Origin of the sequence: Arthrobacter liuii, from assembly GCF_014639275.1 — a bacterium.
Taxonomy (GTDB): Bacteria; Actinomycetota; Actinomycetes; order Actinomycetales; family Micrococcaceae; genus Arthrobacter; species Arthrobacter liuii.
In genome coordinates this window covers 1-57,671 of the sequence record NZ_BMFW01000014.1, presented here as the reverse complement: position 1 = coordinate 57,671, position 57,671 = coordinate 1, and the positions used below count along the sequence as shown (strand labels likewise).

47 protein-coding genes (1 of these 47 running past the window's edge) are annotated in these 57,671 nt (G+C 63.3%); 26 read left to right on the top strand and 21 right to left on the bottom strand.

Annotation, left to right across the window (positions count from 1 at the left end; genetic code table 11):
* From IEW19_RS14235 to IEW19_RS14225, 3 genes are all read left to right on the top strand, one after another.
* Positions 1-975 carry the 3' portion of an ABC transporter ATP-binding protein gene (locus IEW19_RS14235; RefSeq protein ID WP_188572272.1) on the top strand. The gene continues 741 nt to the left of window position 1, outside the view, so only the last 975 of its 1,716 coding nucleotides appear in the window; the start codon falls outside the window, past its left edge; the stop codon is at positions 973-975.
* Positions 976-1,075: 100 nt separating this feature from the next.
* Complete coding sequence (locus tag IEW19_RS14230) at positions 1,076-1,483, top strand: chorismate mutase (protein ID WP_188572271.1); 408 nt, start codon at positions 1,076-1,078, stop codon at positions 1,481-1,483.
* An 89-nt stretch (positions 1,484-1,572) separates the two neighbouring features.
* Positions 1,573-2,565 carry a uroporphyrinogen decarboxylase/cobalamine-independent methonine synthase family protein gene (locus tag IEW19_RS14225; RefSeq protein ID WP_188572307.1) on the top strand — a complete coding sequence of 331 codons (993 nt, stop codon included), beginning with the start codon at positions 1,573-1,575 and terminating at the stop codon, positions 2,563-2,565.
* Between the two features lie 3 nt (positions 2,566-2,568).
* Here IEW19_RS14225 and IEW19_RS14220 read toward each other — a convergent pair whose 3' ends face one another.
* The 6 genes from IEW19_RS14220 to IEW19_RS14195 all read right to left on the bottom strand — a co-directional run bounded on the left by IEW19_RS14220 (position 2,569) and on the right by IEW19_RS14195 (position 8,809).
* Positions 2,569-3,300, bottom strand: a complete 732-nt coding sequence (locus IEW19_RS14220; RefSeq protein ID WP_188572270.1) for a DUF4166 domain-containing protein — start codon at positions 3,298-3,300, stop codon at positions 2,569-2,571.
* A 46-nt stretch (positions 3,301-3,346) separates the two neighbouring features.
* Entirely contained in the window at positions 3,347-4,639 is a 1,293-nt protein-coding gene (locus IEW19_RS14215; RefSeq protein ID WP_188572269.1) for a DUF58 domain-containing protein, read from the bottom strand.
* A complete protein-coding gene (locus IEW19_RS14210; RefSeq protein ID WP_188572268.1) occupies positions 4,639-5,652 on the bottom strand; it encodes an AAA family ATPase in 1,014 nt (337 codons plus the stop codon). The genes IEW19_RS14215 and IEW19_RS14210 overlap by 1 nt, the downstream gene beginning before the upstream one ends.
* A gap of 79 nt (positions 5,653-5,731) precedes the next feature.
* Complete coding sequence (locus IEW19_RS14205) at positions 5,732-6,868, bottom strand: DUF4350 domain-containing protein (RefSeq protein ID WP_229748483.1); 1,137 nt, start codon at positions 6,866-6,868, stop codon at positions 5,732-5,734.
* Positions 6,865-7,503, bottom strand: coding sequence for a DUF4129 domain-containing protein (locus IEW19_RS14200; RefSeq protein ID WP_188572267.1), 639 nt, complete (start codon positions 7,501-7,503; stop codon positions 6,865-6,867). The genes IEW19_RS14205 and IEW19_RS14200 overlap by 4 nt, the downstream gene beginning before the upstream one ends.
* Positions 7,493-8,809: a DUF7847 domain-containing protein gene (locus IEW19_RS14195; RefSeq protein ID WP_229748482.1), complete on the bottom strand. Its 1,317-nt coding sequence runs from the start codon at positions 8,807-8,809 to the stop codon at positions 7,493-7,495. Before IEW19_RS14195 ends, IEW19_RS14200 begins: the two co-directional genes overlap by 11 nt.
* Before the next feature lie 176 nt (positions 8,810-8,985).
* Here IEW19_RS14195 and mtrA point away from each other — a divergent pair, with 176 nt between their 5' ends.
* The 7 genes from mtrA to secA all read left to right on the top strand — a co-directional run bounded on the left by mtrA (position 8,986) and on the right by secA (position 19,244).
* Positions 8,986-9,660 (top strand): MtrAB system response regulator MtrA, encoded by a 675-nt coding sequence (mtrA, locus tag IEW19_RS14190; protein ID WP_188572266.1) that lies wholly within the window; start codon positions 8,986-8,988, stop codon positions 9,658-9,660.
* A 130-nt stretch (positions 9,661-9,790) separates the two neighbouring features.
* Positions 9,791-11,563 (top strand): MtrAB system histidine kinase MtrB, encoded by a 1,773-nt coding sequence (gene mtrB / locus IEW19_RS14185; protein WP_229748485.1) that lies wholly within the window; start codon positions 9,791-9,793, stop codon positions 11,561-11,563.
* The gene (locus IEW19_RS14180) at positions 11,560-13,275 is read left to right on the top strand and encodes an LpqB family beta-propeller domain-containing protein (RefSeq protein WP_188572264.1); all 1,716 of its coding nucleotides are present in this window, start codon (positions 11,560-11,562) and stop codon (positions 13,273-13,275) included. Before mtrB ends, IEW19_RS14180 begins: the two co-directional genes overlap by 4 nt.
* A 126-nt stretch (positions 13,276-13,401) precedes the next feature.
* Positions 13,402-14,289: a ComF family protein gene (locus IEW19_RS14175; protein WP_188572263.1), complete on the top strand. Its 888-nt coding sequence runs from the start codon at positions 13,402-13,404 to the stop codon at positions 14,287-14,289.
* A gap of 144 nt (positions 14,290-14,433) precedes the next feature.
* Positions 14,434-15,159, top strand: a complete 726-nt coding sequence (gene hpf, locus IEW19_RS14170; RefSeq protein ID WP_188572262.1) for a ribosome hibernation-promoting factor, HPF/YfiA family — start codon at positions 14,434-14,436, stop codon at positions 15,157-15,159.
* A gap of 33 nt (positions 15,160-15,192) precedes the next feature.
* Positions 15,193-16,404, top strand: coding sequence for a winged helix-turn-helix domain-containing protein (locus IEW19_RS14165; protein ID WP_188572261.1), 1,212 nt, complete (start codon positions 15,193-15,195; stop codon positions 16,402-16,404).
* Between the two features lie 98 nt (positions 16,405-16,502).
* Entirely contained in the window at positions 16,503-19,244 is a 2,742-nt protein-coding gene (gene secA, locus IEW19_RS14160; RefSeq protein WP_188572260.1) for a preprotein translocase subunit SecA, read from the top strand.
* A gap of 119 nt (positions 19,245-19,363) precedes the next feature.
* Here the strand turns inward: secA and IEW19_RS14155 are convergent, their stop codons facing one another.
* Together IEW19_RS14155 and IEW19_RS14150 are read right to left on the bottom strand one after the other, a co-directional pair.
* Positions 19,364-19,864 carry an Rv3235 family protein gene (locus tag IEW19_RS14155; protein WP_188572259.1) on the bottom strand — a complete coding sequence of 167 codons (501 nt, stop codon included), beginning with the start codon at positions 19,862-19,864 and terminating at the stop codon, positions 19,364-19,366.
* A gap of 167 nt (positions 19,865-20,031) precedes the next feature.
* Positions 20,032-20,919 (bottom strand): LysM peptidoglycan-binding domain-containing protein, encoded by an 888-nt coding sequence (locus IEW19_RS14150; RefSeq protein WP_188572258.1) that lies wholly within the window; start codon positions 20,917-20,919, stop codon positions 20,032-20,034.
* Positions 20,920-21,057: 138 nt separating this feature from the next.
* On the opposite strand from IEW19_RS14150, the gene IEW19_RS14145 reads away from it, so the two are divergent.
* Positions 21,058-21,627 carry a hypothetical protein gene (locus IEW19_RS14145; protein ID WP_188572257.1) on the top strand — a complete coding sequence of 190 codons (570 nt, stop codon included), beginning with the start codon at positions 21,058-21,060 and terminating at the stop codon, positions 21,625-21,627.
* Between the two features lie 5 nt (positions 21,628-21,632).
* Here IEW19_RS14145 and IEW19_RS14140 read toward each other — a convergent pair whose 3' ends face one another.
* Entirely contained in the window at positions 21,633-21,848 is a 216-nt protein-coding gene (locus tag IEW19_RS14140; protein WP_188572256.1) for a helix-turn-helix domain-containing protein, read from the bottom strand.
* Between the two features lie 152 nt (positions 21,849-22,000).
* On the opposite strand from IEW19_RS14140, the gene IEW19_RS14135 reads away from it, so the two are divergent.
* Genes IEW19_RS14135 through IEW19_RS14120 form a run of 4 tightly spaced genes read left to right on the top strand, consistent with a single transcriptional unit; the run spans position 22,001 to position 30,346 of the window.
* Positions 22,001-22,642, top strand: coding sequence for a hypothetical protein (locus IEW19_RS14135; protein ID WP_188572255.1), 642 nt, complete (start codon positions 22,001-22,003; stop codon positions 22,640-22,642).
* A complete protein-coding gene (locus IEW19_RS14130) occupies positions 22,639-23,943 on the top strand; it encodes a CpaE/TadZ family protein (RefSeq protein WP_188572254.1) in 1,305 nt (434 codons plus the stop codon). Before IEW19_RS14135 ends, IEW19_RS14130 begins: the two co-directional genes overlap by 4 nt.
* Before the next feature lie 55 nt (positions 23,944-23,998).
* A complete protein-coding gene (locus IEW19_RS14125) occupies positions 23,999-28,852 on the top strand; it encodes an NAD-glutamate dehydrogenase (RefSeq protein WP_188572253.1) in 4,854 nt (1,617 codons plus the stop codon).
* Positions 28,853-28,879: 27 nt separating this feature from the next.
* Complete coding sequence (locus IEW19_RS14120; RefSeq protein ID WP_188572252.1) at positions 28,880-30,346, top strand: sensor histidine kinase; 1,467 nt, start codon at positions 28,880-28,882, stop codon at positions 30,344-30,346.
* 142 nt (positions 30,347-30,488) lie between these two features.
* On the opposite strand, the gene IEW19_RS14115 is transcribed toward IEW19_RS14120, so the two are convergent.
* Entirely contained in the window at positions 30,489-30,737 is a 249-nt protein-coding gene (locus IEW19_RS14115; protein ID WP_003804966.1) for a WhiB family transcriptional regulator, read from the bottom strand.
* A 326-nt stretch (positions 30,738-31,063) separates the two neighbouring features.
* Here IEW19_RS14115 and IEW19_RS14110 point away from each other — a divergent pair, with 326 nt between their 5' ends.
* Entirely contained in the window at positions 31,064-31,456 is a 393-nt protein-coding gene (locus IEW19_RS14110) for a hypothetical protein (protein WP_188572251.1), read from the top strand.
* Between the two features lie 79 nt (positions 31,457-31,535).
* On the opposite strand, the gene IEW19_RS14105 is transcribed toward IEW19_RS14110, so the two are convergent.
* The gene (locus IEW19_RS14105; protein ID WP_188572250.1) at positions 31,536-35,624 is read right to left on the bottom strand and encodes an FtsK/SpoIIIE domain-containing protein; all 4,089 of its coding nucleotides are present in this window, start codon (positions 35,622-35,624) and stop codon (positions 31,536-31,538) included.
* A 179-nt stretch (positions 35,625-35,803) separates the two neighbouring features.
* Here IEW19_RS14105 and IEW19_RS14100 point away from each other — a divergent pair, with 179 nt between their 5' ends.
* The 6 genes from IEW19_RS14100 to IEW19_RS14075 all read left to right on the top strand — a co-directional run bounded on the left by IEW19_RS14100 (position 35,804) and on the right by IEW19_RS14075 (position 43,445).
* Entirely contained in the window at positions 35,804-36,388 is a 585-nt protein-coding gene (locus IEW19_RS14100) for an acyltransferase (protein WP_188572249.1), read from the top strand.
* Positions 36,389-36,513: 125 nt separating this feature from the next.
* A complete protein-coding gene (glf, locus tag IEW19_RS14095; RefSeq protein WP_188572248.1) occupies positions 36,514-37,701 on the top strand; it encodes a UDP-galactopyranose mutase in 1,188 nt (395 codons plus the stop codon).
* A complete protein-coding gene (locus IEW19_RS14090) occupies positions 37,698-39,716 on the top strand; it encodes a glycosyltransferase (protein ID WP_188572247.1) in 2,019 nt (672 codons plus the stop codon). Before glf ends, IEW19_RS14090 begins: the two co-directional genes overlap by 4 nt.
* A 5-nt stretch (positions 39,717-39,721) precedes the next feature.
* Positions 39,722-40,594, top strand: a complete 873-nt coding sequence (locus IEW19_RS14085) for an ABC transporter permease (RefSeq protein WP_188572305.1) — start codon at positions 39,722-39,724, stop codon at positions 40,592-40,594.
* Positions 40,595-41,320 carry an ABC transporter ATP-binding protein gene (locus IEW19_RS14080; RefSeq protein WP_188572246.1) on the top strand — a complete coding sequence of 242 codons (726 nt, stop codon included), beginning with the start codon at positions 40,595-40,597 and terminating at the stop codon, positions 41,318-41,320.
* A 106-nt stretch (positions 41,321-41,426) separates the two neighbouring features.
* Entirely contained in the window at positions 41,427-43,445 is a 2,019-nt protein-coding gene (locus tag IEW19_RS14075; RefSeq protein WP_188572245.1) for a DUF6541 family protein, read from the top strand.
* Positions 43,446-43,510: 65 nt separating this feature from the next.
* Here the strand turns inward: IEW19_RS14075 and IEW19_RS14070 are convergent, their stop codons facing one another.
* A complete protein-coding gene (locus IEW19_RS14070) occupies positions 43,511-44,734 on the bottom strand; it encodes a lipopolysaccharide biosynthesis protein (protein WP_188572244.1) in 1,224 nt (407 codons plus the stop codon).
* 147 nt (positions 44,735-44,881) lie between these two features.
* Here IEW19_RS14070 and IEW19_RS14065 point away from each other — a divergent pair, with 147 nt between their 5' ends.
* Entirely contained in the window at positions 44,882-45,796 is a 915-nt protein-coding gene (locus IEW19_RS14065) for a glycosyltransferase family 2 protein (RefSeq protein ID WP_188572243.1), read from the top strand.
* Between the two features lie 56 nt (positions 45,797-45,852).
* Here IEW19_RS14065 and IEW19_RS14060 read toward each other — a convergent pair whose 3' ends face one another.
* From IEW19_RS14060 to IEW19_RS14045, 4 genes are all read right to left on the bottom strand, one after another.
* A complete protein-coding gene (locus IEW19_RS14060) occupies positions 45,853-46,902 on the bottom strand; it encodes a glycosyltransferase (RefSeq protein ID WP_229748481.1) in 1,050 nt (349 codons plus the stop codon).
* A complete protein-coding gene (locus IEW19_RS14055; RefSeq protein WP_229748480.1) occupies positions 46,899-47,642 on the bottom strand; it encodes a glycosyltransferase in 744 nt (247 codons plus the stop codon). The genes IEW19_RS14060 and IEW19_RS14055 overlap by 4 nt, the downstream gene beginning before the upstream one ends.
* On the bottom strand, positions 47,639-48,568 hold the full coding sequence (locus IEW19_RS14050) for a glycosyltransferase (RefSeq protein WP_229748479.1): 930 nt from the start codon (positions 48,566-48,568) through the stop codon (positions 47,639-47,641). Before IEW19_RS14050 ends, IEW19_RS14055 begins: the two co-directional genes overlap by 4 nt.
* Before the next feature lie 116 nt (positions 48,569-48,684).
* The gene (locus IEW19_RS14045) at positions 48,685-50,640 is read right to left on the bottom strand and encodes a DUF7657 domain-containing protein (protein ID WP_188572242.1); all 1,956 of its coding nucleotides are present in this window, start codon (positions 50,638-50,640) and stop codon (positions 48,685-48,687) included.
* Positions 50,641-51,051: 411 nt separating this feature from the next.
* Between IEW19_RS14045 and IEW19_RS14040 the strand changes: the two genes are divergently transcribed.
* Together IEW19_RS14040 and IEW19_RS14035 are read left to right on the top strand one after the other, a co-directional pair.
* Positions 51,052-51,549, top strand: a complete 498-nt coding sequence (locus IEW19_RS14040) for a GtrA family protein (protein ID WP_229748478.1) — start codon at positions 51,052-51,054, stop codon at positions 51,547-51,549.
* Positions 51,550-51,638: 89 nt separating this feature from the next.
* Positions 51,639-52,520 carry a glycosyltransferase family 2 protein gene (locus IEW19_RS14035; protein WP_188572241.1) on the top strand — a complete coding sequence of 294 codons (882 nt, stop codon included), beginning with the start codon at positions 51,639-51,641 and terminating at the stop codon, positions 52,518-52,520.
* 58 nt (positions 52,521-52,578) lie between these two features.
* Here IEW19_RS14035 and IEW19_RS14030 read toward each other — a convergent pair whose 3' ends face one another.
* From IEW19_RS14030 to rfbB, 4 genes are read right to left on the bottom strand one after another with little or no spacing between them, the layout of a single operon-like run.
* Positions 52,579-52,989 carry a DUF2304 domain-containing protein gene (locus tag IEW19_RS14030; RefSeq protein ID WP_188572240.1) on the bottom strand — a complete coding sequence of 137 codons (411 nt, stop codon included), beginning with the start codon at positions 52,987-52,989 and terminating at the stop codon, positions 52,579-52,581.
* Between the two features lie 8 nt (positions 52,990-52,997).
* Positions 52,998-53,729, bottom strand: a complete 732-nt coding sequence (locus IEW19_RS14025; protein ID WP_188572239.1) for a glycosyltransferase family 2 protein — start codon at positions 53,727-53,729, stop codon at positions 52,998-53,000.
* A complete protein-coding gene (locus tag IEW19_RS14020; protein ID WP_188572238.1) occupies positions 53,726-55,150 on the bottom strand; it encodes a sugar nucleotide-binding protein in 1,425 nt (474 codons plus the stop codon). Before IEW19_RS14020 ends, IEW19_RS14025 begins: the two co-directional genes overlap by 4 nt.
* A 3-nt stretch (positions 55,151-55,153) precedes the next feature.
* Positions 55,154-56,152: a dTDP-glucose 4,6-dehydratase gene (gene rfbB / locus IEW19_RS14015; RefSeq protein WP_188572237.1), complete on the bottom strand. Its 999-nt coding sequence runs from the start codon at positions 56,150-56,152 to the stop codon at positions 55,154-55,156.
* A gap of 55 nt (positions 56,153-56,207) precedes the next feature.
* On the opposite strand from rfbB, the gene rfbA reads away from it, so the two are divergent.
* The gene (rfbA, locus tag IEW19_RS14010; protein WP_188572236.1) at positions 56,208-57,074 is read left to right on the top strand and encodes a glucose-1-phosphate thymidylyltransferase RfbA; all 867 of its coding nucleotides are present in this window, start codon (positions 56,208-56,210) and stop codon (positions 57,072-57,074) included.
* 119 nt (positions 57,075-57,193) lie between these two features.
* Here rfbA and IEW19_RS14005 read toward each other — a convergent pair.
* A partial coding sequence (locus tag IEW19_RS14005; protein ID WP_373283610.1) for an LGFP repeat-containing protein occupies positions 57,194-57,671 on the bottom strand: 478 nt, incomplete at its 5' end.

Below are 57,671 nucleotides of genomic sequence, written 5' to 3'. Positions count from 1 at the left end.
ATGTACCAGGGCGACATCGTTGAGGAAGCTCCGGCGAAGACGCTGTTCGCTGAACCCCGCCAGGACTACACCCGCAACCTCCTGGCCGCCGTGCCGCACCTGGGCCGCAACTCGGCGTCGGCGGGACTTACCGAACGACGCCACCAGGATGAGGAAGTCCTGGTGGCTGCCAACAACCTGGAGATCGAGTATCCGGGACGGCTGGGGACGCCCGCCTTCAAAGCCGTGGACGGGGTCAGCTTCACCCTGTCCAGGGGTGAGGTGTTTGGCCTGGTGGGGGAATCGGGATCCGGGAAAACGACCATCGGCCGTGCCATCGCCGGGCTCAACAGGACCACCGGCGGCAGCCTCAAGGTGCTGGGCTACGAGATGCTGAACCTTCGCGAACGCTCCTTCAAGCCGCTCCGCAAGGACATCGGGTTTGTGTTCCAGGACCCGGCCGCCTCGTTCAACCCGCAGCTGACCATTGGGGAGTGCATCGCTGAACCCATGCTCATCCACACCCGGCCCAGCGATGCCCAGGCGCGCAAGCGCGTCGGTGAGCTGTTGGAATCAGTCCAGCTGCCGGCGTCGTATGCGGGACGGTACCCCCATGAACTATCCGGCGGCCAGCGGCAGCGGGCATCGCTGGCGCGGGCCCTGAGCCTGAATCCCCGGCTGCTGATAGCGGATGAGCCGACGTCGGCCCTCGACGTTTCGGTGCAGGCGAAGGTCCTGGAGCTGTTCAGGGACATCCAGGAAGAGTTCGGCTTTGGCTGCCTCTTCATCAGCCACGACCTGGCGGTGGTGGACATCCTGTCCTCCTGGGTGGGCGTGCTGTACAAGGGCAAACTGGTGGAGCAGGGGATCGGCAGCCAGGTCATGGGCAACCCCCAGCATGACTACACGCGCCGGCTGATCGCCTCCCTGCCAGTGCCGGACCCTGCCGAACAGGCCAAACGCCGGGAGGAGCACCGGGCGCTCCTGGGCATCTGACCCGGCAGGATCCCGCAGCGGACAGCGCCGGTGCCGTCAGACAGCCGGCACCGGCGCTTCACACCCGCGTTGATTCCATCGGCTCCCATAGACTGGAGCCATGACGCAGCACACCCCCAGCTCTCCTGGCTCCGACGATTTCGATCCATCCGCCAGCTCGCTTGCAGGCCACGTGGACGATTCGGTGATGGCTGAACTGTTGTCGATCCGTTCCAGCATCGACAACATCGACGCCACCCTGGTGTACCTCCTTGCCGAGCGCTTCAAGGCCACGCAAAAGGTGGGCTTCCTGAAGGCAGCCCACCGGCTGCCTGCCGGCGACCCCGGACGCGAAGCCGCCCAGATCGCCCGGCTGCGCCGCCTTGCCGAGGACGCCCACCTCGATCCGGCGTTCGCGGAGAAATTCCTCAACTTCATCATCGGTGAGGTGATCCGCCACCACGAGGCCATCGCGGAGGACCACCAGGCTGCGTCCGGCCAGCAGCCGCAGACCTCCGCGCTGGCGTGAGCCGGGAACAGCACCAACCGGGGTCCGGCCCGGTTCCGGCCGCTGCCCCTTCCAACGAAGCCACAGCCAAGGAAGTCACAGCCACCGCCCTGGGTCCGTGGCCAGGTGATGATCCGCTCGAAGCCGCCCGGATCATCCGCGGCGAACTCGGCAGCCCGCACCTTCCCTTCCTGGCTGAACTGCCGGACCGCGGCGTTGGTTCCGACGCCCTGGGGCGCACGGCCTCCCTCCTGGAGGAACTTGCCGTGGACGTCCAGCCCCACGGGTGGCGGCTGGTGGACAGGCCCGGCAAGGACATGCGGCGCGCAGCGGCAGCACTCTCCACCGATTTGAATGTCCTTGCCGATGTGGCCGGGGCAGAAGACGTATCGGCCGGTGGACTCAAGGTGCAGCTGGTGGGACCGCTCAGCCTTGCCGCCGGGCTGCATCTGCACAACGGGGAGCGGGTCCTGCTGGACTACGGCGCCCGCCGGGACCTGACCGCCTCCCTCGCCGCTGGCGTGGGCGGCTATCTCAACCGTGCGGCCGCGGCCGTTCCGGGCGCCCGCCTGGTGGTGCAGGTGGATGAGCCTGCCGTCGCAGCTGTGCTCGGCGGAACCATACCCACAGCGAGCGGTTACCGCACCCTCCGCGCAGTGGCGGTATCAGAAGCCCGTGAGGCATGGCGCCTGGTCCTGGACGCCCTGCGGGAAGCCGGTGCAACTGAGGTTGTGGTGGCGTTCCCCGAAATAGAGGCCCCGATCGAGCTGGCCCTGGCTGCAGGGGCGGACGGCATTGCCTTGCCGTTGAAGGCGTTGACCAACCGCCAGTGGGAGCAGGTGGCAGGAGCCGTCGAGGCTGGAAAACAGTTCTGGGCCGGTGCCCTCAACGTTCCCTCAGGCGGCCCGCTGCCCAGGGTTGCCGATTGCGTGGAGTCCGTGTGGCGTCCCTGGCGCCAGCTGGGCCTGCCGCCTTCGCTGCTCGGCGCCGTCCGGGTGGCCCCCTCAGCAGGACTGGCCGGTTGCACCCCCGCGCAGGCCACCGCTGTCCTGGGCAGGCTGACCCAGGTGGCCGACGGCCTGAACCAGCAGGCGCTGGGGTAGCCGCTAAACCCTGTTCTCCCAGCGGTCGGGTTGAGCGTAGCGGGGAAGGAAGCTCTGGGCGGAACTACCGCTCTGGGCGGAACTACCGCCGCTGTAGGGGCGCAGCCGGTAGTCGAAGGCCCCCGCGTACACCAGGACCAGCCCGATCTGCGGCTGGATGACCTTCACCTGGATGCGGTGCCGTCCGTTGCTGCCTTCGGCTGGGTCCCACCACTGTTCGGCGTAGGCCTTGGCGTCCAGGGCTGCCGGAAGCGGCACCCGGAGGGGGCCCAGGAAGAGCCGCGACGCCTCCGATACGCCGCGCAGCCTTCCTTCAGCGGTGACGTCCAGGTTCAGGTCCGTCACCAGGCGCCGGTACCGTCCCACGTAGTCCACCAGCTGGGTGGAACCGCCACGGGTGGTGGCGCTGGTGGTGTCCTGGAACAGCCGGCTGCGCTCCGGGAAGCGGATCTCGCGACGGGCGGTGAGGCTGGACCGGCCGAACGGATCCTGGTGGGCGTGGTTTTCGATCCGGAACGGGATGTTCTCGCCGTACTCGGGGAAGAAAGCCTCTTCGCCTCCGGTGAGCCGCAGCAGAGGCCGCAGCCACTGCTGGCGGCACCCCACGACGTCGAACGTTCCTTCCCCCACGCCGTACTGTCCGGATCCCGGCGCCAGCGAAAAGTACTCCTGGAGTTCGGGCTGCAGCCGCAGGAACCCGGGGCCAAGGGCCTGCTGGTAGATCGGGACGCTCATGAAGTGGACCTCCTGTTGCCTGTGGCGGCGCTGACTGCTTCCGGGTTCACAATCTACCGGCAGCCTTGAGCCGGATGTACATGTCCGCGAGCCGGGGCGGCAGCTCAAGGGGCTCAGCGTCCACCACCTCCACTCCGTAGCGGCGCAGCTCGGCAGTGACCGCCGCACGCTGCAGGAGGGCGCGTTCAGCCGCAGCCGCGCGGAACACTCCGGTGGCATCGTGGCGGTCCCGGAGCATGTCGCCCAGCTGGGGGTCGCGGACGGCCGCCACCACCACGACGTGCTGGCTGGCCAGCCGTTCCGCCACGGGCAGCAGGCCCTCCTCCGGCGCCCCGCTGTCCAGCGACGTCAGCAGCACCACGAGGGACCGGTGCGCCGAAACGGAGCGGACCTGCGCCGGGAGGGCGGGCCAGTCCATCTCGATCAGCTCGGCCTCGAGGGGAGCCATGGCCTGGACCAGCCGGCCCAGGATATTGCCCTGGCCGGCGGAAGCGGCCCGCGCCCGCGTCCTTCGGTCGAAGGCCACGAAGTCCACCCGGTCGCCACCCCGTTCGGCCAGGATGCCCAACAGCAGCGCAGCCTCGATCCCCGTGTCCAGGCGGGTTTCGTCGCCGATCCTCGCCGCGGAGGTGCGGGACGTATCGAGGACCATCACCACCCGCCGGTCCCGTTCCGGACGCCAGGTCCGGACCACGACGGCGGAGCGCCGCGCCGTTGCGCGCCAGTCGATGGACCGCACGTCGTCACCGCGGACATAGTCCCGCAGGGAATCGAACTCGGTGCCGGCGCCACGGACCTGGACGGCGGCCTTCCCGTCGAGTTCGCGCAGCTTCCGCAGCTTTGACGGCAGGTGTCGCCGGGAATGGAAGGGCGGCAGCACCCGCACCGAACCGGGGCACGGGATGGTCCGCTGGCGGGCTGCCAGGCCGAGTGGACCAAAGGAGCGGATCGTCACGTGTGGTGCAGCGAGGTCTCCCCGCCGGACCGGCCGGAGCCTGACCCCGAACCGCCTGCTCTCGCCGGCCGGGACGTCAACATCCTGGACGGGATTCTGCGCCCCGGCCGAGGGCTGCCATCCATCCCTCAAGGATCCACGGAGCAGACGGGTACCACCGTTGCGGACAGTGAGCATGGCCTCCGCCGCGTTATTGAGCGCCACGTTCGCCGGTTCCGCACGCACCACAGTGACCTGCCGAAGGGATCCGGCAAAGAGCAGGTCTGCGCCCAGCAGGGCCATGAGTAAAGCGGCGGTAACCAGTACGGTCGGCCATCCCGGAAACACCAGCACTGGCACCAGGCCCAGCAGCACCACCGCCACGAAGCGCCCCGAGACGGCCATCAGCGCGGAACGGGGACGGACGCCAGGATGCCGCCCAGGACATCGTCCACCCGGACCCCGTCCATCTGGGCTTCAGGCTGCAGCGCCACCCGGTGCCGCAGGCAGGGCAGGGCCAGCACCTTGACGTCGTCAGGGGTGACAAAAGGGCGGCCCGAGAGCCACGCCCAGGACCTGGAGGTATTCAGCAGGGCCGTGGCGCCGCGCGGTGAGACGCCAAGCTGGAATGAAGGGGCTGCCCGGGTGGCGCGCACCAGGTCAACGATGTAGCCAATGATTTCCGGTTCCACCGCCACCCGGGTCACTGCTTCCCGGGCCCGGTCCAGGTCCTCGGCGCCGGCAACGGCGCGGACGCCGGCTGCTGCCAGGTCCCGGGGATCGAACCCGGCCGCGTGGCGGCGGATCACCTCAATTTCGTCCCGGCGCTCGGGCAGCGGCATGGTCAGCTTGAGCAGGAACCGGTCCAGCTGTGCCTCGGGCAGGGGATAGGTCCCTTCGTACTCCACCGGATTCTGGGTAGCCGCCACCAGGAACGGCGCGGGCAGTTGCCTGGATACCCCGTCCACGGACACTTGCCGCTCTTCCATGGCCTCCAGGAGTGACGCCTGGGTCTTTGGAGGGGTCCGGTTGATCTCGTCGGCCAACAGGAGGTTGGTGAAGACCGGTCCTTCCCGGAAGCTGAACCCGGAAGTGTGCGAGTCGTAGACCAGCGAGCCGGTGACGTCGCCCGGCATGAGGTCGGGGGTGAACTGCATCCGCTTGGTGTCCAGGCTCAGTGCGGAGGACAGTGCCCGGACCAGCAGGGTCTTGGCAACGCCGGGGACGCCTTCCAGCAGCACATGCCCTTGTGAAAGCAGGGCAATCAGGAGGCCCGTGACGGTGGCGTCCTGTCCCACCACCGCCTTTGCCACCTCGCGGCGGACGGCAAGCAGGGCCTGCCGTGCGCCGTCGTCATCCAGGGGACTGTTGGAGTCCATCGGGTTAAGGACCCCAGGGCCACTGCTCTGTTCACTCATCGGGTCACGACCTCTTTTTCCAGTTTGTCCAGGGCCTGGGACCAGGCCACCAGGCGGGCTTCGGTTTTGGGCTGTTCGTTCAGGAGCGCACGGACGTCGGCGGGATCCCTGCCGAGCAGCCGGGCTGCGGCCGCAATCGTGTCCTCGGCGGTGGCGCCGGGGCCCAGCCGGAGCCTTCTACCAGCAGCCCGGCCCGCAGGTTGTCCCGGGCCTGGCCGATGGCACGCGAGTCCTGGTAGAGACGGGCGCGTCCCTCGGCCGTCTCCACAGCCTTGACCACTACCGGCAACGGCTCGAATACCAGCGGGCCATGGCGGCGGCCCCGCCACACCACGGCAGCCAGCGCCACCAGGAGCAGCCAGGGGCCCAGGAAGCGGGCCCAGTCCGGTGCAAGGTCGTCGAGGGTTTTCCCGGAACCGCTTGCTGCTGCGTCCTCAAGCGAGGGCAGGTACCAGACAAGGTCCGGCGACGCGCCAAGCATCCTGATAGCCAGGCCGGCGTTTCCCAGTTCATCCAGTTTGTAGTTGCCCAGGACTGCCGTGCTGCCCAACACAGCCAGCCGGCCGTCACGGCTGACGGCAAGCATCCCGGCGGTTCCTGCTGCGCGGTAGCAGGAGGTGCCGCCGTCGTACACAAATCCCCCTTTGCCAGTGACCTGTCCCGCTCCTTCCGCGTCCGGCTGGGCACAGCCGGGGTCCAGGACCGGAAAGCCGTCGGGAACGACGCCAGCCTGGTGGATGCTGCTGTCAAGGGCGGAGAGGGTTTCCAGCCTGGGGGAGACCACCACCACGCGGTCAGCGGCCGCCATCAGGCCGGCCAGCTGCGGCCCGCCCAGGATGCCGTTCCTGTCGTAGAGCAGGAGCGTGGGGGAGGTGCCGGAGCGCAGGTCGTCCAGCGCGGCTTCGAACCGGTCCGGGGTGTGGACGGAAACTCCGTGCCGGCCGAGGATTTCACCCAATGCCTTGGCCCCCTGCGGACCGGCATTGTGGACGGAGAGGGGAACGGTGTCGCCCTTGGGAGCGAGTTGCGTACCGATGACCAGCGCCAGCGCGGCTGCGACAACCACTGCAGCTGCGGTCAGGCCACGGTGCCGCCGCAGCCAGCCCATCAATGTGCCGCCCAGGAACTTCCATCCTGCCGGCGCGGGTCCGATGGCCGGCGCCGGCTCTTGTGCGGGGCTTCGCTGCTCCGTGCCGGCGGTGGGGAACCCGGTCATGGCAGCGGCGCCGTGCTGCGGGCGGGGGCCGGCCGCATGGCGTCCAGCGTGGCATCAAGCCCCGCCATTTCCTGGTAATCCGCGCTCCCTGCTGCCCTGTTCCCGTAGCGGATGGCGTCAAAGGTGGCCGCCGCGCGGGCCAGTCGCCGCGATTCCATGTTGAAAGGCACGGACAATGCCTGCGCTGCCTCGTCCGCTGTCCGGCCCGGCTGCGGGTCAAGGATGGTGCGGCCCTCAGCGCTGCGGACCACCGCGCGGAAGCGGTCGACGACGGCGTCCCCCCACTTTCCGGCCGCGGCCGCCGCTTCCGCGCGGTCCCGGTAGTCCGCGGCCGCGAGGATGGTTTCCCTTTCGAACACGTCGCTTGCCTGCCGGGCCCGGGCGTTCAGGCGGGGGCGGGCAAGGATGACTGCGGCTGCGATGATGGCGGCAATGACGAGGACTATGACTAGGCTCGGTACCGGCGCATTGCCCGCGGGGGAGGCGTCCAGGGACTGCAGCCAGTCCAGGAAGTTCCGCCAGAGGGTGTCCAGCCAGGATGGGGCGGCCTCACGGTACTCGGGTTTGGCCAGCTCCTCCGCCGCCCAACGCCGGGCCTGGTCCGCGCCGGGCAGCACCGGGGGTTCAGCGGCCATACGGCCATGCCCCCGGCGCCGTTCCGTATCCGGGGTAGGGGGTGCTGCCTGCACCCTGGATGCCCCTGCCCGGGATGCCGTCAGGATCAGCGCCGGTCTCCAGCTGGCGCAGGAGGGCGATGTCCAGTCCGTCCCTGCGCATCCGCAGGTCCATATAAAGCAGCGCCATGACAGAGGTCTGGAAGGCGTAGCCAACCGCGCCCACAAGGGCTCCGACTACCGCGGTGATGATGCCTATGGCTACGGCCAGCCCCGCATCCCGTCCACTGCCGCCGTGCGGTGACACAACGTCCGACAGGACCCTGGGCAGGATGCCTGCAGGGATCAGGACTACCTGGGTGATGACAGCCACCAGGATCCCCACCAGCAGGGTGATGCCAAGGATGCGCCACCAATTGGCCCGGGTCAGTTCCCAGGAGCGGCGGAGCCCGGCAAAGGCGCCCAGTTCTTCGATGACGACGGCGGCAGGGGCCACCATGAGCTTGATCGCCACCCAGAGGAATGCGGCGCCGAAGCCCATCATTAGGGGGATGACCAGCAGTGCGGCGGTGCCGCGGACGTTGGAGAACAGGAGCACGATGAGTACGAAGAAAAGCATCACCGCGGCCAGTGCTGCGGCAACGAGCAGCGCCGCGAGCCTGATCAGCGCTCCGATCCTTGGCCGCGCCAGCGACAGCATCCGGCGGAAGCCGGTGGGCCGGTTCAGGACGGAGCGGGCCACGGGGACCACCATGGCGCCTTGGAGGACAGCGGACATGAACACCGACAGGATGGACAGCAGGGCAAAGCTGGCCATCAGCCCGATCCCCAGGGAGGCGATGTCCCCGCTGCTCGCCGTCTCCGCCCAGGTTTCGATGGACCCGGACGAGGTGGCGAGCACCCCTGTGAGCACTGCCGCGAGGATGGCCGACAGCGACTGTGCCAGGACGCCGGCGCCGAGCATCGCCTTGCCGTTGCGCCTGATGGCCTGGAAGGAACCGTCCAGGACCTCCCCGAACATCAGTGGGCGCAACGGAATGATGCCCGGTTTGGGCGGGGCTGCGTAGCGGGGCTGGCCATAGGGGGAGGCACCGTAGGAAGCGCCGGGGTAAGTGCCGCCGGGGTACTGGGGGTTGGGATACTGGTCGCCGTTCGGGTACTGTCCGGGACGCGGTTGCCACTGCGGCTGCTGCGGGGGTGCCCACGGCTGCTCCCAAGCAGGCGGCACCGTGCCGCGGCCACCCGCCGGGGCGGACCCGCCGTCGTCGTGTCCATCGCCCGGCCACCCCTGCGTGGGATCCCCGGGACCTGACTCCTGTGGTGACACTGATTTCCTCCCCCATATCAGTCCGCCTGCCCCGCGCGCCGTTCGCCAAAAAGCGCGCACTGGCAACGCAGGACATGACCCCAAGACTATAGTTCCGGCGTCGGACGGCCTAGTGGCCCGCCATGCCGGAAGCCGCTCAACAGGACAAACCCATCCCGATAAGGGAATATATAGCTATGAAGGCACGCATTCTGGTGGTAGATGATGACGAAGCGCTGGCCGAGATGATTGGAATTGTCCTCCGTAATGACGGCTTCGAGCCGGTCTTTTGTGCCGATGGCGCCCAGGCCCTCGACGTTTTCCGGTCATCGCGCCCGGATCTGGTCCTGCTCGACCTCATGCTTCCCGGCATGGATGGCATCGAGGTCTGCCGGCAGGTCCGCGGCGAGTCCGACGTGCCCATCGTCATGCTGACTGCCAAGTCCGATACCTCCGACGTGGTCCGCGGACTGGAATCCGGTGCCGACGACTATGTGCCAAAACCGTTCAAGCCTGCCGAACTTGTTGCACGCGTCCGCGCCCGCCTTCGTCCCGGGGACCAGAAGGCCCCCGAAACCCTTCGCATCGCTGACATCACCATCGACGTCGCCGGGCACACCGTCAGCAGGGGCAGTGAGCGGATCTCCCTGACACCGCTGGAGTTCGACCTGCTGGTGGCGCTGGCGCGCAAGCCGTGGCAGGTTTTCACCCGGGAACTGCTGCTGGAGCAGGTCTGGGGCTACCGCCACGCCGCCGACACCCGTCTGGTCAACGTCCACGTCCAGCGCCTGCGGTCCAAGATCGAGCAGGACCCGGAAGCTCCGGAAGTTGTATTGACGGTGCGTGGTGTCGGCTACAAAGCAGGGGTCTGAACCCGCCGCGCAGGACGGTGAACCGGATCAGCGCGCAACCCCGCACACCGCGGAAACCAGCCTGAGCCAGGACAGCACCGCCCAGGGCGGGTCCGGTACTGGCAACCCTGCGACTCCCGGTCTTCGGCACATGGCTTTCCGGGCACGGATCTGGCAGCGGCGTGCCCTGATCGTGGCGTTGCGCGTGGCCAGGCTCGTCCGGACGGGTGTCCGCCGGTTCCTTCCGGGCCTGAGGTACCTTGGCCGGGCGCTGCAGCAGCGCTGGCGACGGTCCCTGCAGTTCCGTACCGTCCTCACCACTTTGATGCTTGCCGTCACCTCGTTCGCTGTCGTCGGCGCCTACCTGTCCAACCAGATAGCCCACAACCTGTTCCAGGAGCGGCTGACGCAGGCGGAGTCGGAGACCCGCTACAACGTCAAGCAGGTCCAGGAGACGTTCGACGGCGCCCAGGTCACCGACCAGTCCAGCGTCATCACCCTGGTCTACGACACCCTGAACGCGGTGGAGGGCCGCGGCTCCGTGATCCAGCGCCGTTATGTCTTCGAGGCCATGCCGGAGCAGACCAAGCCCCGGAACCGCTGGGTGGAATCGCGGGCCTCCGACCAGTTGACGGTCAGTGTCATTCCCCCTGAGCTGCGCAAGGCCGTCCAGCAGTCGGGGAAGGACCAGTACTGGGCCTCCACCGTTATTCCCGTAGGCACCGAGGACCGGCCGGGTATCGCCGTCGGAAACAAAGTGACCTTCAACGGCACCGTCTACGAGCTGTACCTGATCTATGACCTGAACTCAGCGCAGCAGACGCTGAATGAGATCCAGAGTGTCCTGTGGGCGGGCGGCGCAGTGCTGGTCCTCCTGATCGGTGCCGTGGCCTGGTACGTGACCCGCAACGTGGTGAGCCCGGTGAGCCACGCCGCCATGGTGTCGGAGAAGCTGGCGGCCGGGCAGCTGCAGGAACGCATGGTGGTAAGGGGTGAGGACGAAGTGGCCCGCCTTGGCGCCTCCTTCAACCACATGGCCGCCAGCCTCCAGGAGCAGATCACCAAACTGGCCACGCTCTCGCAGATGCAGCAACGCTTTGTCTCCGACGTCTCGCACGAGCTGCGGACGCCGCTGACCACGGTCCGCATGGCAGCAGAGGTGCTGTATGAGGCCCGTGACGACTTCGACCCCATCAACAAGCGGTCTGCAGAGCTGCTGTACAACCAGGTGGAGCGGTTCCAGTCCCTCCTCTCCGACCTGCTCGAAATTAGCCGGTTCGATGCAGGCGTGGCAGTGCTGGATGCAGAGCCCGAGGACCTCCTCCAGGTGATCGCCCACGCCATCGAAGGTGCGGCGCCGGTGGCCGCGGAGTACGGCTCCGAGATCATTTACACGGCCCCGGAAGGTGCCCTGATCGTGGAAATGGATGCCCGGAGGATTGACAGGATTCTGCGGAACCTGATCCTGAACGCAGTGGAGCACGGTGAGGGCAAACCGGTGACGGTCACGGTCGCGGCAAATGGAACGGCCGCGGGCGTTGCTGTCCGGGACCACGGGATTGGAATGGACCAGGCACAGGCTGCCCGTGTCTTTGACAGGTTCTGGCGCGCCGATCCTGCCCGCGCACGCACCACGGGAGGCAGCGGCCTGGGGCTGTCCATCGCCATGGAGGATACAAAGCTGCACCACGGCTGGCTGCAGGCGTGGGGCAGGAAAGGCGACGGCGCCAACTTTCGCCTGACCCTTCCGTTGCGCAAGGATGGCGAAATCACGGACTCGCCCGTGCAGCTGGAACCCAAGGATTCCACCATCCAGGGGGCCCCGGGGAGCATTCCGGCAGAACAGGACCACAAAAACATGCTGCTGCTGGAGACTGGTGCGGCCAAGCCTGCTCCGGTGCGTGCGCCCGAGGAGAAACCATGAGGGCCGATGTGCGCCACGCCAAGTACCCCGCGGCACTGCTTGCACTGCTGATCGTCTTCCTGTCGGGCTGCGCCCGGATCCCCACATCCGGCCCGGTGGGCAAAAGCAGCGAAAGCAGCGCCGGCAACGTCAGCGCACCCGTGTTTCTTCCGGCAGCACCGCAGCCAGGTGCGTCACCTGAGACCATCATCGATTACTTCTACCGGGCAGGCAGCGGCTATGAAGACGACTACGCGGTGGCCCGCCAGTACCTGACGCAGGCATCGGCCGTGTCCTGGAAACCGGACAAGCGCTCTCTGGTGTACAGGGAGGCCCGTGTTGTCCCCACCGGCACAGACAACGTCTTCAACTATGAGCTGGATGTCTCCTACACCGTGGACGCGGACGGCATCGCCACCCAGTCGCCACCGGGAACAGTGGAACGGATTCCCGTTACCCTGACTCAGGTGGACGGGGAGTGGAGGATCTCCGCCATCCCGGACGGGACCGCCATCGCGGAGGAAACGTTCAAGGTAATCTACGGCGCCTACCCCATCTACTTCTACGACCCCACCTTCACGTACGCCATCCCCGACGTCCGGTGGTTCCTGAAGAACAAGACCGTCAAAGCCATGACCAGCGCGCTGCTGGCCGGCCCCGCTCCCTACCTGCGCGGCGCCGTCGTCAGCGCTTTCCCCTCCGGGATCAAGCTGGCCCGCGAATCCGTGCCGGTGGTATCCGGGGCCGCGCAGGTGGATCTGACGGCAAAGGAGCTGACCGAAACATCCTCGGAGGACCGGCTCCGCATGCAGATGCAGCTGACCCTGACATTCCGCAGCCAGCCGGATGTGGTCAATGTTGAACTGCGCGCCAACCAGGACCTGGTCCGGGTGGAGGACAACGGGTCCGTTCTTCCTCCGGTGTTGGACAAAACCGTGCCGTCGCGCCAGATCGCCGTCAGCGGCAACGAACTGGTGCGCTATGAAAACAACCGCGTCTCCCCGCTGCCGGATATGCAGTCGGTCTCCGCGCTCAACCCCCGGTACCCCGCGGAATCGCCGGTGTCGCAGACTGCCGCGTTCCTCAATGAGGGCCGTACCACCCTGTACAGCATCAGTCCCGGGCAGCCCGCCCGCGCCCTGACCACCAGAAGCACCCTCAGCGGGCCCTCCTTCAGTGCCAACGACTGGGTGTGGACGGCCGGGCCCGGTGCCACCGGTTCCACCGAAGTGGCGGCGTTCCACCCCACAGGGGTGGCGGAGGGCGCACCTGTCCCGTCCGTGAACCTGGCACCCGCGTGGCTGGCCGGGCGCACGGTGAAGGAATTCCGCATTTCACGCGACGGTGTGCGCGCCCTGGTCATATCCGAACAGAACGGGAAGTCCAAGGTACAGGTGACGGGTGTCATCCGTGCCGGTGACGGCACGCCGCGCGAACTGACCCCGCCCATCACCCTGGTGACTGCGGGCGATCCCGATCAGGGGGTCTGGGTGAACGGCACCACCGTTGCCGTCATGAAGGGGGCGGCCGCTGCGAATGTCACGCCGGAACTGCTGTCCCTCACATCCGGGCAACCGCAGCAGTTGGCTCCCTGGCCGGGCCTGGTCGCCATCAGCGCCGGAAATGGTGCGGACGACATCTACGTCCAGTCGGGCGAGGGCATCTTCCAGCGACTCGGCAACGGCTGGTCCCCCCAAATCAAGGGCCCCATCGATCCTGCGTTCCCGGGCTGACCCCGGCTATCCACATAGCCCCGATCCGACCTGCAGGTGCCGCCGGGGCTGAGTGATAGTGGGACTGTGAAAGGTTTATCACACGGAAACGCTGCTGGTGGTTGGGGCCATCGGGAGAGCCGGGGAATGGACCCGGATCTTCAACCGCCCCCGCCCCGGGCGGCGCTGCATCGGGCTGAACACGCCGCCGCCCTCCTGCGCCTTATTGACTGGTTGGCCGGCGCCGCGGGCGACCTTCTCGCCTTGGCGGTGCCGGTGGATTGCATCTGCTGCGGAGCGGAAGACCGGACCCTGTGCCCATCCTGCGGCAGCCGCATCCGCCACCTCACCAGGCGACCCTTCAGGGCGGAAAGCGGAGCCCCGGCCCTGATGGATGTGGCCGGAACCGTCATGCTGCCCGTTGTGGCAGCCGGGGTGTACCGCGACGAGCTGGCGCAGGGCTTGTTGTCGTTCAAGCGACACGGCCAGCATCAGCTCGGCAGGAGCCTGGGCCGCGCACTGGGGGCAGCTGTCAGGGCAGCAGCCCATGAGGGTACCGGGATCCTGCTGATCCCGGTACCAACCAGCACAGCGGCCTACGTGAACCGGGGGTTCAGCCCGGTCCACGTGCTCCTGAAAGAGGCGGCACCGCAGCTTCAGGGCCTCACGGTTGCGGATGTTCTGGCCAAGACTTCCGCGCCCGGCCCGCTGCTGGGGCACAACGGCCCGGGTGGCCAGAAAGGCCTGGGCAGGGGAGCCCGCTCTCAGCGCGTCCGGGGATCCATGCAGGTCAAATCCGGGGCCCGGGCAAAGGTCGCAGGCCGGGCCTGCATCATCATTGACGACGTCCTGACAACCGGCTACACCATTGGGGAGGCAGCCCGTGCACTGCACCTGGCCGGCGCCCAGGTGAGGGGCGCCGTCGTGCTTGCGGCGACACGCCCACCCGCTGCCGGGGGCCCCGGAGCCCCCGCCTCTCCAACTCATGGAAGTGATCATGACTTAGAAAAAAATAAACCGGGAAAGGATGAATAACAGGTGGCTATGAACTAACGTCGGTGGTGGGTACCAAGAACAGAATGTACCTTTCGATGGCGGCTCGGAGAGGGGCTCGACTGTCAGACAGCCCGGCCCAGGGAAGTGCCGCCGTCGTGTCACCGAAGTCATTTGGAGGGCACCATGGAGTTTATGATCAGCGGACGAAATCTGACAGTTTCAGACCGGTTCCGCGAATACGCCGGGGAGAAGATCGCAAAGATCGAATCGCTGGGCGACAAGGTCCAGCGGGTTGACGCCAAAGTCTCCAAGGAGACCAATGCCCGGCAAACCGGCGACCAGTTGACAGTTGAGGTGACCGTCCTGGGCCGGGGACCCGTAATCCGTGCCGAAGCGAGCGCCGCAGACAAATTTGCCGCCTTTGACCTCGCTTACAACAAACTGCTTGAACGGCTCCGGCGGGCCAAGGACCGCAAGAAGGTCCACCACGGACGCCACACGCCCAAGGCTGTCCGCGAGGCGACTGCCTCACTCGAACCAGCCAGCGCCCACGAACCGCTGTACCTTGAGGCCAACCACCGCAGCGAAAGCGCGCAGGCCCCGGAAGAAAAATCGCCTTACGATGTGGACAACGACATCCCGGCCGGAAAGTCGCCGGTGCTGATCCGGCGCAAGGTCTTTCCCGCTGCGTCCCTCTCCCTCGACGATGCCGTAGACAATATGGAGCTCGTCGGACACGACTTCTACCTCTTCGTGGACAAGGCGACCAACACGCCGTCCGTCGTCTATCGCCGCCGCGGCTGGACCTACGGCGTCATCACCCTGGACCACGAATGCGAGCCGGGGGACACCGTCGTGGAGGAGAAAGTTCTTGCCTACCGCTCCGACGACGCGGCCGCCAACGCCTAGAGCAGGAACAAACCAACACCTGAGAGGACTGACTTGCCGGCAACGCTGAGCCTCGACCAGGCACGGCGGGTCGCACTGGCAGCGCAGGGACTCCACAAAGGACGGCCCACCGGCCCCGTGACAGCACGGGCGGTGGGCCGTACTTTTGCCCGTCTCCAGCTCGTCCAGATCGATTCCGTGAACGTCCTGGTCCGAAGCCACTTCCTGCCCTTCTATTCACGCCTTGGCGATTACGACCGGGACATCCTGCAGCGCATGTCCGGCAGCCACCCCCGCCGCATGCTGGAGTACTGGGCGCACGAAGCCAGCTACATCCGGCCCGAGCATTACCAGGACCTGCTTCTGTGGCAAAAGCGGGCCTGGGTGGGCGCTTCCCGACTGGACCCCGAACTGCGCAATGACGTGGCGGCCAGGATCCTGGCGGTCCTCGCCCGGGCCAGGCCGATGACGGCCACGGAGCTCACTGCCCGGCTTGGCCATGTCGAGGAAAAGCAGACGGCCAACTGGGGGTGGAACTGGAACGCCGTGAAACGGGTCCTGGAACACCTCTTCGAAGAAGGGCTGGTGTCGGCGGCCTCTAGGACCGGCCAATTCGAGCGCAGGTACACGCTGACCTCCAAGGTGCTCCCGTACCCGGCCCCGGCGGGACGGGAAATGGATTCCACAACTGCGCTCCACCGGCTGACAGACGCGGCCGCCCAGGCGCACGGGATTGGAAGCATCCGCTGCTTCGCCGACTACTTCCGGACTCCCGTCAAGGCAACTGCGCTGGCCGTTGAGCACCTGGTGGAGCAAGGCAGGTTGGAACCCGTCAGTGTGTCGGGATGGGGGCGGGAGGTCTTCCGGCACGTCGAAGCGGCACTCCCACGGCGTGCCACCGGCCGAGCGCTGTTGAGCCCGTTCGATTCCCTGGTCTTTGAACGCCGGCGCCTGTGGGAACTGTTCGGCTTCCACTACAGGATCGAGATCTACACCCCGGAGCCTAAACGGCGTTACGGCTACTACGTCCTGCCTTTCCTGCTGCGGGACAGGATCGTTGCCCGCGTTGACTTGAAGGCGGACCGGACCGGTGGCCGGCTGCTGGTGAGATCCGCCTTTGCCGAGCCGGACGCACCGGCGGATACCGCGGTCGAACTCGCTTCCGAGCTGAAGCTGATGGGCCAATGGCTGGGCCTGCCAGATGTGGAAGTGGGGCCGGCAGGGGACCTCGCTGCGGGGCTGGGGCGGGAGCTGTCACGCCTTTGAGGAGGATCCGCTCTCAGGGAAAAGGGGCAACGGCCGCGTGTCTCTCCCGTAGACTGAACACGCCAGAATTCGGCGGTTCAGACTGGGAGCATCTTCACGTGGCATCACTTATCGAAAAAATTCTCCGCACGGGTGACAAGAAAACACTCCGGCAGCTGCGGAACTATGCCGATTCAATCAACGCCCTCGAAGATTCATTCAAGACCTTTACCGACGCCGAGCTGCGTGAGGAGACCGACCGCCTCCGCGAACGCCACGGGGACGGCGAAAAGCTCGACGACCTGCTTCCGGAGGCCTTCGCCGCCGTGCGCGAAGCTTCCTCCCGCACCTTGGGGATGCGCCACTTCGACGTCCAGCTGATGGGCGGCGCCGCGCTGCACCTGGGCAACATCGCTGAAATGAAAACCGGTGAAGGCAAGACCCTGGTGGCGACCGCTCCCGCCTACCTGAATGCCCTCACCGGCAAGGGCGTCCACGTGGTCACCGTCAACGACTACCTGGCCGAATACCAGTCCGAGCTCATGGGCCGCGTCTACCGCTTCCTTGGCCTGACCAGCGGCGTCATCCTCGCAAACCAGGATCCGGCCGTGCGCCGCCAGCAGTATGCCGCGGACATCACTTACGGAACCAACAACGAGTTTGGGTTCGACTACCTGCGCGACAACATGGCCTGGGACCGGACCGAACTGGTCCAGCGCGGCCATCACTTTGCCATCGTCGACGAAGTTGACTCCATCCTTATCGATGAGGCGCGCACCCCGCTGATCATCTCCGGCCCGGCGCAGGGGGACACCAACCGCTGGTACAGCGAATTCGCCAAAGTGGTGCTCCGGCTGCAGCCCGAGAAGGACTACGAGGTCGACGAAAAGAAGCGCACGGTGGGCGTGCTGGAGAGCGGGATCGAAAAGGTCGAGGACTACCTTGGCATCTCCAACCTGTACGAATCCGCGAACACCCCGCTGATCGGGTTCCTGAACAATGCCATCAAGGCCAAGGAACTGTTCAAACGGGACAAGGACTACGTCATCCTGGACGGCGAAGTGCTGATCGTTGACGAGCACACCGGCCGCATCCTGGCGGGCCGGCGCTATAACGAAGGCATGCACCAGGCGATCGAGGCCAAGGAAAGCGTCGAGATCAAGGCGGAAAACCAGACCCTGGCCACCGTGACGCTGCAGAACTACTTCCGCATGTACGGCAAGCTTTCCGGAATGACCGGTACCGCCGAGACCGAGGCCGCCGAGTTCATGAGCACCTACAAGCTGGGCGTCGTGGCCATCCCCACCAACCGGGACATGCAGCGGATCGACCAGTCGGACCTCGTGTTCAAGAACGAGGTTGTGAAGTTCGACGCCGTGGTGCGCGATATCGCCGAACGGCACGAAAAAGGCCAGCCCGTCCTCGTGGGCACCACCAGCGTGGAGAAGAGCGAGTACCTGTCCAAGCTGCTCGCCAAGGAAGGCATCCGCCACGAGGTCCTAAACGCCAAGAACCATGCCCGGGAAGCTGCCATCGTTGCCCAGGCGGGCCGGAAGGGCGCTGTCACCGTGGCCACCAACATGGCCGGCCGCGGCACTGACATCATGCTGGGCGGCAATGCCGAGTTCACGGCAGTCGCTGAACTCGCCAAGCGCGGACTGGATCCGGAGGAAAACTCCGAACAGTACGAAGCCGCCTGGCCCGCGGCGCTCGAAGCAGCCAAACAGTCCGTGAAGGATGAACACGAGGAAGTCCTGGACTTCGGTGGCCTCTACGTCCTGGGCACCGAACGCCACGAGTCACGCCGCATCGACAACCAGCTCCGCGGCCGGTCTGGACGCCAGGGCGACCCTGGCGAATCCCGGTTCTACCTGTCGCTCACGGATGACCTTATGCGGCTCTTCAACTCGGGAGCCGCGGAACGGCTGATGAACAGCTCCGTCCCGGACGACGTCGCGCTGGAATCAAAGCTTGTGTCGCGGGCCATCGCCTCCGCCCAGGGACAGGTGGAAGGCCGAAACGCCGAGCAGCGCAAGAATGTCCTGAAGTACGACGACGTCCTCAACCGCCAGCGCGAAGCGATCTATAGTGACCGCCGGCGCATCCTTGAAGGCGACGACCTCCACGAGAAGGTGCAGTTCTTCGTGGAGGACACCATCACGGCGCTGATTGACGCCGCAACCGCAGAAGGGAACGGCGACGACTGGGACTTCCACCAGCTGTGGACAAACCTCAAGACGCTTTACCCTGTCAGCGTGACGGCCGAAGACATCATCGACGAGGCGGGCGGCAAGTCCAAGGTTACGGTGGAACTGCTGAAGGAGGAAATTCTCTCCGACGCCCGCTTGGTGTACCAGGCCCGTGAGGAGGTAATCGGTTCCGAGAGCATGCGGGAGCTCGAGCGCCGTGTGGTCCTTTCCGTCATCGGCCGCAAGTGGCAGGAACACCTCTACGAGATGGATTACCTCAAGGAGGGCATTGGCCTGCGCGCAATGGCACAGCGCGATCCTCTGGTGGAGTACCAACGCGAAGGTTTCGCCATGTTCCAAAGCATGATGGAAGCCATCCGGGAGGAAAGCGTCGGGTTCCTCTTCAACCTCGAGGTGGAGGTAACCCCGGCCCAGGACGTCGTGGTGCCGGATGCTGCCGGCGGCCACACCGAGCACGTGGACCCGCAGGTTCACGCCGCTGGACTTGAAGCCCCCGAGAGGCCGGCGCAGCTGCAGTATACGGCTCCCAGTGAGAGCGGTGGAACCCAGACCCGGGTGGAAACCCGGTCGGGAGGCGGACGCTCCGGCAACCCTGCGAAGGCAGCTGCCCAGGATGCGGCCAAACGTCCTGCAAAGAAGAAGAAGCGGTAGCAGCACGACTGTGAACGGCCGCCAGCGGCGGTGAAACAGGGCAGGGACGGATCCGTCCCTGCCCTGTTTCGCATTGCGCTACGTTTGTATCTTTCGCCCGCACCGGCATTTCCAAAGGGTCAGCCGATGACCAGTTCAACTATCCGCCAGACCTGCTTGCTGTGCTCAAGACGGACGGCAACGGCACGAGCCCGTACATCATCCACCACCACTGCGCTGGCCTCATAGATTCCGTCGGCCACCTCACATACCCGTACGGAGCGGACCATCGAATTCCGATGCAGCCGGGCCAATGCAGGATTGCCCGTCCTCGTAAGCTCGCGCCTGATCAGCGCTGCCCGGTGCTGCAGCGCCGCCAGGCACCGTGGATCCAAGCGCCGTGCCAACTGGTGGATGGGACGGATTCCGGCGAGGACCTCCATGGAAGCCTGCACAGTCCCGCGGGTGATGGCCCTGACTTCCGCGGCCTCATCCACCGGTCGCAGGGAGGGTGGGCCGGCAGAGTACCCCGCGGGCGTCGACGGCGTTGTCGCTGACGGGGTCTGCCCGAGCGCCCTCCCGCCGTTCCTGGTATCGGCAGCCGGCCCTTCGACGGCCCGGATAGGTGTCACTGCGGTCATTGGGTTCCCCTTGCTTCGAATGGCTGGTGGTCTTATGGGCAGGCCGGGCACTTTGGACAACCTGATCGGGCAGGTCCGGTGTGGTGGCCCATCAGTGGGCTGGGATTTCGGTTGGGCGTGCGGGTGAGCAGGACCGGATGGACGGTCCGGCAAGCAAACGACGGCAGCTAGGGTGCTGTGGGTGCCTGGAGGATCTGGCCCGGAAGCAGGACATCTGGGCTCCCGCCGATCAGTTCGCGGTTCGCTGCATACCACCGCGGCCATTCGAGGGCTATGTCCACGTCCGATGCTTCCGGCCCCAAGTGGGCCGATACGATGTCCCACAGCGTGTCGCCAGCGAGTACGGTCACTGCCCCTGCTTGGCTGCCCTTTGCCGGGGTAACCTGCTGCGGACCGGCCATGGCCCTGGTTCCCGGTGCGGCCAGCAGGCCGGGCTCCACCACAAGGCCAGCAGGCTGCCATCCGGGATTGAGCGCCGTGGCGGATGGCTGGGTGGTGGGGCTCCAGGCCGGCGACGGGCCAACACGGCTGGCTGATGGTTCTTCGGCCGGAACCAGTTGGCGTGGCACCTGCATGCCGCGTCGAGTTTCGGTCGCGTAGGGCGTCGGAGCGTCGTCGGGAGTGGCTGGGAAGGACGGAGCCGACGAGGAATGCCCCTGGGTTGGCGTCCACTCTGGTCCGGGCGCGGGCATCACGGCATTTGCCGCGGCCCCTGTGACCAGCTGTATCGAAAGTGCCGCAACCACCGCCCGCTGCATGAACGCCGGTGAGAGCCTTCGTGCGGCCGACGCAGCCCGGCGCCGTCCCACGCGATCCAAGAGGACGGACGCTCCCGCGCCCAGGAAGGAAAGAACCCACCAGAGCAGAAGGCCGGTGCCGGCTGCCGTCGCGACCGCCGCCAGGATGGCCTCTACCGAGGAGTCCTGGTGACGGGCAGCTGACTCCTGCCACTGTGCCATCAGGCCCGCTCCGAGCAGGGTGAGCAAGATGCCAAGCACCAGCAAGGCCAGCACCATGGCGGCATCGGCCCATTGCTTCTCGCCGGAGTATCTCATTATGCCACCTTTGATGTTGTTTGATGCGGTTTGATGCGTATTGAATCAATTTGAACTGCTCTTCGGTCGTTTGTCCAGACGTTGGAATGAAAAAGATGGCGCGTTGACGGGCCGGACAAGGAACCCTACGCTTGCGGAATGCGCTGGGATGCACTCTTCAACGACATGGAAAGCCAACTCGCGGAGGCCGACCGGCTGGCCTTAAACACCGAGGTCAATGAGCGGACACGGGTCGAGATGGTGAACCTGCCGCTCGAACACAGGCTTCGCGCCGTCGTCGGATACCGGATCGGCGTCCACCTCCTGTGCGGCGAATCAGCGCACGGGGAACTGACGCACGCAGGAGCTGATGCGCTGGTCCTGGACGAAGATCGGCACCAGGTGCTTATTCCTTATACGGCCGTTGCACGCTACGTCGGCCTGGGCAGGCATGCGTGGGCCGAGAATTCAGTGGTCCGCCGGTCCATCGGACTTTCCCATGCCCTGAGGGGCCTCGCCCGCGACCGGGCCGAGCTCTCGGTGACGATCGGCGGCCGAACCGGAACGGCACGCTTGGTCGGCGTCATCGACCGTGTTGGCAGGGACTATATTGACCTGGCTGCTGTTGTTCCCGGCGAGGTGCGGAGGAGCCAAAGCGTTGGCCAGGTTTCAGCCATCCCGTTCTCTGCGCTGGCGCTGATCAGGTCGCACAAAGCCGGCGGAACCTAACAGCGTCAAACGGACTTGGAGCGTGATTCCTGGATCACGCGGCTGGCTTCGGCATAGCGTTCCTCGATGTACTGCTCCAGCATCTTCTCTTCAACACGCCATTGCCCGCGGCCGCCCACTTGGATGGCCTTCAGCTCACCGCTGCGGACCAAGGCGTACGCGGCAGGGGAGTTGATTTGGAGCTGCTCAGCGACGTCCGCGAGAGTGAGGAACCTTGGCATAAAACCATTTTGCCATCACATGGCGCAGTTTGTGCCCGTTTTCCACAGATTGCCCACGTTTGGATAAATGACTTTTGTTCGCGGGGCCTTGCGGTAACAATGAGGAGTCCGGCCACAGCGGACAGGTCCGGTATACCTAGGGGGAGAACGGTATGGTTCCTGATTCAAGTGCCAGTGCACCACGGCTGAAACGTCCATCGTGGAAGGACCCGCGGCTGCTGGTAGGCGTTCTCCTCGTCCTGGTATCCGTCGCGGGTGTCACCTTTCTTGTCGGCAGTGCGGACCGTACCACCGAGGTATATGCGGCACGGGACGGCATTGCTGTTGGTGAGCGCCTGACGCTGGAGAACGTGGTCCGCGCCAAGGTCCGGCTGGGCGACACCGAGCAGCACTACATCACCGTGGAGGCCGGGTTGCCCCAGGATGTTGTCGCCATGCAAAGGATCGCAAAGGACCAGTTGGTTCCCAGGGCAAGCCTTGGTGAGGTGGACCAGTTGGACCGGAAGCCTGTAGCCCTCAGTACCGGGCAGACCTTGCCGTCGCAGGCAGTCGCCGGTGCCCGGGTGGACGTCTGGGTGGCCCAGCCGGATGCAAAGAACGGATTCAGCGAGCCGAAGCTCATCCTTCCCGGAGCGGAAATTGCAGAGGTCACCACCGGGTCCACCGCCCTTGGATCGTCAAAGACCACTGTGCTGATGGTACTTGTGGAGGACAAGCAGATGCCCGCGTTGCTGGGTGCCCAGGCCAATGAGGCGAAGATATCCGTGGTGTGGAATCCGGGCGGCGCACGATGAGTATCCCGGTCGTCACCGTGGGCCAGAGCCGCGAGGACCTGGTGGGCGGCCTTGAACGTCTGCACGGTCCGGTCACGGTGGTTCGACGGTGTGCTGAACTTCCGGAGCTTCTCGCGGCCTGCCAGAGCGGACTGGCGAGGGCGGCCGTGGTGGCCGAAGGGTCCGAGGGGTTAACTGCTTCCCTCGTCGACCGCCTGGGAGCAGTTGGGGTGGCAATCATCGCCCTGACGGACAGCGCAGAGGAGGCAGCCAGGCTGCGCAAAATACGTGTCGCCTCTGCCTTGACGGGGGTTGAGTCGGCGGAGCTGTCTGACAGGATTGCCGACGCGGTGGCACAGCTGACCGGCGCGGTCCGTCCGGCCAACCTGAGCGCGCCCGCTGACACCGGGGCTGCTCTGACCACGGATCCCGTGCAACCGGAACCTGAGGCGGAGGCTGACCCAACCGGAGAGCTTATCGTTGTCTGGGGTCCGGCGGGGTCCCCCGGGAGGACAACAATCGCGGTGAATATTGCGGGGGAGATGGCCTCCGATGGCCGGGATGTTTTGCTGGTAGACGCCGACACGTATGGCGCCAGCATCGCCGCAGTATTGGGTCTCCTGGACGAGTCGGCCGGCCTGGCGCAGGCATGCAGGCTTGCTGACCAGGGTCTCCTGGACGCGGACGCCCTCCGGAAGGTGGCCGCCACTGTCGCCACGGCGTCCGGTACCTTCCGGGTGCTGACGGGCATAACCCGCGCAGATCGATGGACCGAGCTCCGTGCCACTGCCGTTGGGCTGGTCCTTGAGCGGGCGCGGCAGATTGCCGACGTTGTGGTGGTGGACACCGGTTTTTGCCTTGAGGCGGATGAGGAACTGAGCTTCGACACCGTGGCTCCGCGGCGGAACGCGGCGACACTGCGTCCGCTGGAACTGGCGGATACGGTCTATGCCGTGGGCGCTGCCGATCCGGTCGGTGTGCCCCGGATGGTGCGTGCGCTTGCCGAGCTGGAAGGCGCAGTCCCGCAGTCGACGCCCACTGTCGTCATGAACAAGGTGCGTTCCTCATCCGTGGGAAGGGCCCCTGAGCGCCAACTGCGGGATGCGTGGGAAAGGTATGGCCCCGCTTCCGGGCTCAAGACGTTCCTGCCCTATGACCCAGCTGCTGCCGACGCTGCACTCCTGGCCGGATCGCTGCTGCTCGAGGCTGCGCCTGAGTCGGCGCTGCGGCGGGCGATCCGCGACCTGGTTTGTGCACCCGACCAGCGCAAACTGAGATCCTCTGTATTTTCTTCCACACCACGGCGAAGGGCAAAGGACTAGGCTCGCCATAAGAGCTGCAAAGGTGCGGCGAATATCTCTGATGGAGGCGTTGTCGATGTCGTCTGGATCCAGTGTGGAGGACCAGCCCCTCTCTATTGAAGGTCTTGAAGGTTTCATGGGGGACTACTACCAGCACCTGGCTGAGGAGGATGCCCGAAGCTACCCACGCGATGTCCTGGAGGCCCGGGCCGGGGAACACCGCCGGGCAGCATCCATACGACAGCCCGGACAGGCAAAGATCTCGATCGTGGACGAAGAGGACAGCAGCGTCATCTTCGTCGTCACCGACGACATGCCGTTCCTCGTCGACTCCGTGAACGCGGAACTCGTCCGGCAGCACGCGGCCATCCGATTCGTTGTCCACCCGCTGTTCGTAGCCACCAGGAACCGGGACACCGGTGAACTCGTCAAGGTCAACAGGGTTCCGGCGCACCTGGGCATTTCCAGCGGCGACACTGCGGCAATGCCCAGCCTCTCCCACCTCATCGCCCAGGGTGAAAACGCCTCGCACATGGAGTCGTGGATCGCCGTCGAAATCCACCGCATCTCCGACGAAGCGAAGGCATCCCTGCTCGCCGGGCTGACCCGCGTGCTGAACGACGTCCGTGCCGCCGTCGAGGACTGGCCCAGGATGCGGCAAAAAGCGTTGGAGATCGCCGAAAGCCTGGACCGGGTGGCCAACTCCGCGCAGATTGCCGAACTCCGGCAGGCCAAGGACCTCCTGCGGTGGCTTGACGACGGGAACTTCACGTTCCTCGGCTACCGTGAGTACGACCTGCTCAATGTCGACGGCGAAGACGTCCTTGAACTGCGCGAAGACAGCGGCCTCGGGCTGCTGCGCGCCGCCGCCGACTCCCCGCACATCCAGCACCTTACCGACACCGGCCGCAAGAAGGCGCGGGAAAAGCGTGCCCTCGTCATCACCAAGGCCAACTCACGTTCCACGGTGCACCGCTCGGCCTACCTGGACTATATCGGCATCAAAAGCTTCGACGCCGCGGGCAATGTCAACGGCGAGCGCCGCTTCATTGGACTCTTTGCCACCAGCGCTTACGCCGGCTCCGTCCGCGACATTCCCATTGTCCGGGAGAAGGTGTACGCCGTGCTGCAGAACGCAGGCTTCCCGCCGGACTCCCACTCGGGCAAGGACCTCCTGGGGATCCTGGAGACCTACCCCCGCGACGAACTCTTCCAGATCGAAGTTCCCGACCTTGCCGCAACCGCGCTCGGAATCCAGAAGCTGCAGGAGCGGCGGCGCACCAGGCTGTTCCTGAGGCCCGACATTTACGGGCGTTTCATGTCCGCAGTCGTCTATCTGCCCCGCGACCGCTACACCACAAACGTCAGGCTCCGCATCGAACAGGAACTGCGGGAAACGTTCCAGGCAGTTTCGATCGATTACGAAGCCCGCATGACCGAGTCGGCGCTTGCCCGTTTGTTCTTCCGCATCCGGCTGCCCAAGGACTCCGACGTCAGCCATGTCAACAGCGACGAACTGGAAAAGCGGCTGGTCCGCGCGGCGAGGTCCTGGAGTGAAGGCATCGCGGAAGTCCTGCGCGAGGGCCGGGACGCGGCCGAGGCCAAGGAACTCGCCGCCATTTGGGCCGAGGCGTTCCCTGCCAGCTACCGGGTGGACTACGAAGTTGAGGACGCGCTTGAGGACATTGCCCGGTTCGAAAAGTACGGGGCTGCCGCAGAACGGGACACCGTCGGCCGGCAGGAGCGGCCCGGCGTTCACGTTTACCTTCCCGAAGGCGCCGGCGCCACCTTGGAGGAGGATGCCAGGGTCAAGCTCTACATGCTCGAACCCAAGAGCCTGAGCCAGATCCTGCCGTACTTCCATAACCTCGGACTTGAGGTCCTGGACGAACGCCCGTTTGAGATCGAAACGGCGGACCACAGGGACTTCTTCCTGTACGACCTGGGGCTGAAGTACCCGGCGGGAGTGGACCCCGTGTCCACGGGTGGGCTTCTGGCCGATTCGTTTGGAGCGGCTGTCACCGGCGCTGCGGAATCGGACAATTTTGACCGGCTGGTGCTGCGGGAGGGCCTGCAGTGGCGGCAGATCACGGTGCTGCGCGCCTACGCCCGGTACATGCGCCAAATGGGCAACAGCAGTTCCTTCGGTTTCATGGCGGACACGCTCCTTGCCAACCCCGACGTAACCAGGGGATTGAGTGCGCTCTTCGCGGCCCGCTTTGATCCGTCCATCAGCGACGGCGGACGCGCCGAGGCCCAGGCGTTCGTGCGGCAGGAACTGGCAGCTTCGATCGAGAAGGTTGCCACGCTCGACGCCGACCGCGTGCTGCGCACATTCGCCAACCTCATTGAGGCCACCCTTCGCACCAACTTCTACCAGGACAAGCCGCACCTGAGCTTCAAACTGGATCCGGCACAGATCGAAGGACTGCCGTTCCCGCGGCCCATGTTCGAGATTTGGGTCTATGCCCCACGGGTTGAGGGTGTCCACCTTCGGTTCGGCAAGGTGGCCCGCGGTGGCCTGCGCTGGTCTGACCGGCGGGAGGATTTCCGGACCGAGGTCCTGGGCCTGGTGAAGGCACAGACGGTCAAGAACGCCGTCATCGTTCCCACCGGCGCAAAGGGCGGATTCTTTGCCAAGCAGCTTCCGGATCCCTCCACCGACCGCGCAGCCTGGATGGCCGAGGGCGTCGAAAGCTACAAGACGTTCATCCGGGGGCTGCTGGATCTTACTGACAACCTCCTCACAGAAGGCGACGGCGAGCGGCTCGTGCCGCCGTCGAACGTTGTCAGGCATGACGACGACGACTCCTACTTGGTGGTCGCCGCTGACAAGGGAACGGCTACTTTTTCCGACATCGCCAACAGCCTCTCTGCGGAGTATGGCTTCTGGCTGGGCGACGCTTTCGCCTCCGGCGGCTCCGTGGGTTATGACCACAAGGCAATGGGCATCACCGCACGGGGTGCCTGGGAATCGGTGAAGCGGCACTTCAGCGAGCTGGACCTGGATACGCAGACGGAGCCCTTCACCGTAGTGGGCGTGGGGGACATGTCCGGCGACGTGTTCGGCAACGGAATGCTCCTGTCCAGGCACATCCGGCTGCTCGCCGCATTCGACCACCGGCACGTCTTCCTGGACCCCAATCCCGACGAAGAATCGTCGTTTGTCGAGCGGCAGAGGCTCTTCGAGCTGCCCAGGTCCTCGTGGGACGACTACGACAAGTCGCTGATCAGCGAAGGCGGCGGGGTCTTCCGCCGGCAGGCCAAGTCCATCCCCGTGTCCGCCCAGGTGCGGGCCGCCCTGGGACTCCCTGCGGAAACCACCGAACTCAGCCCTCCCGAGCTCCTGCGTGCCATCCTGCTGGCACCTGCAGACCTGCTCTACAACGGCGGCATCGGGACCTACGTCAAGGCGGGCTCCGAGTCCAACGCCTCTGTCGGGGACAAAGCCAACGATGCGATCCGCGTCAACGGCGGGGACCTGCGGGTCAAGGTGGTGGGCGAGGGCGGGAACCTGGGAATGACCCAGCGCGGCCGCATTGAGGCAGCGCTCCAGGGCGTCATCCTCAACACGGACGCGATCGACAACTCCGCCGGCGTGGACTGCTCCGACCATGAGGTCAACATCAAGATTTTCGTTGACCGGATGGTCGCCGCCGGCAAGCTGCCTGTTGGGGAACGTGCCGATTTCCTGGCATCGATGACCGATGAGGTTGGCCGGCTGGTCCTCGAAGACAACATCGACCAGAACATCCTCCTGCTGAACGACCGGACCCGGGTGGCGGAGTGGAGTCCCAGCTATGAACGCCTCATGGACTGGCTGGAGAAGAGCGCCGACCTCAAGCGGGACCTGGAGGCCCTGCCCACCACCGAAACCCTGCGGGAGCGGCTGCAGCAGGGGCAGGGCCTGACGTCGCCGGAACTGTCGGTTCTGGCCGCCTACGCCAAGATCGAACTGGCGTCGGCCCTGAGGGACAGCGAGCTGGCCGAGGACCCCTGGTTCCGGCAGACGCTGCGCTCCTATTTCCCACATCAGCTGCGCGAACGGTTTGACGCTGAGCTGGACAGCCACCCCTTGCGCCGCGAGATCATCGCCACGGTGGTGGCCAACGACATGATCAACGTTGGGGGCATCACTTTCGCCTTCCGTGTCATGGAGGAAACGTCGGCGAGCGAAGTGGCAGTCGCCAAGGCGTTCGTAGCGCTGCGCGAGGTGTATGAGCTGGATGCGATGGTGGCGGAGCTGAACAGCCTGCCCGCCGCCTTCCCGACGGAGCACTGGAGCACGGTGCACCTGGACATCCGCCGGATCCTCGACCGGGCAGTCCGCTGGCTGCTCAGCCAGGAAAGCGTTTCACGTCCCATCGCTGATGTGGTGGCTGAGTTCAAACCGCTCATGGATCCGATGCGCGCCCGGCTTCTGGACTTCCTGCGGGGCGATGACCATGAGCGGGTGGCGGCGTGGCTGGCGAAGGGCCGTGAGTGGGAACTCCCGGAAGGCCTTGCCCTGCGCTGGGCCGAGTTGTTCGAGAGCTTCGTGCTGCTGGACATCGCCAAGATCGCCCGGTCGCGCAAGGACCCGGTCGAGGAGATCGCTGCCGTCTATTACACCGTGTTCAACCGCTTCCATGCGGACTCGCTGCTGGAGCGGATCAGCAGCCTGCCCCGGCAGGACCGGTGGCAGGCGCTGGCACGGGCCGCCTTGCGCGACGATCTCTACTCGACCGTGTCGGATATGACGACGGCGGTGCTGGACGCCACGTCTCCCGGCGACTCACCCGACGCGCGGCTCAAGGACTGGGAGGCACAAAATGCCGAGCAGTTGGGCAGGGCAAAGAGCATGTTCGATGAGGTGAACGCACTGGAGGCCGACGACATGGCCTCGCTGTCGGTAGCATTGAGGCTCTTGAGGTCAATCGTCCGGCGCTAGCAATGCGGCGCCGCAAATGGAGGTGCAGTGGCAATCTTTACGGACCCCATCAGGGAACATGCTGATTTCGGGCCGGGCGATGCCGAATGGCTGCACCTCCTGGTGGGGGACTGGCAGATGGTGGCGGACCTGGCGTTCGCCGACCTGGCGCTCTGGTTCCCCCACCCGGAGCTTGGCTACATCGCCCTGGCACACGTTCGCCCGTCCACCACGCACACGGCGTTCCACAGCGACTTCGTGGGTGAAGGAATCCGGTCCGACCTGCAGCCCCTTGTGGGCAAGGCATGGAACAGCCGGTCCATTGAGCGCTCCAGCGAGACGAACTGGAACAGTGAAATGGCACTGCGGGTAGAGGCGGTCCCCATGGTCCGCAACGGCCGGACCCTTGCGGTGGTCACCACCCACATGGACCTTTCCAGCTCACGGATGCCTTCCCGGCTGGAATTGACCTACCGCCAGTGCGCGTACGACCTGCTGCGGATGGGCACGCTGGGGCTGTGGCCGGACTTCGCCTCGCCCACAGGCTCCCGCCGGGGCGCCCCCCGCGTGGGGGACGGCCTGATCAGGCTGGATGCTGATGGCGTTGTGCAGTACGCGAGCCCCAATGGAGTTTCGGCCTTCCGGCGCCTGGGTGACGGCGAATCGCTGGAAGGACGCTCTCTCGCTGAAGTCACCGCCGGCCTGCTCAAGGACCGCCGGCTTGTTGATGAGACGCTGCCGCTGGTCGTTACCGGCCGCATGCCGTGGCGCAGCGAGATTGAGTCCAGAGGGGTCAGCCTGTCCCTGCGGGCCATCCCGCTCCGGGACGAGCAGCAGCGCTTCGGTGCTCTGGTTCTCTGCCGTGACGTCTCGGAGCTGCGCCGGCGCGAGATGGAGCTGGTGACCAAGGATGCCACCATCCGCGAAATCCACCACCGGGTCAAGAACAATCTCCAGACCGTGGCCGCCCTGCTGCGCATGCAGTCCAGGCGGATGGTGAGCGATGAGGCAAAGCAGGGCCTGGAGCAGGCGATGCGGCGCGTGGCCACCATTGCACTGGTCCACGAAACGTTGTCGCAGGGCTTGACGCAAAGCGTTGATTTTGACGAGCTGATCGGGCGCCAGTTCCGGCTGTCTGCTGAAGTGGCTTCGCCCTCGCAACAGGTCAGGACCGAACGCTCCGGCACGTTCGGCGAGCTCCCCAGCGATCTCGCCACGCCGCTTGCCTTGGTGATCAACGAGCTGGTCACCAACGCCGTTGAGCATGGCCTTGAGGGGAGGGCGGGAACCGTCTGGCTTGTTGCTGACCGATCCGAAGGCGACGACGGCGAAGAGTTGACGGTGACCATTGCCGACGACGGCGTAGGGCTCCCACAGACCCCACACGTTGAGGGGCTCGGACTGCAGATTGTCCGGACGCTGGTCACCAGCGAACTGGGCGGAACCATCACGTGGGAGCGCCGCGAGGGCGGCGGGACCGAGGTCAAGATCCGGCTCAGCCTGGCCGGCAAATAGGGCGTTCCGGCCGAAAATTGGCGTGGCCCGGACTGGGCTTGGAACAAGTAGAGGCCCGGGGACAATCCAGTCTGGATGGTCCCCGGGCCTCTAGTTCCGGTTTCGTGGTCCTGTGGTCACGGCCCGCCGGTGGCGGGCTCTCCTAGGAGGCGCGGCGTGCGCGGGCAGCGCGCCGTTTGAGGGCGCGGCGCTCGTCTTCGCTCATGCCGCCCCAGACCCCCGCGTCCTGTCCGGACTCAAGGGCCCACTGCAAGCAGGTGTCGACAACAGGGCACCGGCGGCAGACGCTTTTGGCTTCCTCGATCTGCAGGAGTGCCGGTCCTGTATTCCCGACGGGAAAGAACAGTTCCGGGTCCTTGTCGAGGCACGCTGCGCGGTTACGCCAATCCATGCTGATCAGTTGCTCCATTTCTGGGAAGTGCCTTTGTGAAATTATTCACTAGTGGCTACAAAGGAAAGGGGCCCGCCTGGGCCCCCTTGGTCATCTGCGTCAAGCCTGTCATGTTAACGCTGTGTAAACAAGGGGTAATAACGCTTGATATCCCCCGAAAGCTGAGCGATGCATCACAGTGGCGGCTCCGGCCCTCACCAGTGTCCGACTATGTCCGGTAGGGTGCCAGTGTGTCAAGACCCCCGGTAAACGCTGCAGGTACCCCATCTTCTCCGGACGACCCCAGCGGCGGAGCTGGCCGCGCAGCCGCTGGGCGGCCAGGTCCTGTGCCTGCGGCCGCCACTGTGGTGGCGGTTGTTGCGGGCGCCGAAGCAACAGCCCTTGTGGCGGCGGCGGGGTGGTATGCGTACGAGTTGCTCAGCGGCAGCCCCGTGCTGTCCTTTTGGGGTGCCGTCTTCACGCTGGGCCTGCTGCTGGCTTTTTCGGCGTGGCTTTACGCGGTGGCAGTCTTCCTCTACCGGGGATACCGGTGGACCAGGGCGGCTGCATTGGTGGCTCAATTGTTCATCCTGACCATAGGGGTACCTGCCATAACCAGCGGCCTGGTCCTTGCCGGCCTGGCAATGGTGGTTCCCGCAGCCATCGCCATCGTGCTTCTGTTCTCCAACAAGGTGATCAACCACGCCTCCCGCACAGGTAGCGCGCCTCCTGCCCTTTGACCTGCTGCCGGACGCCTTTGCCGCGCACTCCTGGTCCGCCTAACCCGGGTCCGCTCTACGCCGTGAGGACCGGACAGCCTCACCCTATTGCGCTCGCCCATGCCACCTGAAGGGGGCAGGAGCGCCCGGCTGAGATGAGGACACCGCGCCCCGGCGGAGCGTCGGCTTCAATTTCAAACCTGACGCCGAACAGGTCGCCGTCAGCCATGGAGCGTGGGGCCAGCAGAAGCCCGGCGCCCGCGGCCCTTGCATTCATGATCAGTGGGGCGCGCTGGAAAAGCACAGGGCTGTAAGCAGCAGTGACGATCAGTGAGTGGCCCAAAGCATTCAACTGGTCCAGGGCCCTGACCGCCTGCGGGGCGAGCAGATCGATGTCATCAACCAGCAGCACGGTCTCCGGGGGCAGCCGGCCTCCTTCTGCCTGCTCCAGCAGGTCCTTCCAAACGTCTCCCGCGGCCTCCGACTGCACGGGACAGGTGAACCAGGGTTGTGCAGGGTTGAGTGAATAAAGCGCGTGCAGGGTATTGCTCTTGCCGCTTCCGGGGTTGCCAAGAATTGCAGTAACTCCGCCGCCGGGTATACGCAGGCCGGCTGCAGCCGGCTCGTCGCCTGCTACTCCCAGGACGACGTCGCGCTGCCGCCCTGCCGTTCCCCGCGGGCCGGAATGGAGTGTCCCGCCCGCGGGCTCCTTGCCTGCCGGGAACTGCAGTGATGGAGGCTGTAATTCCGCCGTCGCCATCAACTCCTGGACTTGCCGGACTGTGATTTTCGCCGGGAGGGGTTCCACCCGGAACGGAGGCGATATGGCAGTGGGGTGTCCTGCGCCGCTCCGGTCAACCAGGTGCGGGCCAGGGCTGCGGTAGAACTGGCAGATGGCCGGGCCTCCGTTTGCCACTGGGCCGAAGGCTACGGCCCTCCCTATGACCGCCGTGACCGACGGCAACCTGGGCCACATGGCGCGGCTCTCCTCGGTGGACGTGGCTGGAAAGTAGAAACGGTTGGGGAGGGCACCAAAGAACCTGGCGGTGACCAGCTCGCGCTCCCCGAAGATCAGCATCGTGATCCCGGCCCTGGCGCCATCGCGGACGAGGTCCTGAACCAGATCCTCAGCCCACGCAAGTGGTCCCGACCGGAAAGCCGATACCCAGGATCCCCAGCCGGAGATGATGAGGACGAGTGGTACCTGGTGGGAGGCTGGTTGGCTGAGCCGCAGCCCCAGTTCCCGGACAAGCCGTTCCAGGACGCGCACTCCCCGCCGCAGGTCGCTCAGTCCGGCGTGGGCACCCGTCCGGGATTCGCTGGCCAGCGGGAGGAAACTGCCCTGTGCGTCAAGGATGTAAAGGTGCGCTTCGTCGGAACGGGCCATGAGCTTGTGGACGGCCAGCTCCAGAGCCGCTCCGGCGCCGGATAAAGGACTGCCAATGAACGCTGCGTGACCGTGGTGGGCTGGGCTCCAGACCAGTGGCTCCACCCGTTGCTTTTCCGGCACGTCCAACACGCCGACACGGATGTGGCCTTCGGAGTTCACCGGTTCGATATAGCAGGAGCCGGGGGTCGCCGCGCTGGATGCCCGCTGCTTATCCGGGGCGGGTTCGCTCAGTTCGTCCGGAAGGGGAGGGGCGACAGGCCTCCTGGGAACCTCCTTCTGCTGCGCAGCGCACAGGCTCCTCACCATGGCTGCCAGCGGTTCCACTGCCTGGGCGGGGGTTCCTGCCGAGGGTGCCCCGCCGGCGTCGTCCGTTGATTCGGAGCAAAGATGGGCCAGGGCCGTTTGGACCGTCACCGCGGGCGGATGCCTCCCTGCCGGGAGGAGCCCAAGGGATGCGGCCTGGAATTCCTCCGCAGCTTCCGTCCCGCGCGCCAGGAATGCCCGGCCGGGCGCGTCAACGCTGATGGCGGCCGCGGCCTTTGAATTGATGATGTCGGTTGACTCCATGTCGGACTGGACCCGAAGGGCGATGCTCGAGGTGACGTTTGCGCGGATATCGGCCGTCAATGCTCCCTGCGGTCGCTGCGTTGCCATGATGAGGTGGATGCCCAGCGACCGTCCGATCGAGGCTATCCGCAGCAACTCACGGAGTACCTCCGGTGCATCGTCAACCAGCATCCTGAACTCGTCGATGACGATGACCAGGCTGGGGAGGACAAAGTCCTTGGCCGCCCGTGTGGAGCGGTACGCAGCGATGTCCGGGACACGGGCAGCAGCGAGGCACTCTTCACGAAGCCGCACTTCGGCGCGAAGCGACGTCAGCGTCCTCTCCATTTCGGACGCGGAAAGGTCAGTCTGCAGTCCCACGCAATGAACTAGTCCGCTGAGCGGCCCCAGGCCAGACCCGCCTTTGAAGTCGATGAAAAGGAAGTTGACCCGCTCCGGCGGATAGCTCAGGGCCAGTGCAAGTGTGAGGCTCCGGAGCAGCTCCGACTTCCCTGAGCCGGTGGTTCCCGCCACGAGCAGGTGCGGCCCATCTGCCTGCAGGTCCATCGTCTTCGTTCCCGAGGCACTCCGTCCCAGCGGTACTGCGAGTCCTTCATTCCGCGCGCTGGACTCCCAGCGCTCAGTGGTAGCCGCCAGCGTAAGCGGAAGGACCTCGTAGAGGGTGCAGGTAGCAGGGACAGTCCGGGCTTGCCCCTCTTGCTTCTGCCCTGCGCCGGCAGCGCGCCGACAGAACGTGCTGAAAACGTCCTCCGGCACCAGGTCCGGGACAAAAGGCGTCTCCGTGAGGTTTTCCCGCCGGACGGATCGGTTCTCGGACAGATATACGTCCGGTGCCAACGCCCCCGCTCCTTCCGGCAGGAAGAGCAGGATTTGCCACCCGCGTTCCATGGCTGCTTCACAAACGGATAGTTCGCCCGCTGCCACTGGGTGTTTTCCCCGGATCAAGAGCACTCCGCGCTCGCAGCCGAAGGGATGCGGGCTGCTTACCGCCTGGATGGCCGCAGGGGTTGTTGCCGTAAGCGTCACCCGGGGAAGGTACCTCGCGGCAAGGGGTAAATCCGCTGCATGCCCATGGACGAGCACCTGCGTGGTCCCGGCGCAGGGGTAGCCTGCCAGCTGCATCAGCAGGGACCGGATGGCGCCGTCGAGCGCAGTCGGTGACCCACTGATGCGGGTGATTGGTCTGCCCGGCTCAAGCAGGAGGGGAACGATACCTGCCGCTGGAACGGGGGCGCCTGTGCCCACTGGCTCAATCCGTACATTCGCTGGCTGTTCTGCCTCGCCCAGCCGCAGCCACACGCCGTCCGTCCCGGGGCCGGAAACGGGCGTCCTGCTGCCTCGTTGCGCCGCCAGCGCAACGAAAGCGAGTGACGGGGCGCACCGCCGTCGTCGTTCCCTGTCCTTTTGGACGGCGGTTTTCACGGCAGCGGCGAGGTCACGCCGCTGACGCCGTCCGGCGAGGGCAGGAACCAGGACAGAGAGCGAAGACGCCCCCGAGAAGGCCAGGAACATCCACATTCCCGTGGCGACTGCCAGGACCACCCCCATCAACAATGGGAGAATCGCGGTCAGGACGAGTACCGCCCGGTTGCCCGCCTCGAGCCGGCCCACCACCAGCAGGGGTTCGGCTACTGACCTACCGGCGTCTTCAAGCACACCCGACAATGCATCCGGAATCAGCAGAGACATGTTTGACTGCCCGCACCTGAAGCTGGAATCCGTGGAGATGACGGCGTTCCTGATTCTTTCACCGTCAACATACGTGCCGTTGGCACTGTCCAGATCGATAAGGAGGATGTCTGTGTCCGTGACAACAACCCGTGCATGTTCGCGGGAGAGCTCCGGGTCCGGGATGACAATCCGTGTCCCGCTTCGGCCAATGCTGTAACTGCCGCGCCGCAGCGGGATCACCGTTCCCGCTGCGGCTCCGCTGTGGATGGCCAGGGTCAGGGGAGCCGCAGCATCCTCGGCCCGTGGACCCCTTGGCCGCCTGCTCGAAGGCGCGGCGCCGCCGTCGACAAGAACCGCCGCGTCCACGAGCGGCGGTACCCCGAGGACCAAGGAACGCAGATTCTGCCCGTCCACGGTGACCTCGCCGGCGCCAAACTTTTCCATCAACTGCTGGTGAATGACATGGCCTGCCGCGCCGGCCGGAGCGTCAATGGATAGTTCCACGGGTGGCTGGTGACGGGATGACCCCGGGCCGGCAACCAAGGTGCAATTAAGAGTCATGGGTTACAGATCCTTCGTGCATGTACCCAGACGTTAGCCACAGCAGGCAGCCCGCGGCATACGCTTCGACCCCTATGTGCAAAACGGGTGGCGGGATGGCTGCCTGGACGGCGGGAGCTCGGTTAGGATCGCTACACCCGGACCTCGGCAGGCGGTCCGAAAACTCCAAAGGAGTTCTTTTGAGCATCATTGCCGACAGCGCAGACGTTGACGCCCGGGCCCACATCGGGGCAGGCAGCAAAGTGTGGCATCTCGCGCAGATCAGGGAGGCGGCCAGCCTGGGGGAGAACTGTGTCATCGGGCGCGGAGCCTACATCGGCCCTGGAGTTGTTCTGGGGGAGAACTGCAAGGTGCAAAACTATGCGCTGGTTTACGAACCGGCAGTGTTGGAGGCAGGGGTCTTCATCGGCCCCGCAGTGGTGCTCACCAACGACGTCTTCCCCCGTGCCGTGACTCCCGAGGGGGGCTTAAAGACAGAGGATGACTGGGACAAAGTGGGTGTCACCATAAGGCAAGGAGCTGCCGTCGGAGCCCGTGCGGTCTGTATTGCGCCCGTTACCATCGGCGCGTGGGCGATGGTGGCTGCGGGCGCCGTCGTCACCAAGGACGTTCCGGACTTCGCGCTCGTCGCAGGGGTTCCGGCGCGGCGTATCGGCTGGGTAGGCAGAGCCGGCCGGCCGCTGGTGCAGGAAGACGGGCAGTGGGTCTGCCCGGGCACCCGGGATGCATACATCGAGCGGGACGGGGCCCTGAGGGAAGTTTGACAGTCGCACTGTGGGGCGGATCACAGGGGGGAGGCTGATTCGACGGGTCATACAGTCACTCGGGTAGGCTAGAGCAGCAGACAATGCACACCATTGCGCTGCCCGCATTCAAACCAGGAGATTTTGTGACCGCTGACCTCGTCATCGTAGGGTCCGGCTTTTTTGGCCTGACAATCGCAGAACAGGCCGCCACTGAGCTCGGCTTGAAGGTGGTCGTCATCGACCGCCGCCACCACATCGGGGGTAATGCCTACAGCGAAAAGGAAGAGCAGACCGGGATTGAAATCCACCGGTACGGCGCCCACCTTTTCCACACATCCAACGAACGCGTGTGGGAGTACGTCAACAGGTTCACCACCTTCACCAACTACGTGCACAAGGTGTATGGCGTCCACAAGGGCGAGGTGTACTCCCTGCCCATTAACCTCGCCACAATTAACCAGTTCTTCAGGGCGAACCTCACACCCGGCCAGGCCAGGGACCTCATCCAGGAACAGGCCGGGGAGCTGGCGGGTACAGACCCCCAGAACCTCAACGACAAGGGCATTCAGCTGATTGGCCGCCCCCTGTACGAGGCGTTCATCAAGCACTACACCGGCAAGCAGTGGCAGACGGATCCCAAGGACCTGCCTGCAGGGATCATCTCCCGGCTGCCGGTGCGCTACAACTATGACAACCGGTACTTCAACGACAAGTACGAAGGCCTCCCCACCAACGGCTACACGGCGTGGATCGAAAAGATGGCAGAGCACCCGAACATCGAGGTGCGCCTGAACACCGACTTCTTCGATGAGTCCCACGAGTACAGCAGGAACAAGGTGGTCGGCAACATTCCCGTGGTGTATACGGGGCCTGTGGACCGCTACTTCGACTACGCCGAGGGCGACCTCTCCTGGCGGACCATCGACTTCGAGGAAGAAGTCCTGGACGTGGGCGATTTCCAGGGTACGTCCGTTGTCAACTACAACGACGACGACGTGTCCTACACGCGCGTCATCGAACCCCGCCACTTCCACCCGGAACGTGACTACCAGACCGAGAAGACGGTCATCATGCGCGAGTTCTCACGCTTTGCCGAGAAGGGCGACGAGCCCTACTACCCGGTCAACACCTCTGCGGACCGGGAGCGACTGCTGAAGTACCGTGACCTTGCAGCCGCTGAAACCGACGTCCTGTTCGGCGGCCGGCTTGGGACCTACAAGTACCTGGACATGCACATGGCCATCGGATCCGCGCTCAGCATGTTCGATAACAAGATCCGGCCGCACTTCGAAAGCGGCGCGAAGCTGGAAAGTGGAGGCGTGGACGCATGACGACGACTGCGAGCCAGAAGAAAACTGCCGCTTCGGCGACGGAAGAGTCAGCCGGGAACTGGGACACTCTTCAGCGTGTGATCTTGCCTAACGCCAGCCAGATGGACACAGCCCCCCTTTACATGGACATGGGCACCGCCACGGGCATCCAACTCCCGACGATCGGCGACGGAGACAAGAAACAAGCCAAGCCCAGGACCATCAGCAGCCCGACCAAAGAGGCGCACGTAGAGGACTTCCTCTCGCGGCACTCCACCTCAGTCCGCTCGGGGGAGCGCGTTTCGTTCGGCACCTACTTCAATGCTTTTCCCGCCAGCTATTGGCGGCGGTGGACAACAGTCGACAAAGTCCGGCTGCAGGTCCGGACCCAAGGTGCCGGTTCGGTCATTGTCTACAAATCAAATGCACGCGGATCACTGCAGCGAGTAGACACCCGCCGTGTCGAAGGCATCTCGGAAAGCCATTTTGAACTGTCGCTGGCCCCCTTTGGAGACGGGGGGTGGTACTGGTTCGACCTGTTGGCCGGGACCGAGCCCCTGATCATGCTCGACGCCGAATGGCAGGGGCCCGCTGTCGAGAGCGCGCCGGGGTCGGTAACTCTCCAGATCACCACACTCAACAAGACGGACTTCTGCTTGAACAACCTCCGTCTCCTGGCCGACAGCGCCGAGGCCCTTGCCCACGTGCAAGAGATCCTCATCGTTGACCAAGGCACACAAAAACTTTCGGGCGCTCAGGGCTTCGCAGGGGTAAAAGAGTCCCTGGCCGGCAAACTCCGCATCATCAACCAGTCCAACCTCGGTGGGTCCGGCGGATTCGCCCGCGGGATGTTCGAGGCCGTCGAAAACGGCAGTGACTACGTGCTGCTCATGGACGACGATATCGTCGTCGAACCTGAAAGCATCATCCGCCTCCTCACCTTTGCCGACCGGTGCAAGACACCAACGCTTGTTGGCGGACACATGTTCGACCTGTATAACCGCACTGTTTTGCACACGTTTGGCGAAGTGGTTAATCCCTACCGCTTCCAGCCCGCGCTCCCCAGCGAGGACATGATCCTCGGGCACGATTTCCTGTCGTCGAACCTGCGTCAGACTTCCTGGCTGCACCGGCGCTGCGACGTCGACTACAACGGCTGGTGGATGTGCTTGATCCCCACCAAGGTTATCCGCGACATTGGACTCTCACTGCCGCTGTTCATCAAGTGGGACGACGCTGAATACGGTCTGCGGGCAAAGGAACACGGCTACCCCACGGTTTCGCTCCCAGGGTCTGCTGTGTGGCATGTCTCGTGGATCGACAAGGACGACCTGGTCGGCTGGCAGGCCTACTTCCACTCACGGAACCGGGTCGTGGCTGCCTTGCTACACAGCCCCTACGAGTTCGGCGGTGAAGTTGTCAAGTCTTCTCAGTCCGGCGACGTCAAGCACATGGTGTCCATGCAGTACGCCACGGCACAGGGCAGGCAATGGGCCCTGGAAGATGTGTTAAAGGGGCCGGACGCCCTGCCCGACCTGTTATCGACTAAGCTTCCAAAAATCCGCGAGATGATGTCGGCGCACTCCGATGCTGTGTTTCGACCCGATCCGGAGGACTTTCCGGCCCCGAAAATGGACAAACCGCCCCGCCGCGGTCACGGGCCCTCTCAGCCCTCGAGAATCACCCTCCTGCCGTGGGCGGCTAAGACCATTGTCCGGCAGCTGGTCAAGCCTGTCACGGGCACTAGCGCTGACCGCCCGCAGACGACTGTGGCGCATCAGGACAATCGCTGGTGGCGGATGGCGCAGTATGACAGTGCTGTGGTTTCCAATGCTGAGGGAACTGGCGCTTCGTGGTATCGCCGCGACCCCAAGCGCCTGAGGAAAATGCTGGCCGATAGCGCCCGTCTCCACGCGGCTCTCCTGAAGGAATGGCCTGCGCTCAGCATGAAGTACAAGGCGGCCGTGAACGACATGACCTCGATCGAGTCCTGGAGGAAGACATTCGAACAGCATACGCAGAATGAGATCAAGTGAGTGTAATTTCGACCAGTGAATTGACCACGCCAGGCCTCGGCGGTGGACTGCGGGACCTCAAGCAATCCAGCTTCCTACTTAAGTTGCTGGTTCGGAAAGAACTGAAAGTCCGCTACCGGGGTTCTGTTCTTGGTCTCCTTTGGTCCTATGTAAAGCCCGGGGTCCAATTCATAGTTTTCTATGTTGCCCTGGGAATCTTCCTTGGGTTGGAGCGGAGCCCGAAAAATCCAGACGGGCTGGCAAATTACGCCGTCTACCTCTTCTCCGGCATAGTCCTGATCAATTTCTTTTCAGAGGCGTTGGGTAACGCAGCACGGTCCATTGTGATGAACGGTAACCTTATAAAGAAGATCTACCTTCCTCGCGAATTGTTTCCGGTGGCGTCCGTTTGGGTATCCGCCGTTCACTTTTTCCCACAGCTCGTGGTTCTTGTCGGCGGTTGTGTCTTGGCCGGATGGCATCCCAACCCGTTGCAATTGCTTGCTGCCGTGGCAGGTTTTGTCATCGTTGCCCTGCTCGCAACTGGCCTCGGTCTGTTGTTCGGGTCGGCCAACGTGTACTTCCGGGATTCAGAGAATCTCGTAGACATGCTGCTAATGATCGCGACGTGGGCTTCTCCTGTCATGTACGCGTGGTCAATGGTGGAGCAGAAGCTTGGAACCGCGGCTTTTGCCGTGTACCAGGCAAACCCGATCACCATCGGGGTGGAGTTATTCCACTACGCGTTTTGGTTTCCGACGACAGACGGTTCCGCGGCCATGCCGCCCAATCTTTTTAGTCTGTGGCTGCCTGTCGGCCTCGTAGTTGCTGTGGTCATTCTTCTTTTGGGTCAATACACGTTTCGGCGCCTTGAGGGCCGTTTTGCACAGGAGCTCTAAGTGGTAACGGCGATAGAAGTTTCCGATATCAGCAAACAGTTCGTGCTCCGCCACACCCGGTCACTGAAAGAGGCCGTAGTGTGGCTTGCCAAGGGACGCAAAGGCGACCTGTCGGAAAAGTTTCATGCCTTGAAAAACGTCTCTGTAGAGATTGACGCCGGCGAAACAGTCGCACTGCTGGGACTCAACGGTTCGGGCAAGTCCACCCTCCTCAAGCATATTTCTGGTGTGATGCTTCCCGATACTGGAACGGTGAAGACTCGGGGAAGAGTTGCCGGGCTTATCGAAGTGGGCGCCGGCTTCCACCCGGATCTTTCCGGACGCGACAACGTCTTCCTCAACGGCGCCATTTTAGGGATGACCGAGCAGCAAATTAATGACAAATTTGACGATATCGTCGAGTTTTCGGAAATTGGCCAATTTATTGATACAGAGGTTAAGTTCTACTCCTCCGGAATGTATCTACGCCTTGCATTTTCCGTTGCTGTTCACACAGACCCTGAGGTTTTCCTTATTGACGAGATTCTTGCTGTTGGTGACGAGCCCTTCCAACGCAAGTGCATTGACAAAATCCAAGAGCTTGCGCGGGACGGGAAAACCTTGGTCGTGGTTAGCCATGACCTGGACCTCGTTTCGCGCATATGTGACCGGGGAATTCTGATGGAGCACGGTAACGTGAAATTCGATGGACCCATCCATGAGGCCGTCTCGATTTTGAGGGCCTGACGGGCGTCATCCGCAGCAGGTGAACGGCTGCGTCCAATTTTTGATTGACCATCAGCGGTACGGCGTGCCGCTTCGGCTGGCGTGCCGACAACTTATCGGAGGATTCTTGTCCTGGTTTGATGCAGTACCGCAGTTTCTCCTCGCAGTGGTTCTGCTGTTCATTCCGGGACTTGCCGTCGGCCTTGCCGCGCGGCTTGGCTTGCGTCGGGCGGTCGCGGTGGCACCGGGGATAAGTGTCTCGGTCATCGCCGTTGCCGCCATCGCCGCACCTTTCGCCGGTGTCGTCTGGTCATTGCTGCCGGTCGTTGCGGTAACCATCGGAATGGCCGTAGTGGCTCTTGCTGCTTCCGTTTTTCTCTCCAGGAGGAAGGCGCCGGCAGCAACGGACCACGAGGCCGAACCGCGCCATTGGATGGCGGCCTCCCTGGCGGCAACACTCTTGGCGGCAGTCCTGGTCGGGCGCCGGCTCGTGAACGCCATCGGATCGCCCGAGTCGTTCTCGCAGACCTTCGACAACGTTTTCCACCTCAACGCTGTCCGTTACATTCTCGACACTGGTTCCGGTTCGTCCCTCACACTCAATGCCATGACGGGTGCGGGCTCCTATCCTGCCGCGTGGCACGACCTCGTGTCACTACTTGTCAGTGCCGGTGGGTGGGAAATCACGTCCTCCGTGAATGCCGTCAATATCGTAGTTGCCGCCCTGGTGTGGCCAATCGGGTGCATCTACCTTGCGCAAACACTATGGGGACGCCGTCCGGCGGTGAGCATCACCGCAGGCATCTTGTCAGCTGCCTTTGGTGCGTTCCCCATTTCGCTGCTGGACTTCGGAGTCCTTTACCCGAACTTCCTCGCTCTAGCACTCCTGCCACTTGTTTTGGCAATAGGTCTGGACGCGCTTGGCCTGTCCGCCGTCTCGCACGGTTCCAGGATCATGAGCCTGCTTGTCTTGCTCGCCGTCCTTCCTGGGATGGCCCTTGCCCATCCCAGCGCCGCCATGGCCTGGCTGGCCCTGATGCTGCCTGCCGCCATTTACGTGTATGTCCGTATCTGCGCGGACACGATCAGGTCCAGGACAGGACGGAGACGCGTTGTAGCTTCGGCCACCCTGGGTCTGCTCTTTATTGCCGCCGTCGTGCTGATCCGCCTCTTCTGGGACCTGGTACGTCCGCCGGCCGAGGCCGCCTTCTGGCCTCCGGTGGAGACGACGGGGCAGGCCATTGGGGAACTGATTGCCAGTTCCGCCATTGGACGCCCTGTTGCGTGGGCAGTCATGGCCCTGACGCTCCTTGGCATCTATGTGATCCTCCGTTCCAAGCGACAGCTGTGGTTACTGGGAATGTATTTGGTCGCAGCGGGACTCTTCGTCGTGGTCAGTTCTTTCCCTGCTGACGACTTCCGGCTGACTCTCACCGGTATCTGGTACAACGACCCGCCCCGCCTTGCAGCTCTCCTGCCCTTGGTGACAATTCCGCTTGCCTGCAGGGGCGCCGTCGAAGTATGGACATGGGTCTTCTCCGCCCTGGTGGCGGGTGCCGGTCACTTCAATCGGGGTAAGCCCTCCCAGTTGGCTGAGCGGGCTTCCAAGAGCCGAGTGCTTGGGCCTGCGGGTCTCGTCGCCGCGGCGGGGATTATCATGATCCTCGCCATGGCAGCGGCCACCCAACGCGGAAACGTCGCCCAGGCGCAGGCATCCATGGCAGGGTCTTATCGGTTGGCAGATAATTCTCCGCTGATATCGAGTGACGAGATGGCCCTTATCAAGCGCCTGCCCGGAGAAGTGCCCAAGGACGCCTTAATGGTTGGCAATCCTTGGAATGGCAGCTCCCTCGCCTATGCCTTTGCTGACCGCAAGCTGGTCCAACTGCATATCCTTAGCGCTGTCCCCCAAGGCGCGGTCCCGTTGCTCAATGGTCCTCTTCCTACCAAGGACGACCCGACCGTCTGCCCGGCCGTAGAGAGCCTTAAGATCGAGTACATCCTCGACTTCGGGCACCGCGAGGTGCATGGCAGGGACAGCGGTTACAAAGGACTGGATGCACTCATAGCCGCAGGTATGGCCACGCTGGAAGATTCGCAGGGGGAAGCGAAGCTATACAGGCTCGATCTGTGTCCCGCCCCGTAATTGTCGGATTTGCTTCGGGCTAAATGGCCCTTTGCTTGTCAGGCGTGGGGACAGGGCCCGCTGACTCAAGCCCGTTTACTCATGTGGCGCCGCAAAACCAGAAGTTGGTAGCCGGCAACAAGTGCTTCGGATATGGCAACTGCCCAGGCGACGCCCACCACACCGAGGCTGACCGCCCCGACAACGATCATGGGAGCGCCTGCCACGGCCCCAATCAGTGTTGACCTGGCCAGCTCCCGCGCCTGGCCAATGGCGACGAGGCACGCCAGACCCAACACCTGGGACAGGGCCACGGCGGCAAAGGCAACCCCGATAGGTATGCTGAGGCTGCTGCCGAATGGGATGGGGTCCTTGACAAGCACCTGGGCTGCAAAGGGTCCCAGGAGAGCAAGAGCAAGCCCGCCGGCGACGCCGAGCAGCGGAGCTGCCTGGGCTGCGCGACGGATCCGGTGCTTTTGGTCCTTGAGGCCACCTTCGGGAATCCAGCCCTGGATGAACTGCAGAACCGGGGAGAATGCCACGGCGCCGTATCGGAAAAGCCGGTCAGCAAAGGCGTACACATCCAGATGCGAAGGAATCAGGACGGTGACGGCCAGTATCGGCAGGTTTACGTAGAGACTTCCAGTTGCAGCGGTGATTACGCCGTGCCTTTGCAGCTGCATCCGCGACCAGGATCCCCGTATGGAGAAGTCCCATGTCAGCGTTGACGACGCCGAACGAAGGACTAATACTGCGCTGAGGGCCACGGCAAACAGGCCGAAAAGCAGTTGCGTCAGCACCATGTACGTCAGGTCACGTGTATACGTGAGAACGAAAAGACCCGTGACGGTGCCGGCCAGTTGCGGGATCGCATCCGCCAGGAACAGCCGGGTGGGCTTTGCCTCGCCAATAAAGTACCAGGAGGCCCCGAGGAAGGGGAGCAAATAGGTCAATGAGGCCAGGAAAACGAAGGCGGCGTGTGCTGGCTGCAGTGCCATCATGACTAACCCCATGATTGGCGCGGTCAGCAGGTACAGGTAGGAGCGCGTTATGAGTGAGTCGGCGAATAGCTGGGGACGCTTTTCCGCCCGCAGAGTCGCGACCATTGATGGTCCTACCGTCCCCCAACCGAAGGCGACCACGACGCCAAACAGGGTTGCCATTGATTGAACCAGCGCAAGGATTGCCCACAGCCCCGAGCCTACGACGTTCGTGATGATTGGAATGGCTACCAGTCCGACGACTGTGCCCAGGCCGACTGTCAGGGCGAACTTCGACAACCTGGCCAGCGCTGCGGCAATTGCTTTCATCGGTTCTGTTCCTTCAACGTGCCTGTGAAGCGTTAGGGGCCAAAGTAACCAGCTTAGAGTAGCTGCCGAGCTGCCCCGGACAAGGGGATTGTCCGCACGGTCGACTACGATGTACCGGGAAGTTGATCCAAAAAGTCAGGAAATTTAATGTCCGTAGCTGCTGTCGTTGTCTCCTATAACCGTCTTGACTACCTCAAGAAATGCCTGGCAGCCCTTGAGCAGCAGACGATGCCGCTCGAGGAAATCATCGTCATTGAGAATGGATCGACGGACGGCAGCGCACAGTACATCCGTGACTCCCACCCTGGTGTCACGATGTTCGAGACGGGTGCCAACCTTGGGGGAGCGGGGGGGTTTGCCTGGGGGGTGGAGATCGCCCTTGCCCACGGGCATGATGCCGCGTGGCTCATGGATGACGATGCCGAACCTGAACTGGACGCGCTGGAGCCGCTCATGGCGAAATTCGAGGCCATTACGCCGCGCCCCGCCTTCCTGGCTTCCCTTGTCACCGCCGGCCGGGGTGCCTTTAACCCGAGGAACCCGCCGGTCGTGAGCCGGGACGCGCACAAACAAGTCCGGGCCAGCGAACTCGGAGGCATAGCTATCGACGCTGCCACCTTCGTGGGCGTGCTGATCAACCTCCAGGTTGCCGCTACGACCCACCTGCCGTTCAAGGACTTTTTCATCTGGATTGACGACTCCGAATACACCCACCGGCTCTCCAAAATGGGCTTCGCTATGACGGTCAAGGAAAGCCAGGTCAACCACCCTGTTGCCAAAGGTATTGGTGAAGACATGGGCTCGCGGCTGTTCTTCCACGTCAGAAACAGTCTTTGGTACATCAGGGAACGGGGCTTTCCACTGGGCACCAATGTGTTCGACGTCCTGCTGGTGATCCAACACTCCCTGCAACAGGGCATCGCCGCCCGCAGCAAGAAGGACTGGCTCGTTGCCGTCGCAAGAGGGTACGCTCAGGGGTTCTTTACCAAGCCCACCCGGCAGATGCCTGGAGAACTGCTGGCCACCCTGAGCCCTGACGCCAGGAAGCTCATCAACTGCTGAACTCCGCCGGCCCGCCTGCGCGGAGCGGGGCCCTAGGCCCCGCTCCGCACAGGGAATCACTTCAGGATGTCGCGGCCGCTGAACGGTTTAGTGGCAATCCCGAGCAGGATTTCCAGGACCCGCATCACGGGTACGTTCCGTCGCCGCCAGCCGCCCGCCAAGAGCTGGATGAGCTGCGTGGTCTTGGGATTGGCATAAGCTTCCAGTGCACCCTGTAGATCCGTGGGGGCCGGCTGGACCGCAGACCTAAGACGTTGCAGAAGCGTACGGGCCATCAGTGTCCGCCAGCCCAGCCCCGTCTTGTAGATGATCCTGCAGATACTTCGGGCCGAGACGTTGCCTTCGTAGCGGCGGACGAACCGGAAGGTGTTGCGAACCGAGCCGACGAGGCTCTGGCTTGATTCCCCTACCACGTTGCCACCGTGTTGGATGTAGTCCTGGAGCACGAAGTCTTCGATCCTGACGCCGTTCCCAGCCACGGCGCAAAGAGCGAGCCAATGATCGTGGTACTGGGAGGGTGCGGCCAGCGACGGAAAGGGCAGCGCCAGTTCCAGGACTTCACGTCGGAACGCGCACAGCGAACCTGTTACCTGGTTGTTGGCGAAGAGGTCGGCTGCGCCCACATTTTTTCGGTCGGTCAGCTTGCCTTGGCTCGGATCAGAGTCTGTCATCGAAGTTTCCGGCGACACCACGCGCGCCTGACAGGTTACAAGCGCAGCATCATCCAGGTACGGGAGCAACTTGGAGAGCTTTTGCGGATACCAATAGTCATCCTGGTCGCTGAGGGCAACCCAGCGGGCCTCGGAGGGCACCGCTTCCAGAGCGCGCTCAAAATTGTGATGGAAACCAACCCTGGTGTCGTAGCCGAGCACGCGGAAGCGGTCATCGTCGCCGCAGGTGCGCTTCACGATGTCCTGAACGCGCCCGTAGTTGCCGTCAGCAGAGATGAGGCATACGAACTCTTTGTGGGTTTGGGCCTGGATGGACAGAAGTTGGCGCGCGAACATAGTTTCCTCCGGCTCGTAGGCGGCCAAGGCCACGGCTCCGTAAGAACCGGCGAAGGAATGACCCGCCGGTACGGAAGGCAGGGGAGGTTTACCGGTCATCGGGCGCGCAGCTTTCTGCTAAGAGCAACGCTGAAGGCGCGGAGCAGCATGATCCTGGCCCGGACAATAACGGAGATTGGCCGCCGCGATTTGGGGGTCGTGTTTTGTTCGTGCAATCGGCGAGCCACCGTGGCCGGTTCCACGTGGGCCATCTCCCGGTTGAGGTTCGCCACAATGGCTATCCACTGGTCGTGGGTTTCCGTCAAAAAGGATGGGAAAGGCAAAATGAGCTTTTTCGCGTCGGAGCGGAAGGCCATGGTGCAGCCGTAGTAGGGTCGTATGCCAATCCAAGTGGTAACGAGGTTCGCAATCCACCTTCCGCTGTCGGCTTCCCTAAGTTGCACTTTCTGCAGTTTGTTGGCCGCGCCACCAAATACGGTGAAGTTGCTTGCCGCGAACGCCTTCGCCTGCAAGGACTTGAGGAGATTGTCCAACCGCCCCGGGAGCCAGACGTCGTCTTGGTCCGAGAGCATGATGTACGCGCCCCTGCTGGCCGCGATGGCTTTCTCAAAGCTGGCCACGTAGCCACGGTTTTCGCGGCTCGGAAGGAAATTGATGCGTGGGTCATCGATGCTGCGGACCACGTCGGTCGTTGCGTCCTTCGAGGCATCATCGACGATGATCAGCTCATCGTTCGCGGCGAGTTGGTCGAGAATGGACGCGATCTGTTCCGCTACGTAATCCTCGCCGTTATAGGTTGCCATGCAAACGGATACCCTGACGTTTTCAGCTGTGCTCATGAGCTGATCCGCCTCTGCAGTGCAGGGTCGATTTTCCCAAGCCGCCCGGTCCACCCATCCCAGCAACCCCGTGCCAACGCATGCACCTGCCCTTTGCGGTTGGCGCCATACAGGAGCCTGAAGATATCGCTTTCCAATTGGAAGCGGAGCCGGCGAACGAGCCAGCCCGGAAAGCGTGCCCCGTATTGGCGCCACAAGTAGATGCTGTTTCGGGTTATGTAGTACACGCGGAACGGAGCGTGCGAGTGGACATGCCGTTTGGTGCCCAGGACTGTGACATGCCATCCGAAAAGCATCATTGGCTGCGCGTGCCCCAGAGAATGGGTCATGTTGCAGCCCTTTCCAATCAGGGTTGCAAGTCCATGTGAGCGAACGCGGAGATTGAACTCCGAGTCCACGCAGTCGATAAAAAGCCTTTCGTCCATCATGCCAACGGCCTTGAGCGTGGAGACCGGAATCAGGGCACCTGACTGCAGGGGGTCGAAGGCCTCGGGAAACTCTGCCTTGCGGCTGAGCAGGGGAACATTAAGTTCGTTGTGCGATTGGGCGCTGATGAGCCCGGGCTGGATTCCCCTGGCCTTTGCGTCAGCGAGGGTTTCCAGTGCCGCAGCTATGTAGCCTGGGTCGAGGGCGGAATCCTGGTCCAAGGTCACCACAAAGTCAGGAGACCATTTCTCGAGCGCCAGGTTGATGCCGGCGTTGAGTGCTGCGGCTATGCCCGAATTCTCTGGCATACGGATTACGGTGCAGCCCATGACCTCGAGCTCCTGCAAAACAGTGCTGGAGCGATCGACGTCGGAACCGTCGTCCACCACCACGGTCTGCGCCACCTGCTTATTGAGCTGCAGGACTCGCTCCGGTAGGTCCTCCGGCGGATGGAATGCGGAAATAATGGCCACCACTTGGGCGTCACTCTGGCGCGTCACGTCTCACTGTTCCTTTTCGCTTATCCGGATTGACCGACCCGCATGCGAGGGGACTGTCAGGCAGCACGCCCCAGTCTATCGTTGGCGGGTACGGCCCTCCATTCGCACTCCTTTGATCAGGAGACGCTGTAAACCAGCGTCTTTTGTCCCGACCATGTCAACTCCTGCTCCAAGCGGAGGCAGGAAGCGGCTAGCTCTCCCGAGGCCGTGATGTGGGTCAGAGCGGGAAACGCCTTTTTTAGATCGCAGGGGTCAATGTGCACGATTGTCCGGTCCCCACCGTTATTGGAGAAGGTCTTTGGTGCTCCCGGAGTCCAGGCAAATTGAATGAATCCGCCCCCTCGGTTCCAGTCGTTGGCAAAGCGTTGCTCGGGGTCAAGGACTGCCCACTTACTTTCGTCCGGGCCAGAGCGCTGAACTCCGGTAAGTGACGGGACGCCATTGGCGAGCAGCAGCGTGTCCACAGCAGACCTGTCGGTAGCCCAGAGCGTTCCCGCATCACGGCTGGCCTTGCCCTGGGAGTAGAAGTATGAAGCTGTTGGCGACGTGCGGAGGTCACCCAGCCCGAACAGCAGGGGATTGGAGCCATAGACCGGGATCGCCGCAAGCACAGCTCCAAGCCCGATGGCGAACACAGATCGGGGGAAGCGGGTGACAATGAGCACCACTACGGCCACGCCAAGACCGGCGAGAAGGATCTCTTTTCTCGACATGGTCGGAAGATAGGTGAGTTGAAGCTGGGAACCGGCATAGGCAGTTACTGCACCTGTGGTCAGGGCTGCCGCAACAGGCAGTCGCCAGCGAGGAGTCCGCGGAAGACGAGACAAGAGGACCGCTACCAATAGGGTGCCGATAATTCCGCTTACCTGGGCAGCCCTGGCCGGCTGAACATAGTTAAGCAACGGGATCTGCGTGCCGACGGGCCCGAAATTGAAAATGGACCAGAGGAGCCATACGCCGCCAGAGACACCAAGTACCAGAGCCACCACGTTCTCCCGCCACCGACTCACGGAGGAGAGGGCTATCCAGATAAGCATCGCCCAGACAAATGTGATGGTAAACGCCGTTGACATCTCGCTCTGGTTGCTGCCCACAGGGATGGCATCCCTAAGTTCGCCGAGTGAGGGGGCACCAAAAAGTAATCCAACTGGTTGGGCTTCTCCTGTGGATCGTCTCGACCCCGGGTACACAGTGTTCAGGAGGGCGTTTATGCCTGCACGGTTCTCGAGTAGCGTGCCGACCCCGAAGATCAGAGCTACCCCGGCGGTGAAGCCAAGAGCTTTAATCTTCGGCAGCCACTTCTCTTGCCGGGTGAGAATCCACAGCACTGTTGCTGCGAGAACAGGCAATCCCAGTACTAAAGACCAGGGAATGTAGAAGCTTGGAACCCCGGCAAGGAGGATCCCGCCAATTACTGACTGGACAATCGGTCCCAGCCATCGCCGCGCCTCGAAACCGCTGTAGGCGGACAGGAGGAGACTCGATCCCGCAATTGTGTAGGCGATGAGCTGGATCGGCATCATCGTCCACCACGATGCTGCTGGAGATAGTGCTATGAGGAATGCGGCCAGCCACCCCATCTTCCGGGATGCGCCCACTTGCTCGAACCATTTCGGGAGAAAAAGGAAGAGCAGGACAGCAGGCAGCCACCAGTGGGCTGCGAAAACCATCTCGTCTGGAAAAATTGCGGCCGATCGAAGCATTGTCGAGTCAAAATAAACGAATGTTTCGAAGAATCCCCCGGTGGGATACCGGTGCACGACATCGGCTGGCGCGGCAAGGTAACTTGTGGTTGGAGCGGCCCCCGTGGCCATGATCGAGATCGCGATGGGTGAAAAGGCGTTGTACTCGTCTGAGCGGATCAGCGAGCTGGTTCCGAGCTGGGAACCCTCCGGACTCGCCGGATCCTGCCGGAGTTCTCCCACTCCAATAGAGGAAGTCGTGGCACCGGTGAGGACCACGAGAACGTAGAGGGCAATGACGACGATACGTGCCATGCGGTCAGAAACGGATACCCAACGCCAAACAGGCAAGATGAGGCTTTTTAGTTTGGACAGTATCTGGGGTGACAATATGATCTTCCTTCTTGCCTAACGACTTTTCTCCCCAAGCCATTAGGCGGCCGTGACGCCAGGCAGACAGCCTCCTACTTGGAGGCAGTCTTCGCCGTTCCACGGAACGCAGCCCGGCACCAAGTGAAGGCAAGTGGATAGTTTATGGCTTCCTGCTGAGAACCACAGGCGATGTGTGGCGGCCTTCTGAAAGCTTTCAGCTTGGAACTGCACCCGCTTGGCCTGCGTAGACGCAATCCAAGCAGCAGCAACGCCAGTATAACGTCAAGCCCTTGGGCAGACTCGACGGCGCCCAGCAGCCCGAACGTCCACTGTGCAACATATACGCCGTTAATAATCCTTCCCCGCCCACCCGGTATGATGGCTTGAGCCCGACTGCAACTTGCGCGGGTGGACACGACTGGGAGTGGCTTGCAGACAACAAACAGTGCACGGGCATTGCGGCATCGAGCACAGAAACTCGCATCCAGGATCCTCCTCATCGTTGAGCGCAGCCATCTGATCAAGTTCCTGTTGGTCGGAGGTGCCTCCTTTGCCGTCGACCTTGCTCTGCTGACGCTTTTGCATGAAGTCTTCGGAGTGGGCCTCTGGATAGCTACACCGATCGCGTTCATCGCCAGCCTGGTTTTCAACTTTGCGCTCCAACGGTCCTTTACGTTCCGTGCCCGAAACCGGAGCCACGTGAGCCTGCTCAAATACCTCGCGCTCGTGGTGTTCAACATTGTGGCTATCGACGTCATCGTCAACGTTTTCGATGCTTGGGGGATCTCCTACGGGATCGGCAAGGCGTTCGCGACGGTCTTGACCACAGCATGGAACTTCTGGCTCTACAAGGTGTGGATCTTCAGGCACGAGCCCGAAAAAGATGCGGAGCATGCAGAGCCCGTAACGGCGGAGGGCAAGGAATAACCGCTCCGTAACCGCTGCAACCTGGCTCCCAACAGTTGAAGCCACCGGCGGATATCCGCCGGAAGAAAAGAAAAGGACATACCTGGCACATGGCCATTGACGTATTGCTGCCCTACTACGGGGATGTCGACCTGATGAAACTTGCGGCTCAAAGTGTCATGAGCCAGCAGTTCGAGGAGTGGCGCCTAATCGTGGTGGATGACGGGTTTCCGAGCCCGGAACCGCAGCGGTGGTTCGAATCCATCACTGACCCCCGGGTGACGTACCAGAAGAACGAAACGAACCTCGGCGCCAACGCCAATTACCGCAAGGCGCTTGAATTGGCTGAAGCTCCCATCGTCGTGGTCATGGGCGCTGACGACATCATGCTGCCGAACTATCTCGCCGTCGTGTCCAAGGCGTTCGAGACCTTTCCGCAGGCCAGTGTGGTCCAGCCCGGGGTACAGGTTATTGATGAGAGGGGACGGGCATGCTCCCCTCTGGTCGACATCGTAAAAAAGGTCTACGCGCCAAACACCAAAGAAGCCGTCCTCCTGCAGGGCGAACAGATGGCAACCAGCCTGGTGCGGGCGGACTGGGCGTACTTCCCGTCCCTCGCTTGGCGGACGGACGTCATTCGGCGCATCGGCTTCACGGAAGGGCTCCATGTCGTGCAGGATCTTGCCCTGCTGCTGGACATTGCCGCCGAAAACGGATCGATGGTAGTGGACCCAACCCTCGCATTCCTCTACCGGCGCCATTCCGCGTCAGACTCATCGGTGAAAGCTCTCGACGGGCGGCGCTTTGACGAGGAACGGGTTTTCTTCGAGGTTCAGGCGCGCCGCTTTCGCGAGCTTGGCTGGCAACGAACGGCTCGCGCGGCAGCTTTCCATACAACGTCCCGCCTCAACGCTGCCACCCTGGTGGCCCGCTCACTAGCTATCGGGAAAACGGATTCGCTGCCCCGGCTGCTGAAGCACGTCGTTTCCTAGCAGGCTCCAGCTACACCAAGGGGGCTTCCGGCCGAAGCCGGAAGCCCCCTTGGTCTTTTTAAAGATTCGTTTCGGGCGGTTTCCCCCCGCCGCGAGCATCGCTGCTGTGTCCTGATTCGTCCCGCGTCCCGCGCGTCTCCAACTCCTGCACCTTGAGGCGGAGAATCCCCACTTCCTCAGCCAGGACACGAATTTCGTCCTCTGCCTGGGACTGCTCGAAGGACAGGTGAAGGCAGACCAAGACGAGCAGCAGAAGCGCCATCGCAAACAGCAGGTTGGAAGGTACCCGTACGCCAAGCACTCCACTGGCCCAGAACAGCAGCTGCGGGAAGGCAACGAGGACCAGCACTCCGATGCCGATGATGATCCACAGCACAGCATACTTTTCCCGCAGGTGCCGCCGGCGAAGCATCTCAAAGATGATGAGCAGAATGACCAGCACAAAGATAAAGCCAACGAGGGTGGCCATGTGAACTCCTAGTTGGATGACGGTATGTTCTTCTTGCGTGTCAGGGCGAAGAGAAGGGCAAAAGCTGACCTGCCCAAATAGATTGCAGCCTTAACCGGGTCATGGCTTGGCGTTCCACCCTGCCTTTCCCTCATGGAGACTCCAACCTGGCGCACCGTGCAGCCGGACCGGATCGCAACTACAAGCGAATCGATGGTATCGCCAAGGTACTCGGCCGGGTAATGGTCCACATATTGCCTGATTGTCTTCGCGTTGGCAGCGCGGAAACCCGAAGTTACATCCGTGAGCTGTGTCCCGGCAATCTTCGATATGGTCCACGCGAGGACATTCATGGCCCATTTACGAGGGCCGTGGACCGTGTAGTTACCTTTGTCTGCGAAGCGTGCACCGATAACGATGTCAGCGTCTTGAAGACCGTCAAGGACGGCCTTGATATCCCTCGGATCGTGTTGTCCATCCGAGTCGACCTGGATGACTTGGTGATACCCGTGCATCTTCGCGTACTTGAATCCGGTCCGCATGGCCCCACCAACCCCCATATTGAAGGGGAGCTGTACAACCAGCGCGCCTGCGTCGCGGGCCACCTGTGCCGTGTTGTCGCGGGAACCATCGTCCACAACCAGGACATCACAGGCGGGTCCGAACTCAAAGACCTCCCGGATGGTGTTGCCGATAGCCTCTGATTCGTTCCACGCCGGCATGATGACCAGTGTGCGCTGTGCCTGCTCTGCCGGTGTCATGCCTTATCGTTTTCCAACTTGAGGTATGTTGCCAGCCGCTCGCCCGCGTCGGCTACGTCGAAACCCGTTGAGCGTGCCTTAGCCAGGTTGAGGGCGCTCAGAAGCGGCCGGGGAGCGGCTGCTTTGTCCTTGAAGTATTCGGCGGTTGTGATGCCGGTGACATCACCGCGGGCTGCTCCTGAGTGCTCGTAGACGTCTCCAGCAATATCCGCCCAGCTCTTCGCCGGCCCGTCATTGCTGAAGTTGTACGTTCCGTAATCGGCGCGCCCCTCAAGCAGGTGCCTGATAAAGGCTGCTATGTCTTCCGTGAAACTCAGTCTGCCCATTTGGTCGTTGACGACCGAGGGTTTGACGCCGTTGCGGGCCAGTTTAGCCATGGTGCGGACAAAGTTGTTGCCTTCACCGATAACCCAGCTGGTCCGGACGATGTAATGGCGCGGAACAACACTGACCACTGCGTCGCCGGCCGCCTTTGTTTGACCATAGACGCCCAGGGGAGTGAGTGGTTCGTCCTCATCGTGGTCTTCGCGGCTTCCGTCGAAGACATAGTCCGAGGAGACGTGCACCAAGGTCAGGTCTTGCGCGACGGCGGTGCGGGCCAGCTTGGCTAGCGCAGTGACGTTGATGGCCCATGCCGCAGCCCGGCCTTCCTCGGATTCGGCAGCGTCCACGGCGGTGTATGCGGCGGCGTTGACGATGGTGGAGTAATTCTTCCAGTTCCGGTTCGCGAAGGCGTCCGCGTTGGTGAGGTCAAACTCACCGCGTCCGGCGAACTCAACGGTAGTGTCGCCGTCGTATTGTGCGCGCAGCGCCTTGCCCAACTGCCCATCTGCGCCGACAACCAGAATCTTCTTCGCCGGCATCGACGCGACGTCGGCCATCCGCGGGTGGGCCCTGTCCTTGTCGGATAGTTCGGCCCGGTCGAGCGGGATTGGCCACTTGATGGCAGACGTCTCGTCGGCAAGGTTCAGGAAAGTGTATTGTCCCTGGGCATCGGCGGACCAGTGGTCGTTCACGAGGTAGGTGTACGCCGTGTTGTCTTCCAGGGTCTGGAAGGCATTGCCGACGCCACGCGGGATGAAAATGGCCTGGCTGGCGTCAAGTTCAGCCGTGAACACGGCGCCAAACGAGGGCCCTTCACGAAGATCGACCCAGGCTCCAAAGATGCGGCCCGTGGCCACCGAGATGAACTTGTCCCACGGCTCGGCGTGGATACCGCGGGTGGTTCCTGCCTTTTCGTTGTAGGAAATGTTGTTCTGGACGGGCCGAAAATCCGGCAGCCCGAGGGCCACCATTTTTTCCCGCTGCCAGTTCTCCTTGAACCAGCCCCGGTTGTCACCGTGGACCGGAAGGTCATAGAGGACGACGCCGGGAATGGGAGTTTCGTGGCCGGCAAGCTTTTTTGAGAACTCCAGTGACATGGACTACTGGCCCTGTTCCTTGTACTTGGCTTCGGTGGCAGCTTTTTGTGGGCGCCACCATTGTTCGTTGTTTCGGTACCAGGCGATGGTGTTTTCAATACCGGCGTCGAAGTTGGAGAACTGTGGCTCCCAGCCGAGTTCGTTGCGGAGCTTGGTCGAGTCGATGGCGTACCGCAGGTCGTGGCCGGGGCGGTCGACCACGTGGTCATACGCGTCAGGGGACTGGCCCATGTGCTTGAGGATCAGTTCGACAACTTCTTTGTTGTTCTTTTCTCCGTCAGCCCCGATCAGGTACGTTTCGCCGATGGTTCCCTCGGCGATGATGGCAAGCACAGCTGAAGAATGGTCATTGGCGTGGATCCAGTCCCGGACATTCTCGCCCTTGCCGTAGAGCTTGGGGCGGATTCCATCGATCACGTTGGTGATTTGCCGGGGAATGAACTTTTCCACGTGCTGGTACGGACCGTAGTTGTTGGAGCAGTTGCTGATGGTGGCCTGCAGGCCGAAGGACCGTACCCATGCCCTGACCAGAAGATCGGATCCGGCTTTGGTGGAGGAGTACGGGCTGGACGGGTTGTAGGGAGTTTGCTCCGTGAAGCGCTCCGGATCATCCAGTTCCAAATCTCCGTAGACCTCGTCAGTCGAAATGTGGTGGAAGCGTTTATTGTGATTTCGGGCTGCTTCGATCAGCGTGTAGGTGCCGATGATGTTGGTGTCCAGGAACGGGCGGGGGTCGTGGAGGGAGTTGTCGTTGTGGGACTCAGCAGCATAATGGACAACTACATCGGCGTCGGCGACCAAGCCATCTACAAGTCCCGCGTCTGCAATGTCTCCCTGAACGAAGGTGAAGCGTTCCTGCGGAAGGCCCTGCAACGACTCAAGGTTGCCCGCATAGGTCAGCTTGTCCAGAACAGTGACATGGTCTTCCGTGTTTTCGAGAACGTAGTGGACAAAGTTTGAGCCGATAAAGCCGGCTCCGCCGGTCACTAGAAGTCGCTGCATAATTCCCTAGACTACCGGATTTGCTGCTGCCCTAAGCGAAGGGAAAGATGGGGGCATGCGCGGAATAATACTTGCCGGCGGAACCGGCTCCAGGCTTCATCCCATCACGCTGGGTGTCAGCAAGCAGTTGGTACCAGTCTACGACAAGCCAATGATTTACTATCCGCTCTCGACGTTGATCCTTGCCGGTATACGGGACATCCTCATCATTACCACACCGCACGACGCGGAGCAGTTTGAACGCTTGCTGGGAGATGGTTCCCGCTTTGGCGTGTCCATAACCTACAAGCAGCAGCCTTCGCCGGATGGGTTGGCCCAGGCGTTCGTGCTCGGTGCCGACCACATTGGCGACGACAGCGTTGCATTGGTTCTGGGCGACAATATCTTCTATGGGCAAGGCATGGGAACCCAGTTGCGCCGGTTCAAGACCATCGACGGCGGTGCTGTCTTTGGGTACTGGGTCAAGGATCCCTCCGCCTACGGTGTGGTTGAGTTCGACGATAACGGCAAAGCGCTCTCACTGGAGGAGAAGCCTGTGGCTCCGAAGAGTCATTACGCCGTTCCGGGGCTTTATTTCTATGACAATGATGTAGTTGATATCGCCAAGAATTTGAAGCCTTCTGCCCGTGGGGAGCTTGAAATCACCGACGTCAACCGGGTTTACCTTGAGGCCGAAAAGCTGCAGGTGGAGATACTGCCGCGCGGAACCGCATGGCTTGATACCGGCACTTTTAATGACCTGAACGACGCATCAAATTTCATTCGAACCGTCGAGAACCGGCAGGGCCTGAAGATTGGTGCCCCGGAAGAGATCTCTTGGCGCCTCGGGTTCCTGACCGACGACGAGCTCCGGGAACGGGCCGAGCCCTTGATCAAGAGCGGCTATGGGGCTTACCTGCTGGAGCTGCTGGCTGAGAAGTAGGAGTTCTCGAAGAATTAAGGTCATAAGAAAAAAGGTTGAAGCGCTGCTTCAACCTTTTTTCTTATGACCTTAATCGGTGACGCTGGGACGGGTTCTTGCTTCTGCAGACGCTAGGCGGATTACCGGCGCGTAGTGCTTACGCTTGTCCCCGTTGTGGGGCTCCAGGTTATGGACCCGCCCTGGTAGTTCTGGTAGCACGCTCCACCTGCCAATGTGCAGGAGGTTGCTGCGATGGGGTAGCCAAGGAAACTGTTTTCGTAGCCCAGGGTCGCGTACTTTGCGCGGATTGGGCCCGTGCTTGGCTGGGCCCCCGTCGACTGTGACCACAGCATTGCTCCTCCTTGGAAGTTCTGATAGCAGCCCCCGTCACGTATGCCGCACACCACACCGCCTGTCGGATACCCCAACTCACTAAGTTCGTAGCCCATGGAGCCCCACTTGGTTCGGATGGGGCCGTTAGGGCTTACCTGGGCGCCGGTGGTGGGGGACCAGATGATGGCCCCGTTTTGGAAGTTCTGGTAGCAGCCGCCGTTGGTGAGGTCGCAGGTTTGTGCTGAGGTGGGGTAGCCCAGGGTTCCTTGTTCGAAGCCGGTGTTG

Bases quoted from the DNA above. Each gene is read 5' to 3' on its own strand.
- IEW19_RS14230 (WP_188572271.1), top strand. From the start codon at position 1,076: ATGACGCAGCACACCCCCAGCTCTCCTGGCTCCGACGATTTCGATCCA.
- IEW19_RS14220 (WP_188572270.1), bottom strand. From the start codon at position 3,300: ATGAGCGTCCCGATCTACCAGCAGGCCCTTGGCCCCGGGTTCCTGCGG.
- IEW19_RS14215 (WP_188572269.1), bottom strand. From the start codon at position 4,639: ATGGCCGTCTCGGGGCGCTTCGTGGCGGTGGTGCTGCTGGGCCTGGTG.
- IEW19_RS14210 (WP_188572268.1), bottom strand. From the start codon at position 5,652: ATGAGTGAACAGAGCAGTGGCCCTGGGGTCCTTAACCCGATGGACTCC.
- IEW19_RS14205 (WP_229748483.1), bottom strand. From the start codon at position 6,868: ATGACCGGGTTCCCCACCGCCGGCACGGAGCAGCGAAGCCCCGCACAA.
- IEW19_RS14200 (WP_188572267.1), bottom strand. From the start codon at position 7,503: ATGGCCGCTGAACCCCCGGTGCTGCCCGGCGCGGACCAGGCCCGGCGT.
- mtrA (WP_188572266.1), top strand. From the start codon at position 8,986: ATGAAGGCACGCATTCTGGTGGTAGATGATGACGAAGCGCTGGCCGAG.
- mtrB (WP_229748485.1), top strand. From the start codon at position 9,791: ATGGCTTTCCGGGCACGGATCTGGCAGCGGCGTGCCCTGATCGTGGCG.
- IEW19_RS14180 (WP_188572264.1), top strand. From the start codon at position 11,560: ATGAGGGCCGATGTGCGCCACGCCAAGTACCCCGCGGCACTGCTTGCA.
- IEW19_RS14175 (WP_188572263.1), top strand. From the start codon at position 13,402: ATGGACCCGGATCTTCAACCGCCCCCGCCCCGGGCGGCGCTGCATCGG.
- hpf (WP_188572262.1), top strand. From the start codon at position 14,434: ATGGAGTTTATGATCAGCGGACGAAATCTGACAGTTTCAGACCGGTTC.
- IEW19_RS14155 (WP_188572259.1), bottom strand. From the start codon at position 19,864: ATGACCGCAGTGACACCTATCCGGGCCGTCGAAGGGCCGGCTGCCGAT.
- IEW19_RS14150 (WP_188572258.1), bottom strand. From the start codon at position 20,919: ATGAGATACTCCGGCGAGAAGCAATGGGCCGATGCCGCCATGGTGCTG.
- IEW19_RS14145 (WP_188572257.1), top strand. From the start codon at position 21,058: ATGCGCTGGGATGCACTCTTCAACGACATGGAAAGCCAACTCGCGGAG.
- IEW19_RS14140 (WP_188572256.1), bottom strand. From the start codon at position 21,848: ATGCCAAGGTTCCTCACTCTCGCGGACGTCGCTGAGCAGCTCCAAATC.
- IEW19_RS14135 (WP_188572255.1), top strand. From the start codon at position 22,001: ATGGTTCCTGATTCAAGTGCCAGTGCACCACGGCTGAAACGTCCATCG.
- IEW19_RS14130 (WP_188572254.1), top strand. From the start codon at position 22,639: ATGAGTATCCCGGTCGTCACCGTGGGCCAGAGCCGCGAGGACCTGGTG.
- IEW19_RS14125 (WP_188572253.1), top strand. From the start codon at position 23,999: ATGTCGTCTGGATCCAGTGTGGAGGACCAGCCCCTCTCTATTGAAGGT.
- IEW19_RS14115 (WP_003804966.1), bottom strand. From the start codon at position 30,737: ATGGATTGGCGTAACCGCGCAGCGTGCCTCGACAAGGACCCGGAACTG.
- IEW19_RS14105 (WP_188572250.1), bottom strand. From the start codon at position 35,624: ATGACTCTTAATTGCACCTTGGTTGCCGGCCCGGGGTCATCCCGTCAC.
- IEW19_RS14090 (WP_188572247.1), top strand. From the start codon at position 37,698: ATGACGACGACTGCGAGCCAGAAGAAAACTGCCGCTTCGGCGACGGAA.
- IEW19_RS14070 (WP_188572244.1), bottom strand. From the start codon at position 44,734: ATGAAAGCAATTGCCGCAGCGCTGGCCAGGTTGTCGAAGTTCGCCCTG.
- IEW19_RS14065 (WP_188572243.1), top strand. From the start codon at position 44,882: ATGTCCGTAGCTGCTGTCGTTGTCTCCTATAACCGTCTTGACTACCTC.
- IEW19_RS14060 (WP_229748481.1), bottom strand. From the start codon at position 46,902: ATGACCGGTAAACCTCCCCTGCCTTCCGTACCGGCGGGTCATTCCTTC.
- IEW19_RS14055 (WP_229748480.1), bottom strand. From the start codon at position 47,642: ATGAGCACAGCTGAAAACGTCAGGGTATCCGTTTGCATGGCAACCTAT.
- IEW19_RS14035 (WP_188572241.1), top strand. From the start codon at position 51,639: ATGGCCATTGACGTATTGCTGCCCTACTACGGGGATGTCGACCTGATG.
- IEW19_RS14030 (WP_188572240.1), bottom strand. From the start codon at position 52,989: ATGGCCACCCTCGTTGGCTTTATCTTTGTGCTGGTCATTCTGCTCATC.
- IEW19_RS14025 (WP_188572239.1), bottom strand. From the start codon at position 53,729: ATGACACCGGCAGAGCAGGCACAGCGCACACTGGTCATCATGCCGGCG.
- IEW19_RS14020 (WP_188572238.1), bottom strand. From the start codon at position 55,150: ATGTCACTGGAGTTCTCAAAAAAGCTTGCCGGCCACGAAACTCCCATT.
- rfbB (WP_188572237.1), bottom strand. From the start codon at position 56,152: ATGCAGCGACTTCTAGTGACCGGCGGAGCCGGCTTTATCGGCTCAAAC.
- rfbA (WP_188572236.1), top strand. From the start codon at position 56,208: ATGCGCGGAATAATACTTGCCGGCGGAACCGGCTCCAGGCTTCATCCC.